The sequence below is a fragment of the Meiothermus hypogaeus genome (genome assembly GCF_003574035.1).
Taxonomy (GTDB): Bacteria; Deinococcota; Deinococci; order Deinococcales; family Thermaceae; genus Meiothermus; species Meiothermus hypogaeus.
In genome coordinates, this window is record NZ_QWKY01000003.1 from 57,672 (window position 1) to 100,916 (window position 43,245).

Sequence of the window (43,245 nt, forward strand, 5' to 3'; positions counted from 1 at the left end):
ACCGTACTGAAACCAGTATTCCGCCACCGAGAGCAGATATGCGCGGCACTCGGGGTTGGCAGTGTTGAATTTGGGCAGCTCGGGGTTGTTCCACCAGGCTGCGTAGTTGGCGTGTTTGGCGTAGGCATTAAGGGGAAATTTGTAGATATGGAACCAGTCGCGGTAGGGCGAGGCGGCCTCGTTTTCCATAACGTGCTGAAAGGCAAAGTGGGCCCGCCCGCAGTGGTTGAAGACCCCATCCAGTATCACCCGCATGTCGCGCTGGTGGGCCTCCTCGACCAGCTTGCGCAAGGCTGTGTTACCCCCCAGCATGGGGTCTACCTGAAAGTAGTCGCTGGTGTGGTAGCGGTGGTTGGCGGTCGAGCTGAAGATAGGGCAGAAATAGAGCGCGTTGAAGCCTTGCTCCTTGATATAGTCCAGCTTCTCGATCACGCCCCAAAGGTTGCCCCCCTTAAAACCGCGCAAGGTGGGGGGAGCGTCCCAGGCTTCAAAGCTACTGTATACCGGCGCAGGGCTGGCTGGAGGCCCGGCCCCCATGCGAAAACGATCTGGAAATATCTGATAAAAAACCGCATCCTTGACCCATTCTGGTGTCATTCAAACTCCCACGCGAAAACGTCTGCACGTTGCCAGGGGTTAGTCTAAACCTTGTAAGCAAAATCTCAAGTGTAAGCGAACAGGATTTCGTTATGTGAAGGGTGGGTGGCACTGGGTCATCGGTTCTGATACCATGCCCCAGTTATGCCGCGTGGGAATCTGTTTGTCATGACCGGGGCTTCGGGGGTGGGCAAAGGCACCATCCGGGGCAGGCTCCTGGAATATCACCGCATGTACTACTCGATCTCGATGACCACCCGGCCCCCCAGGGTGGGAGAGCGCAATGGGGTGGACTATTACTTTGTCAGCAAAGCCGAGTTTGAAAGCAAGATTGCGCAAAACGGTTTCCTGGAGTGGGCCCAGTACGTGGAAGACTACTACGGCACGCCCAGGGAGCCGGTGGAGGAAGCCCTGAGCAAAGGCCAGGATGTCATCCTCGAGATTGAGGTTCAGGGCGCTTTGCAGGTCAAGCAGGCCATGCCGGAAGCAATTCTGGTCTTCATCATTCCCCCCTCGCTGTCGGAGTTGCGTCGAAGGCTGCTGGTGCGTGGAACCGACAGTCTGGCCAAGATTCACAAACGGCTCAAGCGGGCCGAGGAAGAGATTCGCATGGCCGACCAGTTCAAGTATGTGCTGGTCAACGACCAGCTCGACAAAGCCGTCTCCGACTTTGCCGCCATTATTCAGGCCGAGCGGCTGCTACAACCGCGCATGAGCGAAGCACTGGCCCGCGCCCTCTCGGTAGACCCGGTTCTGGAACGTGAACTCGATGAACTCGAGCGCAAACGGCTCGAGGCGGGCGAGCAGGGGGGCCAGTAAACATTTCTCACTTTCTGATGTACAATCGGAGCTTAGTTGCAGAGGTAGACCTATGGCAGAACCCGGCATCGATACCCTTCTGGCCCTGACCGACTCCAAGTACCGCCTGACCGTAGTGACGGCAAAGCGCGCCCAACAGCTACTGCGCTACGACTTCAAGAATACGGTGCTGAACAGCGACGAACTGCCCCGCATGCGCACTTTGGAAGGTGAGAAGCCTGACCCCAACGCAGTTACCTGGGCAATGCAAGAGCTCAAGACCGGCCGACTGCAAATCGGTGAAAACCTGATTGCCGAGGATCGTCTGACCAAGTACCTCGATCAGATGTACCCCCGCGAAGTTATCGAAACTTCTGATTAACCGGTGCTGGAATCAGGCAGCAGGCGGGCCGACCCTGGTCGGCCCGCATCTTCATGCATGAGCCGGGCAGGTCGGGTGTGCGAATTAGCAACTTCGCATCGCACATCTAGCCTGTGATGTAGCATATGCACTCTGCATAAACCCAAACCACAGACGCCCTGTATAATCACAAATCGGGACTCGAGGTGAAATTGCTATGGCCAGCAAAGAACAGCGGCATCGGGCTATCCAGGAAATCATTAGCCGAGAAAGCATATCTACCCAAGCCGAGTTGGTGGATCGGCTGCGTAAACTGAACTATGACGTAACCCAGGCCACGGTGAGCCGCGACATCAACGAAATGCGTCTGGTGCGGGTTCCGCTGGGGCGGGGGAAACACAAATACGCCCTGGCCCATCTCGACCTAGCCGAAGATGTAATGGAAGAACTCCGGCGCATGTTTCGTACCTTTGTGCGGGATGTAGACCGGGGCGAGAACATTCTGATGCTCAAAGTGTCCGAAGGGCATGCCTCTGGCATCGCCCTATTGATTGACCGACTGCGCCGGGATGATATTGTAGGCACGATTGCTGGGGAGGATTCGATTCTGGTGGTGGGCCGCACGGTTCAAGATGCAGAGGCCTTGCAGGAGGAATTTGACCGTTTGCTAACCTGAGCGCCAGGGGGCAGCAGGAAGCAGTCGAGCAACCACAAAGCACCTGCAAAGGACCTTTTTCCCCCTCCCCTGCTGTTCTTCTTGCTATCAGTGAGGACTGAATCCCAATGGTTGAATTCGCCCTCCAGGCCTTCCTAACCCTGTTCGTGCTGGTTGATCCCATCGGCCTGATTCCGCTATTCCTGGCCCTGGTGGGTACCCGTAGCTACCAGGAGCAAAAACGCATCGCGCTCAGGTCAACCCTGGTGGCGGGCCTCCTGATCCTGGCCTTTGCCTTGCTGGGGGGGGTGATTTTGCGCTACCTGGGCATCAGCCTCGAGGCGCTAAAGGTGGCGGGGGGTTTGCTTTTGTTCAAGATTGCTCTGGACATGATCAACGCCCAGCTCGAGCGCGAAACCGACGAAGAGCACGCCGAGTCGCAAGTCCGGGCCGATGTCTCTGTTTTTCCACTGGCCATCCCGCTCATTGCCGGGCCGGGCACCCTGGCCAACGTGCTGATTCTGGCTGGGTCAGCGCCCCCAGGAATTGGGGGGTTCGTACTGGTACTGGCCATGGCAGCCCTGGTTTTATTCCTCACTTACTGGTCGCTTCGCGCGGCCCTGAAGTTCTCGAGTTCGCTAGGTCGCACCGGCATCAATGTGATTACCCGGGTGCTGGGCATTTTGCTGGCCGCTCTGGCGGTACAGTATGTGGCCGATGGGGTACGGGTCTTGCTAAAGCTCGAGTGAGTTGCGAACCCGGCGCTTGTCTTTGTACATGGCCTGATCGGCCTGCCCCAGGGCAGCCTGCAAATCCTGGAGGGGGGTGATGGCCACTGCTCCTGCGCTCACCTCGACGTGGATGGCTGAGCGCACCCGCCGAACCATCTCGGGCACTTCGGAAAGCGGCAGCGCCAGGTGCAGGCTCACAAACTCGTCGCCCCCAATGCGAAAAATCTGGTCTTCTTGACGGAAGACACTGCGAAGCGTGTTGGCCAAAATTTTGAGGGCCTGATCGCCAGCAGCATGACCGTACTGATCGTTGAGTCGCTTGAGTCCATCCATGTCCCAGTAAATGAGGGTCAAAGGTAAGTCCAGGCGTTCGGCCTGGGCCTTCATTTTGGGAAAACTCTCTTTCAGGGCGTGCCGGTTGCCCAACCCCGTAAGGGCATCGCTCAGAGCCAGTTCGGATAGCTTCCGGCGCGTAAGCAGGCCATAAAGCACCGTAGCGGCCTGTAAGGCAAAGGTCTGAGCGATGGCTAGGCTTTCGGGGGGAAAGGCCTCGGTAGAGGTGAGTGAATCGAGGTTGAGGGTACCCATTACCTGGCCCTGAAGCACAATGGGTACGGTCACGGTGGCTTTTAGCTCCTCGAGCTTGCCCACCTGGTTAAACATATCCAGCTCATGCGAAATGTGATTTTTGGTTCGCTCCTGGATATGCGGAGACACCAACAAGCGCGGCTTGCCCAGCAACCAGTCTTGCTCACCCAGCCCATACCAGGCCAGTTCGTGATTGTAACCTAAAGAGTGTTCGATTAGGCTGTCCTCAAAGCCAATCTGAGCCACAAATCTAAACTCTCCGTTTTCCAGCAGGGTCAGGCTTCCGGCCTCGGCCCCAGGAACCACCTCGACGGCTGTTTGCAGTACCCGCATGAGGAGTTCCTCGAGTTTTTCTTCCTGGGTGAGCAGGCTGGAAAGCACCTCGAGGGAAGAGTGATAGGCTAGGGCCTGGTTGTACTCACGGGTCACCTCGCTCAGGATGCACAGTTGACCATTTTTGAAAGGGGCCAGGCTGACCTGGAACCAACGCCACCGCTTGACCGCTATTCCCAACAAACCCTTCTGGGGGCTGCCCTGCCACCAACCCGCATTCATTGGCTCGTGCATGCGCGATTCGCGTACCACCGGTTGAAACCAGTTTTCCAGCCGCTTGCCCAGGGGATTGGGGTCGGGGATGAGGGCAGCAGCCACGGGGTTGCACCAGCCAATCTGCCCTTCTTTGTCCAGCCATACCACGGCCTCTGGAAGTTGGTTGAGCCAGTTCAAGGTTTCTGGCTCAAGGGGAGAGGCCGAGGTGTTCATATATGGCGGGCAGGGAATATTCAATTAAGTTTATGGTTGCCCCTCACATAGCGCAACCACGATTAACGGTTTACGTGACCGAGCCCATCAGTAGTTCACGGGCATGCTCGAGGGCTGCTTCGGAATAGCTGCCCGAGAGCATGCGGGCCAGCTCCCGTACCCGCTCCTCGTCCTGCACCTGCTGCACCTGTACCGACTGGCTATTTTTGACCACCCGGTAGTGGGTGTGGGCCCTGGCGGCGATTTGTGGAAGGTGGGTCACCACCAGCACCTGGCGCTGCTGGGCCAGGCGTGCCAGGCGTTCGGCCACCTGCCAGGCCGCTTCACCGCCTACTCCGGTATCCACCTCGTCAAAAACCACCGTATCGGCTTCTGAACCGGTCAGGAGGGCCAGCGCCAGCATCACCCGTGAAAGCTCCCCGCCCGAAGCAGCTTTCTCCAGGGGGGCCTCGCCCAGGCCTGGGTTGGCCGAAAACAACAGCTGCACTTCTTCCAGTCCATCGGGGCCGGGTTTTTCCAGGGGCGAGAGCCCCACCCGAAAACGCGCCGCCGGCATCCCCAGGGCGCGAATCTCCTCACTCGCTTTTCTGGAAAGCCAGTCGGCAGCCTGGGCACGAGCCCTGGAAAGCTGCTCACCTGCCGCTATCAGCGCGTTCCAGGCGCTTTCTTTTTGGGCGTGGAGTTCGGCCAGGCGATCCTCGGCGCCCTCGAGTTCGGCCAGCTCACGCCGCGCGGCCTCGGCAAAGGCCAGGATGGCCGGAATGCCCTCGCCATACTTGCGCCCCAACTTCTCGATGAGGGCCAGCCGGGCTTCCACTTCCTCGAGGCGCTGGGGGTCAGCCTCGAGGCTTTCCAGATAGTCCTCGAGTTCACGGCTCACCGCCCGCAGGCCATCCAGGGCGCTCTCAAGATCCTGACCCAGGTGCTCCAGTTCCGCATCAAAGCGCCCGGCAGCCTTTACTTCCCGTGAGGCCAGCGTGGCCAGGCCCAGGGCGTCGCCATCCCCGCTGAGCAGAGCGACAGCCGCCGAAACCCGCTCGCGCAGGGTCTCGAGGTGGCGCAGGCGCTCTGCCTCCTGCAAAAGCTGCTCGTCCTCCCCCATCATCAGTTTGGCCTGGTCAATTTCACTGGTTTGAAATCGCAGAATATCCAGTTTGCGTTCACGCTCACGGGCTGCTGCCTCGAGGCGTTCGGTCTCGCTCAGAATGGCCTGAAAATGCGAGTAGGCCCGCTGGTACTGCTCCAGCAGACCCGGCTCTATCTGCGAATCAAGCAACCTGCGCTGAGCCTTGCGGCTAGAAAGCGCCAGGGCTGCGTGCTGGGCATGGATGGTCAGGTGCTGGGCCGCCTCGTCGCTGAGTTCTTTCAGGCTCACCACCTCGCCCTCGATGCGCGGGGTACTGCGCCCCTGGGAAACCTTGCGCGAAAGGCTTTTACCGTTGAAGAAGGCCGTTACAAGGAGGGTATCAGCCCCAGGGCGCATCAGGCCCTCGGCTTTTTCGCCCAAGAGCAGCGACAAAGCATCCACCAAAACGCTCTTGCCCGCGCCGGTTTCCCCCGTAAGCACTGTCAGGCCAGGGCCAAACTCGAGCGCCACCCGCTCCAGCACTGCTAAGTTTTGTACCTCGAGGCGTTCCAACATACCCGAAACTCAGGGTATCACATCCGTTTTGTTGAGAACAGAATACTCAAATGAACACCCTCTTCCGCCAACAATTTTTAGCTAAAAGTCTAGAGTCAAAGGATGAAAGTAGTAATACCAGATTCGGTTAGTTCGTCACCAAAGGGTGACGAACTAACCAGACCGAAGTTATCCGCGTAGCGGAGGGCGATACCGCCCCTTGGAAGTTATCCGCGTAGCGGAGGGCGATACCGCCCCTTGGAAGGGAGACGCTTTCTTCGCCGACCGACAGTGAAGGGCCATCGGCCCCCGGCTAGCGCCGGTACTCAAGGGAGGGGTGTGCTCTAGGATTCAAAAAGACAGTTTACAAAACTAAAGACGCCTGAACCGGGCTATTCGCCCTAACCCCAATTCGTCGAGGCAAAAGTATTTTTGTCTCCACCAAAGCCTTATACTGTTGCCACTAAGGAGGTTAATCATGATTCGCACTGTCGCCCTCGTGGGGCACAGCGGCAGCGGTAAAACCACCCTCGGCGAGGCACTCCTCTACTTCACCGGGGGCAAGGATCGCATGGGCAAGGTAGAAGAGGGCAACACCACCTCGGACTACACCCCGGAAGAAAAGGCCCACCGGGTCTCGGTTCGTACGGCCGTGTTGCCTCTGACCTACCAGGGACATCGGATTTACCTGCTCGACGCACCGGGCTACGCCGATTTTGTCGGGGAAATTCGCGGGGCTATGGAGGCCGCTGATGCAGCGGTGGTTGCGGTTTCTGCCGAAGCCGGCGTACAAATTGGCACCGAACGGGCCTGGACGGTGGCCGAGCGATTGGAGCTACCGCGCATGGTGGTGGTGACCAAGCTGGAAAAAGGGGGAGATTTTTTTGCCCTGCTCGAGGATCTGCGCTCCACATTGGGGCACATCATCCCGGCCCACCTGCCGCTCTACGATAATGGGCAGTGGGTCGGCTTGATTGACGTGCTACATGACCGGGCCTTCCGCTACGAGAAAGGTCGTCCGGTGGTGGCGAGCATCCCCGAGGATCAAAAGGCTCATGTCGAGAAGTACCGTAGCGAAGCCCGCGAGGCTATCATTGAGACCGACGAAAGCCTGCTGGAGAAGTACCTGGAAGGCGGCGAAGTAGAAGAGGTGGCGCTCTCGAGGGCTTTCCACGAAGCGGTACGTAAAGGCCAGGTCTTCCCGGTGGCCATTGGTTCCTCCGGGGCTCTGATCGGGCTCGATATGCTGCTCGACTTGTTCCTCGAGGCGCTACCCTCCCCCGAGGAGCGCTGGGGCGAGGGCGGCCCAGCAGCCAAGGTGTTCAAAGTTCAGGTAGACCCCTTCATGGGGCAAGTGGCTTTTGCCCGGTTGTACCGGGGCAAGGTAAAAGTCGGCGACACCCTGCAATCGGACAACGGCTCGGTGCGCCTGGCCCACATTTACACCGCCAGAGGCAAAGATCTGGTGGAGCTCGAGGAAGCCGAAGCCGGTACTATTCTGGCCCTACCCAAGGCCGACAACCTGCACAAGGGGATGGAACTATGGCAGGGGGAACGCCCCGAGTTTCCTACAGCGCGCCTGCCTGACCCGGTGGTAATGCAGGCCATTGCACCCGAAACCCGTAGCGACGAGGCCAAGCTGGGCGACGCGCTGCGCAAGCTGCTAGAAGAAGACCCCAGCCTGAAGTTTGAACGCAACCCCGAGACCGGTGAGCAAATCCTGTGGGGCATGGGCGACCTGCATCTGGAAACCGCCAGGGAACGCCTAGCCGACTATGGCGTGAAAATCACCAGCCGCCCTCCTAAAATCCCCTACCGTGAAACCATTCGCAAGAAGGCCGAAGGCCAGGGCAAGCACAAGAAGCAAACCGGCGGGCATGGGCAGTACGGTGACGTGTGGCTCCGGCTGGAACCTCACGAAGACTACGAGTTTGTCTGGGAAATTACCGGCGGGGTCATCCCCACCAAATACACTGAATCGGTGGAGATGGGCATCAAGGAAGCCGCCAAGACCGGGCCTTTGGCCGGTTACCCGGTGATTGGCTTCAGGGCTGCGGTTTACCACGGCTCCTACCACGATGTGGACAGCTCTGACATGGCCTTTCAGTTGGCCGCCCAACTGGCATTTAAAAACGTGGTAGCGCAGGCCAGCCCCACCCTCCTGGAGCCTATCTACACCCTCAAAATTTTTGTCCCGCAAGACCGGGTGGGCGATATTTTGTCCGACATGCAGTCGCGGCGCGGGCGCATCCTGGGCATGGATCAGGACGGCGCGCTGGCGGTGGTGAGCGCAGAGGCCCCCCTGGCCGAAATCCTCGAGTACAGCCGTACCCTCTCCGGGCTCACCCAGGGAACCGGAGCTTATAGCCTCGAGTTCTCCCACTACGCCGAGGTGCCGCCCAATCTGGCCCAGAAAATTATTGCCGAGCGGCAGAAGGCCGAAGCCTAGACTTGCCCGCCATCCGCCTTATTCCTGCCCAAAGCCCTGGGCCTCCGGTTCTGGCTACCCCTTGCATGGTGTAGGCGTGGGCCAGTACCCCTTTTCACTCATCCAGTCGTACGTACGGGCGGCCATGCTGATGGTCTCGGCGGCGAGCAGGTAGGCCACCAGTTCCTTGTTCAAAGAAGGCTCCCAGCGCAGGCTTTGCACTGCGCTGAGCAGCATGTTAACCATCAAGTCGGCCAAAAAAGCAGCCTCGGGGCGGCCTCCATCGGGGATAGCCAGCGGCTTCAACAAGGTCATGAGGTGCTGGGTGAGTTCGTCGCGGATACTTTGCTGTATGGCAGCCAGGGTGCGCCCCAGCGGTGTAGGCTCTCGAAAGTAGCGCAACAAAAGCTCCACAAACTGCCACTGGGCCTCGAGCTGATCTAAAATCCGGTGGTACTGGGCCAGCACCAGGTTGAAGTCGTTCACCCCTTCTTCGCGCAATAAGGAAAGCCCCTCACGAATGGAGTCCTGGATGCGCCGCCCGATGTGTTCGGCGGCTGCAACAACGCAGTCCTCGAGGCTGGCAAAGTGGGCATAGAAGCCCGACTGCACGATTCCCGCATCGTGGGCGACTCGAGCTGTGGAAATAGCCTCCAGACCCTCCCGGCTCAGGATCTCGACCGTGGCCTGGATAAGCCGCTCACGGGTAGCCTGGCCGTCTCGGCGCTTTCGTAGGGGCTTGGTGTTGGCGCTCATGGTTTCCTGACCGAACATTAATACACCTTTTAGATTCTGCGTCTGTAAGTTGTGCAAATAAAATGATTGAACTATCATTCTTTTGGGCAATGACCCTAGGAGGAAACATGCGACAGCTCCAGCCTCATTTGAAAATCCTTGCCTTAGGGATGCTAGGTCTACTGGTAGCCTGTGGACAACAACCCACCACCGACCCACTTTCTAAAGCCGATGCCCAGAAGCTCAAGGATTCTCTGGTACAGAGCAACAAATACCTGGTTGCAGCCATAGCAAGCCCTTCGGGGGTCGTCACCACCAATACCGCAGGCGGGCTGAGCCTGCCTTCTCCGGTAGCCAACCTGATTCTGGCCTCTGGGCTGCCACCCCAATCCATCAACTGCACGGCCAGCGAAACCCCCCCCAAGGCCCAGCAACAAGACCTGGACAACGACAAGATTCCGCTACAGGCTACCTACAGGGTAGACTGCACGGTCGGCGACACTCGGCTCAGGGGGGGCATCGTGCTGAGAGACAAAGACGACAACAACCCCGCCAGCGGATATACCATTGACACCGACCAGTACGAGCTCACCCTCAATACCGGCAAATCCAACGAGTCGGGGGTCAAGCTCGATCTGGATCTCGACGTCACCTGGAACAACCCCAACTACGCCGTCCGCTACAACTTCAACTTTGAAATCTACGGCAGCGATGGGCGTTTCGGCACCACCTACGCCTATACCGCCACCTATGTTCCCGACAATGCCCAAACGCCCTTTGCAGCAGGCACCTTCAACTATGAAGGTTCCCTGGACTTCCGCACCGCCACCAAGCTGTATCGGCTCACCGGCAAAGCCACCGACCTCAAGTTCAGCAACACCTGCAAGGAAACCTTTGTCGGCGGAAGCTGGAACCTGGAAGACACCCGCGGCAACAAGCTACTTGTGGTCTACAACGCCTGCAACAACGTGACCGTGACCTACAACGGCGAGGCTTTATAGCCCTTGGTACGGTTGTCAAGTCCAAAATCCGCACATCTTCTGACTCAGGCGAGTACCATACACGTATGGCTCGCCTCTTAATTTTTGTACTGCTGTTGCTTGGCCCGGCCCTGGCCCAGAACCTGCTCGCACTGGCCCCGCAGGGGGCTACGGCAGGCTTTTACATGAATGACCTGCGCGGTAGCCGCTACCTGAGCGGTCTGGCCGCTGACTGGAAACAGAGCGGCATGGAGGCTCTGCTGGGCCGCGAACTGGGTAAACAGGCCGGCAACGATGCCGACTTGTTGGGTATTGCAGCGGGCGGGGTGGCCATAGCCTTGTATAGCGATGGATTTTTTGTGATTACCCGACCCACCCAGGCAGCCATGCGGGCCCTGCGCAAGGATACCAGGGGACTGCGCCCCCAAGGCGGCTGGCTGGTAGGGGGTGACCAGGATGTCCAGACAGGCTTCAGCCGTGAGTTGGTGTTTATCGCCTCGCCCAGGTATGCCCGTTTGTTTTTGCAAAACCGCCGGGGCCTGCAAGCCCCGGTGCGGGGCGACATCGTGCTGTGGGGTTCACCACCGCAAGACCTGTTGCAAAGCCTGAACCTGCCCCCCAGGGCCAATGGGGCAGCCCGCACCCTCCGTCGCTTCAGCTACGCCATTCAGCTCACCGCCGGCGGCTACACCGAAGAGACCCGCCTGGACGTAAACCCTGCCCCCGACCCAGCCCTGGCCAGCCTGCTGCTGCCCAAAGAGCGCCCCTACAACGCCGCCGACCTTCCCCAGGGCTACTCGGTTTCAACAGGTGTGCTGGATCTGAGCCGGGCAGGCCCCTATCTGTCGGGCCTTTTACGCGATTTTGATGTACGGCTCAACCTCGATTTACGGGCTTTTGGGGCCCGCTATGCTACCGTAGCGGTGCAAGGGCCGCCCCCCGCCCCCGATGGTCGCAGCGAGGCCATTCTGGGCCACAACCTGATCTACTGGGAGGTACGCGACCCCGCCACTGCCGAGGCCAACCTGCTGGCGCTCTTGCAGAGCCTGGCCGCCTTTTCAACACCCGATGGGCAGGGCGGCTTCAAGGTGTTGGGCAACGAAGGCGACTTTAAGGCGGTGGAGGTGGGTCTGGGCGGAACCCTCTACTACAAGCTCGAGCCCACCCGCCTGGTAATTGCAACCAGCAAAAGCGCCCTGCAAGCAGTGAACAACCCCCCCTGGAGCCAGGATCCCAACTTCCGACGCTTCCGCGCCCGCATTCCGGCCAATGCCATCGGCTACAGCTTTGTTAACCAGGGCTCGAGCTTACAGCAGCAGTTAGGACAGCTGGGTACCACCCTCCCGCAGACCATTGGCAGCGAGCTGGATCAGCAAACCTCCAGCGAGCTGGCCAAAGCCCTGACCAGCTTTACAGAGCTGTTGGCCAAGCGCTTCGGTTCGGGACTTTCGTATGCCGTGGTAGAGGGCAACAGCTTGATTAGCCGGGGGTTCTATGAGGTGCGCTGGTAAACGCCTAAGGGCGAATGTCGGCGGTAGCTATTGTATGGCGGCTCTTAACCGGCAAAGCAATCTATTGGCCTGGTGAGAAACTAATCGGGATGGCTCAAATAAACCCCCGTCTTCCCTTGACTTCTCGTGGTGATTCCTGCGCAGATGCATATCATACCGACCAAAGGGAGACGTTTTCTTCGCCGACCGACAGTGAAGGGCCATCGGCCCCCGGCTAGCGCCGGTACTCAAGGGAGGGGTGTGCTCTAGGATTCAAAAAGACAACCTATGGGGTTTTTGGTTTTTATAAACTGCCTTTTTGAATCCGGTATCAGGGGTGCTGGCCCTCCAGATTCCCCGCTCCGCTTTGCTACGTGGGGATGGGTTTTCCCGAGGCTGTGGCTCGTTTTTCACCTGACTCAGGAGGCTCCAGGAAGCGCTTGCGCACAGCTCAGAGTCTTGCGGCCGCCAGTCTTAATGCGAGCGCCTCTTAGACCCTTCCCCTAGTACCTGGTCAGCAGCCTCAATAGAACGAGACAAAGGTGTATGTATATCCGGCTTGGGCGAACACCAGCCTGGGTCTACCGCTCGGCAAACTGAAAGAACAGGCGAACAAAACCGCTGGGATCCAGGCCGCCTTCCAAACCCAGGAAGAACTGGGGCGAGAGGAAGAGCAGGCTGCCGGCATAGAGCTTGGGCGAGAGGGTGCTGTTTACAAAGTTGTAGTCCACCCCGGCAGCCAGGTAGGGCACAAAGGGAACTAGAATCAGGCCCACCCGCGTCTCCAGGCCCGGCGTGAGGCGCTCGGTGGGGATGAAGTCGAGGCTGAGTTTGCTTTGTACGAATACATCCTTGAGGCCCACAAACTCTGCGTAGCGGTTATCAATCCCGCCCGACAGTACCAGCCGGGGGAAAAACTGCGGCAGCCAGCCCAGGCCCACCTCGGCTCTGGCGTATGCGCTCGAGGAAAGCTCGGGACTTTCTTTCAGGGCCGTGCGGTACTCGATAAAACCATTGGGCACGATCAGCACCAGGGGCCCGTCCCACGGAACGGCACGGGTACTGAGCCGCACCCCCCAGGTCAGGTTCGCGTCTAGCTGGTCGGCATACTCGAGTTCCCCTTCCAGCCCCAGCTTGTTTGAACCCAGGTCGTAGCGCACCGCCCCCCGCACCGAAAAACCCAGCGCAAAGGCCGTGCTGCCCAGAACCACCGCCAGAAGTATCCAGACCCTCCATCCTCGTTGCATATGCCCTCCGGTCTGGTGAGAGTATAACCCAGCACGCGCATCCAGAGGTTCGCTGGAGGGCTGTACTTTTCGCTCGCGTGTGCGGAAGGGACTTAACCGAAAACTCCGGCACAAACAATAGCCGCTCTCCATTCACGCTGCTGCCGTGGCCCTCTCCCCTGCTGAGGGCCGATAGCTCAGCTCGCAGCCGCTGAATGTGTGGCGCTGAGCCCTTCGGGTCCAGGAGACAAGATCTGCGAGATTCAAGGGTACTGACAGGATATCCAGGGCGAAGACTAGGGGTTCAACATGGCCGCTCGAGCAAAAGCCAGCCCGGTGGCTTGCTCGAAGGCATGGGCTACGGTAAAGATTTGCTCGTCATACAAAGGTTTGCCGATAAGCTGTACACCTACCGGCAAGTTACCCTCGAACCCGGCGGGGATGCTCATGGCGGGCGCACCGGCCAGGTTGACGGCTACGGTATCTATGTCGGCCAGGTACATCGAGAGGGGGTCGCTGGTTTTCTCGCCAAAGCGGAAGGCCGGGAAGGGGCTGGTGGGGGTGAGTAACAGGTTGGCCTGGGTAAAAGCATCGTCCAGATCGGCTTTTAGTTTGGCCCTCGCCCGCAGGGCTTTGCCGTAATAGGCATCGTAGTAGCCCGAGGAAAGCACAAAAGTTCCCATCAAAACCCGCCGCTGCACCTCGGGGCCAAAACCATGCTCGCGGCTTTCCATCATGGTATCGGCACTATCCAGACCGGACACCCGCAGGCCATAAAGCGTGCCATCGTAGCGGGCCAGGTTGGAGCTGATCTCAGCGGTGTTGACGATGTAGTAAGCCGCCAGGGCATACTCCAGGGTGGGGATGCTGACCTCCACAAAACGCACCCCCTGCCGCTCCATCACCGTGCGGAAGCGCTCGAGGGCCTCCAGCACCCCCGGCGAGTTACCCACCGCCAGGGCTTCTTTTACAATGCCAATGGTCATACCCTGCACCGGGGCCTCTATAGCCTTCCCGAATTGCGGCATGGCCTCCAGGCTGGTGCTGTCTTTAGGGTCATAGCCACTGACCACATCGCTCAGCAAAGCCAGATCCTTCACCGAGCGGGCCAGCGTACCCACCTGATCCAGACTGCTGGCCGTGGCCACCACCCCATAGCGCGAGATACGACCATAGGTGGGTTTGAAGCCATAGACCCCGCACAGCGCAGCCGGCTGGCGCACACTGCCCCCGGTATCGGTGCCGAGCGCAACCGGCACCATATCGGCGGCGACGGCCGCCGCTGAGCCTCCCGAGGTCCCCCCCGGCACCCGTTCCAAGTCCCAGGGGTTGCGGGTGGGGCCAAAAGCCGAATATTCGGTGGAAGAACCCATGGCGAACTCGTCCATGTTGGCCTTGGCCATCACAATAGCCCCTGCCTGCCGGAGCCTTTCGACTACCGTTGCGCTGTATGGGGGCACAAAGGCGGCCAGCATCTTAGAGCCACAGGTGGTCTCGAGGCCCTGGGTGCAGATATTGTCCTTGATGGCAAGCGGAACGCCCGCCAGGGGCAGGTTTTCGCCTCGGGCAAGCCGCTGTTCAACAACACGGGCTTCTTCCAGGGCCTGGGGGTTCAGGCGGATAAAGGCATGGATGTGGGGCTCGAGCTGCTCGATACGCTGCAAGTAATTTTCTGCTACCTCTTGGGGTGAGCGCTGGCCCGACTGGATTTGCTGCACAATTTCCTGCGCCAACATACCGCCCCATGATAAGGCTGATGGGGCCGAAGGTGGCAAATATGGCTTTGGTCGGGTGCATCCCAAAATCAACTAATGAACCCAAACAGCCAATCCCCCAATCTCTCTCGGGGGCTATCGCCAACGAGTTACCGAGTTCCAGCAGGAAAACCGTTTGCGTCAGAGGGGCTTCTTCAAGTCAATTCGACCCCATCCACGAGGTCGTACGCAAGGCTCCACTTTGGCCGCTCGTTTTGTACTGCCAAAGTCAGCCTTCGCCATGTAATCCGCAGTGAGCGCGGCTGCAAAACGAGTTGGGGGTGAGTTTCGACTATGGTTGAAACAGGGAGACACCCGCTTTGGTTCATGGTTGTAAAGATGCTCTTTATGGGTCGCAGGTCGCAAGACTCGGGTTAAAGGCCGCCTTTTCAGGGCGTAGGGCTTGCCGAAATTTTGTCCAGGTGTTCTGGAACAAGTTCTGGAACAAGTATCAGGATAACGGGCCTGACTATGCCCAATACCTCCAATCACAACCAGCCCTGGATGCTTTCAAACCAGCTTTGCACACCAGGCCAGGCGGCCTCTCCGCCAAAGGGCAAAAAGGTGACCGGGCCAGGCTCTTTACGAAACCAGGTGTACTGGCGTTTGGCATAGGCCCGTGTTGCGCTCACCACAGCTTGTTGGGCCTCTTGAAGCGTGTACTCACCTCGCAAATAGCCCGCTACCTCCTTGTAGCCGATGCTCTGCAAGGCGGTGGGCATGTGTGGGTACTGGTCCAGCAAGCGCTCGACCTCCTGAACCAGGCCTTGTGCAAACATTCGCTCGACTCGGGCCTCGAGACGCGGCTCTAGCCACTCCCAGGGGGGCCACAAAATCAGTTTTTGGTACCTGAACCGTGGCGCACGCCTGGGAATCCTGGCCGGTGGCATGCCGGTACGGCGCAATATCTCCACCGCCCGCACGATGCGGCGGGGGTTGCGCTGCACCCGCAGGGCATCTTCGGGGCTGGCGGCCTCGAGTTCGGCCAGCAAAGGCCCAATCCCCCAGGTTTCAACCACCTTCCACAGCTCGGCCTGAAGCGAGGCATCGGGCTTTGGTAGTTCGTGTAATCCTTCCGATAGTGCTCGAATGTAATAGCCGGTTCCTCCCACCACCAGGGGAATTCGATCCTGCTCCAGAATCTCTTCGATCGCCTCTTCGGCGCGGTGCACATAGTCAGACACACTAAAAGATTGGGTGGGCCACAGCACATCGATCAGGTAGTGCCTGACCCGTTGCTGCTCGGCTTGGCTGGGCTTGGCCGTTCCGATGTCCATCCCCCGGTACACCATGCTTGCATCGGCAGAAACCACCGCCAGCGGGTATCTCTCTCCCAGGCGCAGGGCCAGCTCGGTCTTACCGGTTGCGGTGGGCCCGGTCAACACTGGAATGGCCGGATGGGGTCGCTGTTTCGCATCACGCATAGCTCATAGCCCCGGGCTCTAATAATGATATTCTCGAGGCCATGACCATTGAGCGCTTTGATGCTATTGAGCGTTTACAAACCATCCGCCAACAACTCGACGAGCTCTCGAGGCGGTTTGCCTCCCAGGAAGCCCTCGGCGAGTGGGTGCCGGCGGTAGATGTACTCGACGAAGGCACCCAGTACCGCATTCTGGTGGATGTACCCGGCGTGAAAAACGAAGACCTGGAATTGCTTGAGGAAGGTCAGACCATCACCCTGGCCGGTGTACGGCATTCCAGGGTGGGCAGCTACGCGCGCCAGGAGCGTTCTACCGGCACCTTTCGACGCACCCTGACCCTGCCTGAGGCCATCGTCCCCAATAGCGCCCAGGCTTCTCTCAAGGGTGGGGTGCTCGAGCTGGTGGTGCAAAAAGCCCGCAAAACTTCGCGCAAAAGCAAAAAATAAGCAGGCCACGAAGGTTTTTATCCTGGGGTCAGTCCAGATAGGCCCAAGGGAATAGTGGCGATTCAAAGTATCTCCTGCACCTCCGGGGCCACCACAATATGACACTTGCGGCAGCGCGGCTCGTAGGCCTCGCTGGCCCCCACCAGGATCACGGGATCGTCGTAGCGGGCTGGTTTGCCGTTCACAAAGCGCTGGGTGCGGGTTGCAGGAGCTCCACAAACCGGGCACACGGCATAAAGTTTTTCCACGTACTCGGCACGGGTTAAAAGGTTGGGCATAATGCCAAAGGGCTCTCCACGAAAGTCCATGTCCAGACCGGCGCAAATCACCCGCACGCCCTTGTCGGCAAGCTCCAGCACTAGCGGTATCAAACCCTCGTCAAAAAACTGTGCTTCATCCACTGCCACTACATCGGGAAGAGGCTCGGTCAGATGGGCCCGCAGCTCTGCTGAATCGTACACCGCAATAGCCTCTGCGCGCCTGCCGTCATGGCTCGAGACATCTGTTGCGTGGTAGCGGGCGTCTATGCGCGGCTTGAATACCAGCACCCGCTGCCGGGCAATCAGGGCGCGCTTGATACGCCGAATCAGCTCGTCGGACTTTCCCGAGAACATCGGCCCAACCACTACCTCAATCCAACCCTGGTGGTGCGGAAGATGGGGCAAGCTCATAACCGGGGCCTAGCATATAGCATTGGCGGTATCGCCGACAGAAAGCAAGAACAACCGAGCAATCCAGTCGGCCGGTAGCCGTGCATGGGCCAAGGTATAGAGTGCACGGTTCGCAGGTAACAAACAACCTTACTGCGCCAGGGTTCCATCCAGGACAAAGGGTTCTTATACCAGATTGGGTTGATTCTTTACCGAACAGCAGCGAATCTACCCGACCGAAGTTATCCGCGTAGCAGCGGGCAATACCGCCCGTTGGAAAGGGCGACGCTTTTTCACCGACCGACAGGGAGCGGAATGCTATAGAAAGACAACCTCTGGGATATTTGGTTTTGCAACGGTCTATTTGCATCCGGTATTAGGACGGTCTCCAAGAACTGCCGCTATTGAGCGGTAGAACATTTAGCATACTCTACTCAGATTATTTTCTAATACTTGTTATCATTTCTAAAAAATGGACAGTGCTTGGACGGGATTGTGCTAACTTTGCGACAAGCAAAACTGCCATGTTCGGTCCGCCGGAACTCAACTACCATCAGAGCAAAGCCTTGCGACTCCTACGGTTGCTGGAACTCCTGCAACAAAAGCCCTGGAAGCCGGCCGAGCTGCGACAGGAGCTGGGCCTGGGCGAGCGGGCCATCTTCGACTACCTGAACGAGGTAGAAGCCCTAGCCGAGCGCCTGGGATTGCGCTTTGTGCACAACGCCTTGCGCAGTACTTACCAGGTCGAGGTGGTGGAGCGCCTGAGCCTGACCGAGGCGGTGGTGGCTTTTACTGCCATCCGGATGCTGGCCCACCACGCACCGGGAACCAACAAGACCTACCAGGAAGCCCTGCGCAAGCTAGCCAAGCACCTCCCTGAGCCGCTCAAAACCCTAGCTCTAAAAAGCACCGAGGCCTTGCAGCTTCGTCCTCCCAGCCTGAGCGGGGCCAACCTCGAGACCCTGACCCAAGGCTGGCTGGAGCGGCGGGTGGTGGCTTTCGAGTATCGCATCCCGCAGGGTGGGGTCTTTGGGGTGGAACTCGAGACCTATTTCATCGAGGTTTCGCGGGCCAACATGGCCGTGTATGTCATCGGGAAAGACCGCTTGTATGGCCGCAACATCCATTACCTGGACAACCTTAGAACCTACAAACTCGAGCGCATCCAGCGGCCCCGCTTGCTGGAGGCCTCCTATAGCATTCCCGACGATTTCGACCCAGGCCTGTACCTCTCGACCGCCTGGGGCATTGTGGGCGGCGAAAACCCGCAAAAAGTATTGCTTCGCTTCACGCCGGAAGCCAGCGAACGCATCCGTGAAGGGGGCTATCCCAATCTTTCTATCCTTGAGCAGCTCGAGGGCGGCGACACTCTCGTTGAAATTACCGTTGGCACCGATCATACTGGATTCCCCCTCGAGCTGCTTCCTTGGATACAAAGCTGGGGGCCCCGGGTGGAAGTACTAAAGCCCACCAGCCTGCGGCAGAAGTGGCTGGCCGAGGCCCGCCAGCTGCTCGAACGGTACGACCCCCAGAGGGTGACGGGCCCCAAAACCTACTGGGCCCACACCCACAAAGACCCCACCCGCTGGCAAACCCTGCAGGAACATGCCACCCAGGTAGCCCGCCTGGCCGCCGAAAAAGCCCGCCCCTTTGGCGATTCGGAGAAGGCCGACCTAGCGGGAAAGCTCCACGACCTGGGCAAATACGGCGACCTCTTCCAGCGCCGCCTCGAGGGCAAGGAAAAAGGCCTCGACCACTGGTCGGCGGGGGCTCATGTGGCCCTGTTCGAGTACCGCGCCCCCGAGTTGGCTTTGGCCATTCAGGGCCATCACATCGGGATCCAGAGTGGGGCCAAAGAATGCCTCAGGAAGATGAAGCTACGGGAAGATGGCCAGGGCTACCCGCCCGAGCTGCGCCTGAGTGAGACCCGCCTGGAGGTGCTTCAAGAACGCTTGCAATCCGACGGCCTCGAGTTACCCCCAGCCAGCCAGGCCCAGATAGCGCTACCTCAAAGCGCCGCGGCCATGCTCGAGACCCGGATGCTCTTCTCGGCCCTGGTGGACGCCGACTTTCTGGACACCGAGCGGCACATGCAGGGCGAGGTGCGGCCCAGCCCTCCCCCATTGCAAGCAGCGCTGGCCTTAGAGAAGCTCGAGGCCCACCTGCAGGCACTCGCAAACCAGGAAGGTCTGCCCCAGCCCATTCGCGCGCTTCGTCGGGAAGTCGGCCAAGCCTGTGCAGAAGCTGCACATACACCGACCCGGCTATTCACCCTCACTGCCCCCACCGGCAGTGGCAAAACCCTGGCCATGCTGCATTTCGCCCTGAGGCGGGCCGTGCAAGACCCACGCATAAGGCGCATCGTGGTGGTGCTGCCCTACCTGTCTATCCTCGACCAGACCGTACACATCTACCGCGAGCTGTTCGCCGATTTTGGGCCCCACTACATCCTTGAAGACCACAGCCTGGCCTACCGACCGCTGCCCAAGCAGCCCTCCGACGAGCAAGACATACTCGAGCGCGAGCGCCGGCTGCTCGCAGAAAACTGGGAAGCCCCCATCATCCTGACCACGCATGTGCAACTGCTGGAGAGCCTACACGCCAATCGTCCGGGTGCCTGTCGCAAGCTACACAACCTGGCCGGGAGCGTGCTGCTGTTCGACGAGGTACAAACCCTGCCCACCTACCTGGCTGTACCTACCCTCAAGACTCTTTCGCACCTGGCCAGCGACAAGTACGGCTCGGTGGTGGTTTTTGCTACCGCCACCCAGCCCGCCTTCGATAGCCTGCACGAAAAGGTGCAGGAAAACGAACCCCAAGGTTGGCAGCCGCAGGAAATTGTGCCCAACCCTGCCGCGCTTTTTGCGCAAAGCAAACGGGTAGAGGTGGAGTGGTGGCTCAAGCAACCCACCCCCGACCTGGCCCTGGTGACCCTACTGGCCGCCGATGACCAGGCCCTCGCGGTGCTCAACCTCAAACGACAGGCCCATACGCTCTTTCGGCTGGCCCAGGAGCGTAGCCTGGAGGGGCTTTATCACCTATCCACCGCGCTGTGTCCGGCCCACCGGAAGAAGGTGCTGGGGCAGATCAAAGCCCGTCTGGATCGGCGAGAACCTTGCCGCTTGATCGCTACCCAGGTGGTGGAAGCCGGGGTGGAGCTCGACTTTCCGGTGGGCTACCGGGCCCTGGCGCCCCTCGAGGCCATCGCCCAGACTGCCGGGCGGGTCAACCGACATGGGCTGCGCCGGGAAGGGCGCCTGGTGGTCTTTTTGCCCGAGGACGAGGGCTATCCCGATAAAGCGTATGCACAAGCCGCCCAGCTAACCCGCGCTTTGCTGGCCGAGGGAGAGCTGACCCTCGAGCCCACCACCTTCCGCCGGTATTACCAAAGCCTCTACGGTCTGCAAAGCGTAAGCGACCCCAAAATCGAACAGTTCATCAAAACCCAAAACTACGCCGAACTCGCCCGCCGCTACCGCATCATCGAAACCCCCGCAGTGAATGTGGTGGTGCCCTACAACGAGGAGGCCCTGGCCCTCATGCAAGAAGCCCGTGACAAGGGGATTGCCGCCGACTGGATTCACCGGGCCCGCCCCTACACGGTGCCCTTCTTTTTGCCCCACGGCGCGCCGCCAACCTTCTTAGAGACGGTTTTTCTGCGTTTTGGCCGCGAGCGCAGCGAAGTGTCCGATTGGTTTTTATGCCCCGACCGCACGTGCTACGACCCCATACTGGGCTTTACCCCTGCCGAGGGCGGACAGGCGGGTTTGGTTATTTGAACACCGAGGGTGCAGGAGCGATGACTATGTTGTTTTGCAAAAGGAGGTCGTATGCGAAGTTTTATGCTCGAGGTTTGGGGCGAGCTGGCCTGTTTTACAAGGCCAGAGTTCAAGGTGGAGCGCTTCAGCTACCCCCTCATCACCCCCAGCGCAGCCCGGGGCATTTTCGATGCTATCTACCTGGACTTTGACCCCCAGAGCAAAAAGTCCCTCATGTACTGGCAGGTGGAGCGCATCGAGGTGCTCAGGCCGGTACGCTACATCAGCCTGATGCGCAACGAGGTCAAGGAAAAGGCCAGCCTGCGCAACATCCAGGCCTGGATGAAAGACCCCGCCAGCCTCGAGCCCCTCTATGCCGACGCCACCAGGGACGAAACCGGCCAAGACACCAGGGGCCGAACCCAGCGCCAGACCATGGCCCTCAAGGACGTGCGCTACCGCCTGAGTGCCCACGCGGTGCTCTACCGCGAAGACCCCGCTTTGCGCCAGAAGATTGAGCACAGCTTTGAACGGCGGGCCCGGGCCGGGCAGTGCATCTACCAACCCTACCTGGGCTGCCGCGAGTTTACCGGCTACTTTCGACTGGCCGAATCCGGCGAAGAGGCCCGGCCTGTGGACTACAACGAAAAGATCGGCTGGATGCTCTACGACGTCTACAACCTCTCGCGCCCGGGGTCCCCGCTGCGTACCGACAAAGGGGAAAAGCCGCGCATCAGCCTGTTTGAGGCTGAGGTGGTGAAGGGGGTGCTGCTGGTGCCCCCCTACGATAGCGAGCAGGTGAAGAAGGGGGTGGGCTGATGCTTGCGCAGTTGGTGGAGTACGCCCGGCAAAAAGGCTTGGGCACCGAACCCGGCTTTACCAGCAAAGAGCTTCGCTGGCTGGCCGGGGTGAGTCCCGAGGGAGAGTTGACCGAACTAATTCCGTTGGATCAGGTGAAAATAGCCCCCGACCTCTCCCAGCCCGACATGATGGGCCTGCCTGGCTACCTGCGGACACAAGGCCACACTGTGGAGCAGGCCGCCCACTTCCTGGCCGACACCTGCGCGGTGGTGTTCGGCCTGCCCGAGCGGGACGCCGCAGGGAATATCAAAAAGCCCGATGAGCACAGCAAAAACCTCCAGAAGCAAGCCACCTTCCGGCTGCTCATCCAGCTAGCGGCCAAAAACGTACCGCTCCTCAAGCCCATCGCCCAGGCGCTCTCCGACCCCCAGCAGGTGCAGGCTTTTTTGCAGAAGCTCGAGGCCCAAGCCCAGAAAAAGGGTGCGGAAAAGCTCAGGCCCACGGATAAGATCTCCTTTTTCGTGCAGGGCCGGTGTGTGCTGGACTGCCCCGACTGGCACGATTGGTGGCGGCAGTTTAGGGCCCAGGCCTTCCCCAGGTCGGGCGCAGCGGGCCAGATGCCCTCGTTTGCGAGTGGCGAGCTTGTCACCCCGGCTTCCACCCACCCCAAGGTCACCCGGCTGGGCGGGAGCGCCTTTGGCCACGCTTTGGTCACCTACGACAAGGAGGCCTTTGAGTCTTATGGCCTATCGCAGGGCGAAAACTCCGCTGTAGAGGAAGCGGCTGCGGCTGCCTACCGGGCCGGGCTGGACACGCTCTTGGAAAAAGCCCAAACCCTGGGCGAGATGAAGGTGGTGGTCTGGTACGACCGCGAGATCCCCGAAGAAGACGACTTCTTCCGCGACCTTTTTGCTCCTGGTAGCAGCGAGGCGGAAGAGCTACAGGCCTTAGAGCGTGCCTACCGGGTGCTGCAAGCCCTCAAAGCCGGCCAGATGCCCCCACAAATACGCAACAGCCGCTTCTTCGCTACCGCCATGAGCCCGGCCTCGGGCCGGGTGATGGTGCGCGACTGGCAAATCGGCCAGCTGGAAGAGTTTGTGGAGGCGGTAAAAACCTGGTTCGAGCACCTGACCATCGTGCGCCGTTCGGGCGACCGCGCCGCCAGCCTGCCGGGGCTCAACCGCCTCTTCCTGAGCCTGCAGCGGCCCAAGTCCCCCGAGCAAAAGCTGGACGACTACCTCAAGCCCATCAAAACCTTGCAAGTGCCCTTATGGCGGGCGGCTTTGAACCCTAAAATGTCCATCCCTTACGCGGCGGTAGCCAAAATAATGGAGACCCATACCGCCGAGGTGATGACCGGGGCCTTTAGCGAGGCCCTGCGCGCCCAAAAGCCCGACGCTGCCGCCCTGGGGCGCATCTACGCCCGCATGGGGCTTTTGAAGGCCTACCACATCCGCAAAGGAGGAAGCATGAGCACTGCCCTAGACCCCCAGCACCCTAGTTCGTCCTACCACTGTGGCCGCTTGATGTGCCTCTTGGCCCAGATCCAGGAGGCCGCCAGTGAGTCCGACATCAACGCCGGGGTGGTGCAGCGTTACTACGGCGCGGCCAGCAGCACCCCGGCCCTGGTGCTGGGCCGCCTGACCCGGCTCTCGCAGCACCACCTGGCCAGGATGGCCAAAGACTCACCGGGCCTGGCCCACTGGTTCAACAGCCAACTGGCCCAGGTCTGGAGCGCCCTGGGGCCTACCCTCCCCCGCACCCTGAGCCTGGAAGAGCAAAGCCTTTTTGCCCTGGGCTACTACCACCAGCTGGCCCAAAGCCGCAAGAAGGAAGCTACCCAAACCCAAGACCCTTCAGCACCCAGCCTGTCTCGAGAGTAAGGAGGCCCTGTATGTCCCAGCCCATTCAAAACCGCTACGAGTTTTTGCTTTTTTTCGACGTACAAGACGGCAACCCCAACGGCGACCCCGATAGCGGTAACGCCCCCCGCATAGACCCGGAAGACGGCCACGGCCTGGTGAGCGACGTGGCCCTTAAGCGGCGCATCCGCAACTACGCCCAGGCTGCCGGGGCCAGCATTTTTGTTCAGCACGGCACCAACCTCAACCGCTCCATCTTCGAGGCCCACGAGAAAACCGAGGGTGGGTTCACCGCAACCAAAACCAAGGACAAGGTAGAAGCGGCCCGCCGCTGGATGTGCCAGCACTTCTTCGACGTGCGAACCTTTGGCGCAGTGATGAGCACCGGGGCCAACGCCGGGCAGGTGCGGGGGCCGGTACAGATTACCTTTGCCCGAAGCCTCGACCCCATCTTCCCCGCCGAGTTCAGCATCACCCGCGGCGCGGTGGCCGAGGACGTCAAGAACGCCAAAACCCTGGAAGACTACCTGCGCTGGGAGAAAGAACAACCCGAGGACAAGCTGCGCACCATGGGGCGCAAGAGCCAGGTGGCCTATGGCTTATACCTGGCCAAAGGCTTCATCAGCGCCCACCTGGCCCAGGGCACCGGTTTTAGCCAGGCCGATCTTAAGCTTTTGGTGGAAGCCCTTTTGAACATGTACGACCACGACCGCAGCGCCTCCAAAGGCATGATGGCCACCCGAAGGCTCTTCCTCTTCCAGCACGCGGGCACCGACCCCCTCAACGCCGAGCAAAACAAGCGCCAGGCCATGCTGGGCTGCGCCCCTGCCCACCGCCTGCTAGACCTGGGGCAGGTGGTCTCGGTGCGCCTTTTGGACGAAAGCAAGCCGCCCCGCCGCTTTGCCGACTACGAAGTAACCGCCGACCCCTCCCGGCTGCCCAGGGGGGTGCGGATGTTGGAACTAGACGCCTGGGACGAGGCCCGCTTTGACCGCTGGATGGGAGGGCAGGATGCCTAGAACCATCCCCATTTCGCCCCCCGAACTCAAGACACCTGCGTTGGAGACCTGGACGCTCAGGCTCAAAACTATCACACCAATGTTCGGCGGCAGCGCCACCATGCGCGAGGTGGACGCAGACAACCCCGTGCGGGCTGCCAGTGTGCGCGGGCACCTGCGGTTTTGGTGGCGGGCTGTGGCGGGGGCGCAGTATGCCAGTGCGAAAGAGTTGTTCAAGGCGGAGGAGGAAATTTGGGGCAGTGATGCCATTCCAGGAAAAGTTTCCATAAAGGTATTGGAGGCGAGGGCATCAGAGCCCAAGCCTTGCTGTACTTTTGAGCATCCGCGAAGAGATGGGGGAACTGAGCTAAAAACCTACCCTTATTTTGACGAGTACCCCGGATATGCTCTTTTCCCGTTTCAGGGCAAGGCCCGGAAAGACAAACAAAGTGGCGTAATAACTATTACTGAGCAGCCATCTAAGTGTCTCGAAGAAGTAAGCTTTACCCTATGCCTTTCTTTTCCTAACTACATCAAGCCCCAAGTTGAACCGGCCGTCGCCTTTTGGCTAAAGCTTGGCGGAATAGGGGCGCGTACAAGGAGAGGCTGCGGAAGCCTAGAGATTGTTGAGGATTCGCTTCCTCAAAACACGAAGCTCGAATCTTTATTGGGTCGCAAAGCAAATAGTCTTCTCACAACGGTTCCAATCGTTTGTTTTGTGGGCGAAGAGAAAAAATCGCCCATCCGAGCATGGAAAGAGGCAGTCGAGGTTTACAAGGAGTTCCGGCAAGGAAAAGATTACGCCAGAGACCCAGGCTCTAATCCCAAATCTGCAAAACTCGGACGTTCAAGGTATCCAGAACCCGATACTATTCGCGAAATGTTTTCGCAAGAGAGTTGGCGGCGCGAAGTAAAACATCCAGTTAGAGGCTTTCCTCGAGCCGATCTAGGCCTCCCGATAGTTTTTCACTTTCAGGAAGAAGGCCCTAAAGATGAAAACTTCTACCTCGAGTCCAACTTTTCACGCGGTTCACGGTTTGCCTCGCCGGTCATTACGAAAGCGATGAAAAAGAATAATGGCTATGCTCCGGCTATTATTCTGCTCAACGCACCTCATGTGTGGGAGGCTGGAAACTTTACGTTGAGGTTGCGTTCGGATGTGCATGTAATAAACGAGAACTTTGTTAATCTTGATCGGCACAGTCGAGAGCACATACCACCGCTGAGAATGTTTGGCTCCAAACCGATTCGCGAAGCATTGTGGGATTTCATAAAGTCCAAGGACTACCAGGAGGTGCGCCTATGAGCCACCTGCTCTCCATCTCCCTTGGCCCGGTGCAAGACTTCATCGCCGCCGCGAGGCGCACCGCCGACCTGTACGCGGGTTCGCAAATCTTGCAGGAGCTGAGCAAGCACGCCGCGCAGCATTTGGCTTCGCAGGGGGCTACGCTCATCTTCCCAGCCGACAAGGATGCCGACGGGGCCAACAAGATTCTAGCCGAGGTGAGCGCAGACCCCAAGCAGCTTGCTAAGGATACTAAAATGGCCGTTCAGGAGAGGCTCAAGGGGCTTTGGGACGAGACCATCAGCAACCTCCCCGACAAGCATAGAAGCCTGATCGACCGAAGGGCCGAAGAGCAGCTTCGGCAGTTCCTCGAGTTCTACGCCGCCTGGGTGCCGCTGCCCAACAAGGAGGCCTACAAGGAGGCTCGGCTTCAGGTAGAACGGCTTCTGGCCGGGCGCAAAGCTTTGCGGGACTTTACCCCCACCCAGCAAAACGACGACGGTGTGCCCAAGTCTCCCCTAGACCCCTCCTGGGCGGCGGTGATAGATCCTCGAAAGTGGGCCACTGCCAGCATCCACCTGGCCGATGGCTCCTACCGCCCACTGCGTATCAAGCCCACCGAGCACCTCGACGCCATCGCGCTGTTCAAGCGCTGCTACGGGGTGCTGAACTCGGACAAAGTGGTGGACACCCGCACCATGGCCCGGCGCTCCTGGAGGCCGGAAGCAGAGCCCGACGAGCGCTACGGCGAGGATGACGACCACATCCAGGAGCCTCAGCCCTACTTGGCCATCCTGGTGGCCGACGGCGACCGCATGGGCGAGCTGATTGCCCGCCAGGACGACCCCGATGCCCACCGCGGGCTATCAAAAACCCTGGATGACTTCGCCAAGGAAGCCCGGAAAATTGTGCCCAAGCACAGGGGCTTTATGGTCTATTCGGGCGGGGACGACGTGCTGGCCCTCCTGCCGGTGAACCAAGCCATCGCCTGCGCTAAAGACCTCTCGGAGGAGTTTCGCCACCGGGTCAAGGGCACCCTTTCGGCGGGGGTTGCCATTGTGCACTACCGCGAGCCGCTCTCCATTTCCCTGCAAAATGCGCGGGATGCGGAGAAAGCAGCTAAGAACGGTGGACGTAATGCTCTGGCGGTGGCTCTGCACACCCGTGGCGGCTCGCCGGTCACGGTGGTGCAGCCCTGGGACGAGCTGTCCTGGGACGAGCTGCTCGAGGCCTACCAAAACCGCCAGATTACCCGTGGCCTGGCCCATGAACTGCGCGACCTGGTGCAGGAGTGGCAGGACGACATGCGGGCCGATTATCTCCATAAGGAAGCCCAGCGAGTTCTGGCCCGCAAAGAGGCCCGCAATTTAAAAATCCCAGAACCCACCAGCGACATACCTGCCTACCGCAAAGCCCTGCTGCGCTTTGTGGATCAGCTCATCATCGCCCGCTTTTTGAGTGGCCTTCGGGAGGAAGAGCATGCCGGAAAGAGTGCTTGAAATCCACGCCCTGAGCCCCCTGCTTTTCCGCGACGGCAGACCCTTTAGCGCCGCCGACGGCACCGAGACCGCCGCCCGGAGCCTAAGCCTGCCCTTGCCCAGCACCGTGGCGGGCTTCGTGCGGACGCAGGTGGGGCTGGCCGAGGGCAAGGGGTTCACCCAGGAACACCTGCAAAATCTGCACGGCCTTCAGGTGTGCGGGCCGCTGCTGGCTCGAGACGACGAGGTATTGCTACCAGCCCCCCGCGATGCGGTGGTTTACCGGGATGCTGACGGCAATGCCCAGGTCATGAAGCTGACCCCCTTTAGCCCCCCCGCGGGCGCAGGCTGTGACCTGCCGGACGACCTTTTGCCCTTGCAGGTCACCCAGGACGTGAAGCCCGAATCGGGCTACAACTTCTGGACGGCCCAGAGTATGACTTGCTGGCTGTTGGGGGAGAAGGTTATTCCGCAAAAAATAGCCGGTCTGCCCACCGAGACCCGCGTGCACGTGGCCATGGACCCCGCCAAGGGCAAAGCCAAGGAAGGCCAGCTATACAGCGTGGCCTACAGGCCCCTCGAGATGGGCGATAACCCCCAAACCTACCAGCCCGCCAGCCTGCGGGTGCGGCTCTCGCTGTCCAACGGGCAGACCCCGGCCCCCATCGGCCACCTGGGGGGCGAACGCCGCCCGGTTGCGGTGGAGGTAAAGCCAAGCCTTTCAGACTACTGGTTCGACTGCCCGGAGGGTATCAAAAAGCGCTTTGCCGAGCTGGGTAAAGGGGCCCGGGTGCGGCTGGTGCTGGCAACGCCAGCCCTGTTCGAGTACGGCTGGAAACCGGACTGGATCGAGAAATCGGGCAGTGGCGATCTTCATCTACCCCGAGGTCTCTGCAAGGTGAAACTAAAGCTTGTGGCCGCCACGGTGGGGCGGCGGGAGGCGGTGAGCGGCTGGAACCTGCGGGAAAACCGGCCCAAGCGGGTGCGTTGGATGGCGCCCGCAGGCAGCGTGTACTTCTTCGAGGTGGTGGACGGCCAACCAGCCGACCTGTTGGAAAGCTGGCTCAGGCCTGTTAGCGACCACAAGCAAGATCGTAAGGACGGCTTTGGTCTGGCCCTATGGGGAGTGTGGTGAACATGCACGCAAAGATGATTTTTTGGCAAGCCCTTACACCGGTGCACCCCGGCACCGGGCAGGACAGTAGCAGCGTGATTGACCTTCCCGTAGCCCGCGAAGCGGCCACGGGTTTTCCGGTAATTCCAGCCAGCAGCCTTAAGGGGGTGCTGCGCGATGGGCGTGGTTTGGATGAAAACGATGAAAGTGAAGAGGCCATGACTGCGAGAAAGAGATTTGGCTTCGCAGGAAGAAAGAAAAAAACAGGCTCCGATGAGGAGGAAGATATCAGCCAAGCCGCTGAACTGACCCTCACCGACGCCCGTGTGCTCTTTTTGCCGGTACGCTCGTATGCGGGCACCTTTGCCTTCCTGACCTGCCCGCTGGTGCTCGAGCGGCTCAAACGCGACCAGAAGGCCTTGGGTCTTCCTGAGCTAAAAGCTCCGATACCGAATCCGGGACAGACGGAAGCTCTCGTGCCCAAGAACACTCAAATTGTCCATGCCAACCAGGTAATCCTCGAGGACATAGACCTGAGTGCCACTGTCGGAGGCGCAGAAGCGTTGGCGCAGGAACTAGGGCAACTGGTCTTTGGCGCGGAGTCGAGCTACTTTGTGGGACGCTTTGCATTGGTATCCAACGAAGCGTTCGATTACTTTTGCGAGATGGGCCTCGAGGTCATCGCGCGCGTTCAACTCAACCCGAAGGAAAAGACAGTTCAAGAGGGCCCCTGGTACGAGGAGGCCATCCCTGCCGAGACGGTGTTCTCGAGCTTCGCTATCGGCGATGGTTTTGAAGAACTCAACCGGCCCTATATCCAGATAGGCGGCCAGGCCAGTGTGGGCCGGGGGCTGTTGCGGCGGTTGGGGGGTGGTGTATGAGCCTGGTGACCCGTGCGCAGAAGGATATGAAGAAGGCCCTCGAGCTGGTGAGCAGCCTGGAGCAGGAAAACCCAGAAGTCAAGAACATCTACGGCAGACTGTGCCACAACTTTCCCATCCTGGTGCGTCAGAGCGGGCTTTGTCAGGCGCTTGCCTTTAGCGCAGATAAGGCCCGCAAGGAAGATGGACGGGGCCGGGCGCACCGTTTGGTACTCAATCATGTAGCCAAGATTCTAGGCGCTGATGACGCCCTTGAGGCTGTTCACAGGGCCGATGCCATCGGCTACATGCACTACACCCGCCGGGTGCTTTCGGCCTGGGTCTACTTCAAGCGCTTCGCCGCCAGCGTGCTGGGAGTGCACACCGGAGGGCGCGATGAGGTCTAGCAGGCTCGACCTTCCACCTCCGGCTCATGCCGGGCTGGCCTTGCAACGCTACTTGAAAGAACACGACAACAGCCATGCCTCGGTTCGGGTGCTGCTCAAGCACATCGCCAAAAGCCGGGTGCTAGAGGTGTACGAGCAGGCCTTCCAGCGCTGGAAGGCTGCCCTCAAAGATGCGGTCTTCCTCGAGGCCACCACCCGCACCCCCCTGGCCATCGGCCTGGGCAACAGCAGCCCCCTGGAAAACGGCCTTTCCATTCACCACACCTACGGTACGCCCTACCTACCCGGTAGCGCCCTGAAGGGCCTGCTGCGCCGGGCCGCCGAGCGCTTTGGCCTGTGCGAAGCGGAGAAAGCGGTTCTGCTGGGCGAAGGCCCCGACCCCAAGCAAAAGAAGCCGGGAAACGCCGCTTATCTGGTCTACTGGGATGGCTGGCTGGATCCGGCCAGCGCCCAGCCCTTCCAGCAGGACGTGATCACCGTCCATCACCAAGAGTATTACAGCACGCGCGGACAAGTCTGGCCCACCGACTTCGACGACCCCAACCCGGTGGCCTTTCTCTCGGTAAAGCCAGGGGTGAAGTTCCATATTCCCATTACCTGCCCCGCCGAAAACGCCCAGGACTGGCCCCACAAGGCCGCCGAGATGCTCAAGTGGGGCCTGGAGCACCTGGGGCTGGGGGGCAAGACCAATGCGGGGTATGGGTATTTTAGTGACTTCAGGATCACAGTCCCTGAGAGACCAAAGTCGCTAAAGGAGCACATAGAGGAAGCCGAAAGGCAAACTCGAGAAGTTCTGAGCCAGGCCAAAGATGCCTCATCACTATCCAAAATTGACGACTATCTCCCTAAGCTCGAGCGTTTAGAACCCGCCGTGAGGAGGTCGAGCCTCGAGGCCATTAAGGCTCATCTAGAGGCCATGAAGCGCTGGGATACAAAAAAGAGCCGCTGTCAAAAAGTCCAGAATCTATTGGAGGAGTCGTGATTCTGCTCTCGATGCTGGGCACTAACGACTACAAGGAGGTTGCTTACACCTGGGGCGATAAAAAGGCCTTATCAAGTAAGTTCTTTCAAGCCGCTCTAGCCGGATGGTTCCCCCAGGCTAATGTGCTGATCTGCGTGACCAAAGAGGCTAGGGATAAGCACGAGCAAGCAGTTAAGCAGCTCCTGCCCAGCGCCCAGCTGGTTGACATTCCATCGGGCAAAAAAGAGGCCGAATACTGGGAAATCTTCAACACCCTCGAGCAGCACATCCCCACCGGGGCCGAGTTGGTGTTCGACGTGACACACGGCTTCCGCTCGCTGCCGAACTTGGCACTGCTGGTGGTCAGCTTCTTGCGTGCAGCAAAAGCCGTACAACTAAAGCATGTGCTCTACGGGGCCTACGAGGCGAGAACCGGCGACACCGCGCCGGTCTTCGATCTTACTCCGTTTATGACCATGCTGGACTGGGCCAGTGCCACCAACCGTTTTCTGGATACCGGTTATCCACAAAAGCTAGCACAGGTTGCACTATCGGAAGATAAGTACAAAATCATTGCCTCCTCCCTTACTGACTTCTCCCATGCTATGCAGCTTCATGACCCCATTAGGGCCGGGCAAGAGGCTAAAAAAGCGCTCGATGCCTTACAAAAGGATTTTGGCGGGCCAATGGAGATTCTCAGAGGACGGCTGCAAAAACGGCTTGAGCCCCTAGTTTTCACGAAGGAGGATGAAGACGAAAAGCAGCTACGTGCAATCTGGGCTCAGGTAGATTGGTACCTCGAACATCAGCATTACGAGAAGGCGGTTGGCCTCGCCAAAGAGTGGCTCTACCTTTTTGCTCGGTGGAAATCTGGAAAAGGGATCTGGCCAGAAGATAAAAGTTTCTCCCTAAACACGTTCTTGAGTAAGCAGGAAAACAGTGAATTGAGGGAGATTGATAATAACCTGCGATCGCTTAGAAACAGCATGATGCACTGGCGTGGAATTCCCACGGAAGAAGGCATACTAGCGGCAAATCAAGCCCCTTTCGAAAGTCAGATCCAAGTAGTCCAAGACTTACTCAAAAGGCTCAAGAGTAAGGTCATCCAAATGGGCCTCGAGCTTCCGGAGGTTCCGTGAGCACTGTCATACTCACAACCGTCGGCACCAGTCTGCTCTTCAACGCTCGCCGCGAGGGCCTGGTAGAAGACCACCAGATTCTGGCATACCTGAAGCAAGACCCCAAAAAAGCCAGCGCCGAGACCAACTCGCTTTCGCGCATTTTGCAAAAAGGCGATGAGGTGGTGCTGCTGCACAGCGACACCTTCGAGGGTGCTAACGCCGCAGACTTGCTGGAGCGCTTCTACCGGGAGCAGGGGGTGCCTTGTGATCGGGTGCGCATACCCGGCCTGGCCTACGAGGCCCAGGGCTTTGTGGACTTTGGCCTGAAGAACTTTGTGCGCACCCTGGCCGGCGAGATTCGTAAGGCTGCCAAGGGGCAGAAAGACGTCATCATCAACGCCACCGGGGGCTTCAAAGCCGAGATTTCCTATGCCACCGTGCTGGGGCTGGTGTTCAAGGTTCCGGTCTGCTATATTCACGAGCAGTTCAGGGAAATTGCCATCCTTCCGCCCACGCCCATCGGGTGGGATAGCAGCTTGTTTGTTTTGTATGGCGACTTTTTCGACTGGCTGAGCGAAGGCGAGGGGGGCGTGCGTCCCAAATCGGAGGTGCAACCGAGGGCAGCTCTGTTGCCCGAAGAAGCACAGGTCTTGCTGGAGGAGTTCGAGCTCGACGGAAAGCCTTACGTGGGGCTATCCCCCTTGGGCGAGGCCTACTTCGAGGCTTTTCGGGGTGAGCTCGAGCAGGCCCAGACCATCCCCATCTACCTCGCGCCCAAGGCCAGGCGCACCTTGGAGGGCCTCGAGCCCGCCATCAAAGAGCGCTACCGCAAGCTGCTGGAGCGCCTACGGCTGCCCAACCGCGCTGCCAGCAGCGAACTCAAAAGCGGCGGGGGCGACGCTCTGGGGTTTCCCAAAGGGCGCATAGACGAGCGGGTTTTTTACGCCGAGAAGGACGGTGCGCTCTATGTGTTCGCCCTCACCCACCACGGCCCGGAGTACGAGCGCATGTGCCAGGAAGGCTTCTACTGGCGTGATTATTCGCCGCAGGACTTCACCCTGCTTGACGAGTGAAGCCCCCAAAGCCTATCCGGAGGCTTTATGGATGAGACGGACGACCTATTCCCCCAAATAGACCCGCCCAGCTCTGCCGAGCGGGAGCCCTTACCCCTGAGCGCCCTAGCCCAGTACACCTACTGCCCCCGCCGGGCCGCGTTGATTCTGCTGGAGGGCGAGTGGGAGGACAACGAGTACACCCTGCGGGGAACCCGCGCCCACGAGAATGTGGACATTCCCGAAGGGCTCTTGCGCGAGGGGGTCTGGGTCGAGCGGGCCTTGCCCATCTGGTCGGAGCGGCTGGGGTTGGTGGGCCGGGCGGATGTGGTGGAGTTTGTGGACGGGAGGCCCTACCCGGTGGAGTACAAGGTGGGCAAGCGGTGGCCCCGCGAACTGGCCCGCAAAGCCGCCGAAGTGCAGCTTTGCGCCCAGGCCTTGTGCCTGGAGGAGATGTTTAGCGCGAGCGTGCCGGAAGGGGCCCTATTTAGCAAGGCCAGCCAGCGCCGCCGTCCGGTGCGCTTTACCCCAGAACTGCGGGCCGCCACGCTGGCTACCATTAGCGCATTACGCAAGCTGCTGCGACAAGACTGTTTGCCCCCACCTGCCGCCGACGAACGCTGCAAGCATTGTTCTCTAATCTCGGTGTGCATGCCCGAGGTGCCACTGGCTCTACAAGTGTGGCAGGCCCAACAGCAAACATGACCAGCGAAATTCTAAACACCCTGTACATCCAGACTCAAGGCGTCTACCTGCGCCTCGAGGGCGACACCCTGCGCATCCAGCACGAGAATATCACCTTGCGCAATGTACCCATGCATCACCTTGGCGGGGTGGCGGTCTTTGGGAATGTGCTCATTTCACCCTTCTTGCTGCAGCGTTGCGCCGAGGAGGGCCTCGAGGTCTCCTGGTTCAGCGAGTCGGGCCGGTTTTTTGGTCGGCTGTCGGCGCCGGTTTCGGGGAATGTGTTGCTGCGTCAGGCCCAGTACCGAGCTCTGGACAACCCCTCTACCAGCCTGTACCTGGCCCAGCGTTTTGTGGAAGGTAAGCTTAAAAACTGCCGCCTGGTTTTGCAACGGGCGCTGCGCGAGCGCGGCGAGACCGATGCCCTGACCCAGGCGCTATTTGAGCAAGAGGCTGCCCTGCGGATGCTGCCCCAGGCCCGCTCGCTGGACGAGGTGCGGGGTTTAGAAGGGAATGCCGCCAGCGCCTATTTTGCCGCATTTGGTGACCTGCTACTCTCGGGTGAGTTTTACTTCGATGGCCGCAACAAACGTCCCCCACGCGACCCAGTAAATGCGTTGTTGGGCTTTGTGTATGCGCTGCTAACCACCCAGTGTACGGCTGCCCTGGAAGGGGTAGGGCTCGACCCCCAGGTGGGCTTTCTTCATGCCCTGCGGCCTGGACGCAACGCTTTGGCCCTGGATCTAATCGAGGAGTTTCGGGCCTGGTGGGCCGACCGCATGGTGTTGTCGTTGCTCAACCGCAAGCAGCTAAACCCCGACCACTTCGAAACGCGCCCTGGCGGGGCCGTGCTGCTGGGCGAGGAGGGGCGTAAAGCAGTAATCGTGGCCTTCCAGAGCCGGCGACAAGAAACCGTGCAGCATCCCCTGTTCAAAGAACCCGTACCGGTAGGGCTTTTGCCGCACATTCAAGCCCGCTTGCTGGCCCGCTTCCTGCGAGGTGACTTGCCCCAGTACCCGCCATTTGTGGGGAGATAGAAATGGAGCGGATAGATATTCTGGTCACCTACGATGTAAACGTTACGTCTGAGGACGGCCAGGCCCGGCTGGCCCGGGTAGCTAAAGTCTGCAAGAACTTTGGTCAGCGGGTGCAGATGTCGGTCTTTGAGTGCAGGGTTTCGCGGGCCCAGCTCGAGGACATGGAAGCCAAGCTGCTCAAAATTATCGAGCCCGACAAGGACAGCCTGCGCATCTACACCCTTCAGGGCGGCAGAGAGAAATGCCTGCGCGTCCATGGCCAGGACAAGTACACCGACTTCGACGACCCGCTGGTGCTCTAACCCCTCCAGGGTTGGGCAACCTACCTGGCGCTTGCTTAGCGCGAACCCCAAGCAAGCGCCAAAACCCAGGGGGGTTCGCGCAAGCCGAGAAATCGGCTAGGGGACATTGAAAACCCGTATTTCCTTCACCTTCCCCCACCCTGCGTCGGAGGCCTTTTTGCGGGGGTTCGCGCAAACAGCCCCTTGAACCCCGTGCAGCACGCACGCTAGAATGAGGCCGTTGCACTCGCGCGAAAGCTCGAGTGAGGATTGAAACACTTCATTCCAGGTTACGGTTTCAGTTTTCATATCGTTGCACTCGCGCGAAAGCTCGAGTGAGGATTGAAACTCGATAACGCGGAGACGCCCCGCGTTGTTCATCTCGTTGCACTCGCGCGAAAGCTCGAGTGAGGATTGAAACCCGGCGGGATGAGGGGGAGCAGCGATGAATCCCCTGTTGCACTCGCGCGAAAGCTCGAGTGAGGATTGAAACGTGCGGCTCAAATTGACCACCGCCACCAACCCCAACGTTGCACTCGCGCGAAAGCTCGAGTGAGGATTGAAACTCATCAGGGGGTCGGGGCGATTCATGGTTGTTCCGTTGCACTCGCGCGAAAGCTCGAGTGAGGATTGAAACGAGGACGAGCGCAGCTCGAACAGCGTGACCAGCCGGTTGCACTCGCGCGAAAGCTCGAGTGAGGATTGAAACCTACGCCGAAGAGGTCATCTGGGCTCAAGGCCCGCGTTGCACTCGCGCGAAAGCTCGAGTGAGGATTGAAACTTCCATGCCCGGCTTGAGAAGGCCCTACAGATCGCGTTGCACTCGCGCGAAAGCTCGAGTGAGGATTGAAACCCCAACGCCAGCGCGTATATGCCCGCTCTTCCTCGTTGCACTCGCGCGAAAGCTCGAGTGAGGATTGAAACCTCGACAGGGTTGCCACGATCTCCTCGTTGCCGCTCGTTGCACTCGCGCGAAAGCTCGAGTGAGGATTGAAACTCGGTGCGAGAGATGGCCGAAAGCGCCGGATCCAGGTTGCACTCGCGCGAAAGCTCGAGTGAGGATTGAAACCCCCAGCGGTACCAGCCCCAAGTTTTCCAGTTGCGTTGCACTCGCGCGAAAGCTCGAGTGAGGATTGAAACGGGTAGTATCTGGCCCCACCGACTTCCGTTCCCAAGTTGCACTCGCGCGAAAGCTCGAGTGAGGATTGAAACCCAACGACTTTGTAGGCGCTGACTCCCAACCCTAGTTGCACTCGCGCGAAAGCTCGAGTGAGGATTGAAACTGAACGTGGGTCTGAATCTGAACCGTTGGCCCCTGGTTGCACTCGCGCGAAAGCTCGAGTGAGGATTGAAACCCTCAACCCAAGTTGGAGGCAGGACGCAGTCCTGGGTTGCACTCGCGCGAAAGCTCGAGTGAGGATTGAAACAAGCCATTGCGCGGGCGGTGGGGGAGGGCATCATAGTTGCACTCGCGCGAAAGCTCGAGTGAGGATTGAAACCACCGAGCAGGCGAGCCTCAAGCTCGAGCAGTCGGTTGCACTCGCGCGAAAGCTCGAGTGAGGATTGAAACGAAATCCCTTGATTGTTGACGAGCTGCGCTGGGAAAGTTGCACTCGCGCGAAAGCTCGAGTGAGGATTGAAACTTGGAGATTCGAACCGAGTTGCTAGTGCATGCCGGTTGCACTCGCGCGAAAGCTCGAGTGAGGATTGAAACATGTATGTCCTCCTCGCGGCTGTGGCGGCCTGCTGGTTGCACTCGCGCGAAAGCTCGAGTGAGGATTGAAACGCTAATCTGATATTTACGCACTTTAGCCTGTGTAGGTTGCACTCGCGCGAAAGCTCGAGTGAGGATTGAAACCAGGATTTTAGGCCCACATGTGCGGCTAAACCAGATGGTTGCACTCGCGCGAAAGCTCGAGTGAGGATTGAAACGTGGGAGTAGGCGCGGCCATCCAAAATGTTTACGCGTTGCACTCGCGCGAAAGCTCGAGTGAGGATTGAAACCATACCGCCGAGCCGAAACGCCCCGAATTCAACGAGTTGCACTCGCGCGAAAGCTCGAGTGAGGATTGAAACACCCCCTCGGGCAACAGATAGACCGGCTTGGCCCCCGTTGCACTCGCGCGAAAGCTCGAGTGAGGATTGAAACCGACCACCCCGACAACCCCCATGCACGTTGGGGCAAGTTGCACTCGCGCGAAAGCTCGAGTGAGGATTGAAACCCCGTCGCGATGCCGTTGTAGCTTTGAAACGCGGGGTTGCACTCGCGCGAAAGCTCGAGTGAGGATTGAAACCTAGCGGGTAATCTAGGACGACAGGAGGTAAGCATGTTGCACTCGCGCGAAAGCTCGAGTGAGGATTGAAACCTAGGGGCTAGGGGCTAGGCTAGGGCTAAGCGGATGTTGCACTCGCGCGAAAGCTCGAGTGAGGATTGAAACGTTGCGCCAGCGCCAGCACTAGGCATTGCCATAGGTTGCACTCGCGCGAAAGCTCGAGTGAGGATTGAAACGCTGGGGAGACATCGACGAGGCCTGGAGGGAGCAGCGCGTTGCACTCGCGCGAAAGCTCGAGTGAGGATTGAAACTCACCGAACGCCACATCCAGCGCCAGATTGTGGACTGTTGCACTCGCGCGAAAGCTCGAGTGAGGATTGAAACTTCGTCTCCCCGGCATACCGCCATTACAACCTCATGTTGCACTCGCGCGAAAGCTCGAGTGAGGATTGAAACGGCGGCGAGGTGGTGCGCCGCCGGGAGGATGGCATGTTGCACTCGCGCGAAAGCTCGAGTGAGGATTGAAACCCTGAGTCCATGCTCGAGCACTACTCGGCTCTGGTTGCACTCGCGCGAAAGCTCGAGTGAGGATTGAAACCCTGCTCCTCGTGGTCTACCCCGTATGCTCGGGGCGGTTGCACTCGCGCGAAAGCTCGAGTGAGGATTGAAACATCCCCGTAAAACTCCACCGACCCGTCGGGGTGGGTTGCACTCGCGCGAAAGCTCGAGTGAGGATTGAAACCTTGAAACCATAGCCGCGCAGGATGCCTTCCTCGATGTTGCACTCGCGCGAAAGCTCGAGTGAGGATTGAAACTGCTCCTGTCTTTGGCCTCATGAGAACTTCCATGCGTTGCACTCGCGCGAAAGCTCGAGTGAGGATTGAAACGTGAAGAGGTTAGCAGCTCTCTGGTACTCCGGGCGTTGCACTCGCGCGAAAGCTCGAGTGAGGATTGAAACGAGCATGACCTTTTCCAGGTCAGCTTCCACGTAGTGTTGCACTCGCGCGAAAGCTCGAGTGAGGATTGAAACTGCTCCTGTCTTTGGCCTCATGAGAACTTCCATGCGTTGCACTCGCGCGAAAGCTCGAGTGAGGATTGAAACGGAAGCCCCCGAAAAATCCCATCCCCAACCATTGTGTTGCACTCGCGCGAAAGCTCGAGTGAGGATTGAAACAACGGTCATCTCAGTCAATCTATCTGAGAAAACAGGTTGCACTCGCGCGAAAGCTCGAGTGAGGATTGAAACTTGGCGAATGGTCTTTACCTTGTAGGGGTTGCCCGCGTTGCACTCGCGCGAAAGCTCGAGTGAGGATTGAAACGCAGGTTTTTCATTATTTGATGTTGACTTTAGCCAGGTTGCACTCGCGCGAAAGCTCGAGTGAGGATTGAAACCCTGCCCTTCACCTCCACGGCTAACTCGGCCTGGCCGTTGCACTCGCGCGAAAGCTCGAGTGAGGATTGAAACTGCCATAGCTGGTTTTGCTGGTGCTGGTGCGCCAGGTTGCACTCGCGCGAAAGCTCGAGTGAGGATTGAAACGGTGAATATGCTGAAACCGTTTTTGTATATGCAAAGGTTGCACTCGCGCGAAAGCTCGAGTGAGGATTGAAACCGCCATGCGCTCGAACAGGCTTTCGGCCCCGCCTAGTTGCACTCGCGCGAAAGCTCGAGTGAGGATTGAAACCGCGTGCGCCCGTGCGCGTGCGTGTGTGTGCGTGGTTGCACTCGCGCGAAAGCTCGAGTGAGGATTGAAACTTGAGCATTTCGATAATCTTTTCCATTGCTTTGTGTTGCACTCGCGCGAAAGCTCGAGTGAGGCGAGAAAGCCTCTCCCCCCGCGTCACGTGCGTGGCCTCCAGGTCGAACCCCCGCCCCTTCAAGGCCCCAAAGAGCCGCTCTATCCCCCACCTGAGCCCGTACACCTCTAGCACCCGGTGAGGGTCCAGGTCCGTGGCCACAATCAGCCACTCCCGGACCCCAAGGCGCAGCCCCACCACCCACATGCGCCGGCCGTAGACCCAGTACCGCCGCTTAGACACCCGGCTCTCTCCCACCCTAAGGGAGGCAAAAAGCTCCCAGGCCCGAGGGCCTGAGCCAGGCCGCCACATTCGGGTGTTGGCCTTGACCCGGATGCACCGGGGGTTCCGTCAGACGGAAGTTTCCAGAACCGTAAAATATTTTCATGAAGCGAAAAGCTTGGGACGTGTACAGCGAGGTTCTTAAGGCGGCCCGAGATCTGGGCCTCGAGGTTGAGGAGCAAGAGGTGGCAAAGGCCCTCCTCGCCTGGCCCAAGGAGCGCTTCCACGTCTTCGCCGCCCGGATGGGCCTCAAAGAGAAGTACCTGCGGCACGACCTCCTTCCCGTCGCCTTTCTCCCCGAGCCCTTGCTGGAAGCGCTCCAAAGGGGGCTTCCCCTGCGGGAGGCCCACAGGCTCCATCGGCTCCTGAAGGGCGGGAAGCTTTCCCTTCAGGACCTAAAGGGCAAGGACCCCAAGGCACTCATGGCTCTCCCGGCCCGGCCGGGGGAGGTGGACTTTCGCCTCCCCGTTTGGTTCTTCCCCCCCGAGCCCTGGGAAGAGGCCCTCCCCCTGGCGGTGGCCCAGGCCCTGATCCAGCTCTACACAAAGGAGGGGGAACTCGTGTTGGACCCTATGGCGGGCCGGGGGACCGTGGTGGAGGTCGCCCGCGCCCTAGGCCGCCGGGCCTGGGGCGGGGACATCGCCCCCAGGGGCCCCCTGGTGGAGCTGACCGACATCCGGGACCTCCCCCAGCGCTTCCGGAAGGAGGCCGCCTTGGTGGTCCTTCACCCGCCCACCTTCCCCGCCTGGCTCAAGGAAGAGGGGCAGCGGGAAGAGGCGGAGGAGCGCTACGGGGAGTACATCCGGCACATCTCCTCCTTCCTGGATCTCTGCCGCCCCGCCCTGGCCCTGGGGGGAAGGCTGGTTCTGGTGGCCCGGCCCCGGCGAACCCTCACCTCGAAGGACCTGGAGGCGGGGCACGACTTCTTCCTCGCCCCCTGGGAGCGGGCCCTGGCCGAGGCCGACTTCCGCCCCCTGCGCTACCACCTGGCCGTGAGCCAAGACGGCAGGCAGGACTGGCACCTCTTCGTGGGGGAGCCCCGGAGATGAGGGTGGACCTTTCCTTTGAACTGCCCCCGGCCTCGAGGCAGAGATGGCCTACTCGGGGTGGGGCTACGACCCGGAAATGGCGGCCCTCTGGCAAGAGCTGGTGGAGGTTTACGCCCCCCTCGCCCATGGGATCCCCATCCGCTGGCGGGTGGGGACGAAGGTCCACCAGGCGGCGGCCTGGCGGAAGGAGGAAGGTGTGTGGACCGTGGAGCTCTCCCCCCTGCTCTTCTCCCGCTACCCCATCTTCCTCGGCAAGCGCTACCGGCTTCCCATGGGGCTTCCTCCCCTCCACGCCCTGGTCCACATTCTTCAAAAAGAGGAACGGGTCCTTCCCATCCCCCTAGAGAAAACGTTCGCCCGCCTCTCCGCGAGGGCGGCCCATCCTTCCGTTTCCGTGGTGGCCTACTACGCCTTGGCCCAGGGCCAGCCCCTTCCCCTCCTGGTGGAGATGGCCGTGGGGAACCCGGACGCCTTCGCCACCTGGCTTGTCGCCCTGGAGGAGGTTCAGGGCGAGAACCTAAGGGGGGATATCACGGCCCACCACGTCTTTGGCCAGATTTTTGCCTGGGCACTTGAACAGGGCACGCCTAACCCCATGCCCCTCACCGATGGGGAACCCGTCCGGCCTGCGCCCTTACAGCCCTACCGCCCCCTCTTCGGCCCGCCCCACGCCGGGGCCTCCGAGCAGGACCCCGCCTGGAAGGCCCTCTACGGCACCCTTGTCCGGGCGGCGGGGCCCAGTGACCCTTGGGAAGCCCTTCTGCAGTGGCGGGACTACTGGTACTTGCGGGGAATCGGCGAGGTCCTTCCGTCGGACGGCAAGGAAGCCCCCGGGGAAAATGGGGAAGGAGGTACGCATGAATAGGTTCGCGAAACTCAAGCAGCCCTCGGAGCTCGGCCTACGCGTAATCCGCGGCGTGGTGGGGGGGAAGGACCTTCTCAAGGTGGAGCTCACCGCCCCGGAAAGGCCCCCCCTCACCCCCGACCTGGCCCTGGTCCTGGACCGCTCGGGGAGCATGGTGGGCCCTAAGCTCCAGGAGGCGAAGGCCGCCGCTTTAGCCCTGCTTGACGCCTTCCCGGAGCGGGGCCGGGTGGCGGTGGTGGCCTACAACCATGGAGTGGAGGTGGGGGGTCTAGACCGGAAGGCGGCCCGGGCCTACCTGGAGGCCCTAAAGGCCTCGGGCAGAACCGCCCTCCACGCGGGCTGGCGGCAGGGGACCCTCCTCCTGGGGGATCGGGCGAGGCCCCGTTTCCTCTTCCTTCTCTCCGACGGGCTCGCCAACGAGGGCCTCACCGACCTCGAGGCCCTGGCCCAGGAGGCCCGGGAGGCGGCCCAGGCAGGGGTCTACACCTTAACCCTGGGCTTCGGGGAGGGCTACGACCGGGCGCTCCTCGCCGGGATGGCCCGGGAGGGAGGCGGGGTTCACCGCTACGTGGCGGAAGGGGAGCTCCTGGCGGCCCTGACGGAGGAGCTCGCCTTCCTCAAGGGGCCCGTGAACCTGGGGGTGCGGGTGGCCCTGGGCGGGGTGGAGATCCACCTGGCCCCCTTCGCCCCCAAGGAAGCCCGGGTCCTCCTCCTCCCCGTGGGGGAGGCCCGGACCCTGGAGGTGGAAGATGGGCTTCCCGGGGGCGCGATCCTTTACCGCCTCCCCCTTCCCGGGCCCGCTCTCGAGGGCAGCGAGGCCTGGCGGGAGGTGGAGCTGGAGGCCCTCCTCGCCGAGTCGGGGAGGCTTTTGGAGCGCGAGGCCGCCTCCGCCGCCGAGGCCCAGGCCCTGGCGGAGGAGGCCAAGGGGCTCGCCCTAAGGCTCCAGGCCCACCCCTTGGGGGAAAGCGAGCGGGCCCTGGCCCTCTTCGCCGCCCTGAAGGCCTTCCAAAAGGCCATGGAGCGCCTGGCCGCCCGCTACGAGGCCTGGGCCTCCGACCGGGTGGCCCGCGAAGGCACGGCCTACACCACCTACCTCTCCTTCCCCCAGCGCCTGGGCCGCCTCAAGTACCGGGACCGCACGGAGGGGTAGCCCGGTGCCGCCCAGACCCTCATCACCCTCTACTTCGACGCCGGAAGCCCCCGAGTACGGCACCTTCACCACCACCCCCTACCAGATCCTCAAACTTATGGGCCTGAACACCTCGGGCTAGCCCTCAAGGAGAACCTGATGCACCTCACCACCGCCACCTACGTGCTCTCGGAGGCCTGGCGGGAAAATGGGCGCTGGCAGAGCGTGACCTTCCGCTACATAGAGAAGCAGGAGTACACCAGCTCCACTCAAGGCAAGCTGGACCACTCCGGCGTCCTCCGCATCACCCTAGCCAACGAGATCGTCCACTCCCTGAAGAACCAGTACGTGAAGCCCATAGACATTGAGTTCATGGCCAGCCTCAGGAGACCCCTGAGCCGCGCTCTCTACCGCCTACTGGGCGCCCAGCACTTCTCCCCGGAAAACCCCTCTCTCCTGCCCCGCTTTGAGGTGAACCTTATGGAGTAGGCCGCCGCCTGCAAGGTAGTCCACAAGCGACCCGACAAGGTGCGGCGCACCCTCGAGCCCGCCCACCAGGACCTCCTGGAGCGGCGCTACCTCCAGTCGGTGGAGTACGTGGCAGTGATCGCTTTCCAAGCCTGATATGCCTTCGTGTGCTACTTGACCCCAACCCCTGGGATGGGAAAAAAGAGGGGGTGCTATGCTTCCAGACCGCGAGCACCCCCTTTACCATCTTGACGCAGAGACCCTCTTGGTGGCTACCTACGTCTGGGTGGCGACGAACTGAAGGCCATCGTAGCCCAAGGCTTCAAGCTCCCCAGGCTACCTGGCCGCAAAGTCTACGCTCAAAGCCTACTTCCCCTCCCTGCCCCACCTCTCCCGCTTCTACCGGGTTCTCCAAATAGCCCACGTCCTTTGGGCCCATC

General features: G+C 60.2%; 35 protein-coding genes, 3 pseudogenes and 1 CRISPR repeat array (1 of these 39 cut by a window edge). Of the genes and pseudogenes, 29 read left to right on the forward strand and 9 right to left on the reverse strand.

Features of this window, described 5'->3' with window-relative positions; all coding sequences use genetic code 11:
* A protein-coding gene (locus Mhypo_RS01365) for a glycoside hydrolase family 13 protein (RefSeq protein ID WP_119339564.1) crosses the window boundary here: on the reverse strand, positions 1 to 597 show its 5' portion. 864 nt of this gene lie to the left of the window's left edge; only the first 597 of its 1,461 coding nucleotides appear in the window; its start codon is at positions 595 to 597; its stop codon lies off the left edge, out of view.
* A 144-nt stretch (positions 598 to 741) separates the two neighbouring features.
* Between Mhypo_RS01365 and gmk the strand changes: the two genes are divergently transcribed.
* The 4 genes from gmk to Mhypo_RS01385 all read left to right on the forward strand — a co-directional run bounded on the left by gmk (position 742) and on the right by Mhypo_RS01385 (position 3,160).
* A complete protein-coding gene (gene gmk / locus Mhypo_RS01370; RefSeq protein WP_119339565.1) occupies positions 742 to 1,416 on the forward strand; it encodes a guanylate kinase in 675 nt (224 codons plus the stop codon).
* 52 nt (positions 1,417 to 1,468) lie between these two features.
* Complete coding sequence (gene rpoZ / locus Mhypo_RS01375; protein WP_119339566.1) at positions 1,469 to 1,777, forward strand: DNA-directed RNA polymerase subunit omega; 309 nt, start codon at positions 1,469 to 1,471, stop codon at positions 1,775 to 1,777.
* Between the two features lie 196 nt (positions 1,778 to 1,973).
* Complete coding sequence (gene argR / locus Mhypo_RS01380; RefSeq protein ID WP_119339567.1) at positions 1,974 to 2,432, forward strand: arginine repressor; 459 nt, start codon at positions 1,974 to 1,976, stop codon at positions 2,430 to 2,432.
* Between the two features lie 107 nt (positions 2,433 to 2,539).
* On the forward strand, positions 2,540 to 3,160 hold the full coding sequence (locus tag Mhypo_RS01385) for a MarC family protein (protein ID WP_119339568.1): 621 nt from the start codon (positions 2,540 to 2,542) through the stop codon (positions 3,158 to 3,160).
* Here Mhypo_RS01385 and Mhypo_RS01390 read toward each other — a convergent pair.
* Positions 3,146 to 4,456 (reverse strand): GGDEF domain-containing protein, encoded by a 1,311-nt coding sequence (locus Mhypo_RS01390; protein ID WP_170148177.1) that lies wholly within the window; start codon positions 4,454 to 4,456, stop codon positions 3,146 to 3,148. The two genes, Mhypo_RS01385 and Mhypo_RS01390, sit on opposite strands and share 15 nt — an antisense overlap.
* Before the next feature lie 106 nt (positions 4,457 to 4,562).
* Positions 4,563 to 6,134 (reverse strand): DNA repair protein RecN, encoded by a 1,572-nt coding sequence (locus Mhypo_RS01395; protein ID WP_119339570.1) that lies wholly within the window; start codon positions 6,132 to 6,134, stop codon positions 4,563 to 4,565.
* A 457-nt stretch (positions 6,135 to 6,591) separates the two neighbouring features.
* Here Mhypo_RS01395 and Mhypo_RS01400 point away from each other — a divergent pair, with 457 nt between their 5' ends.
* Positions 6,592 to 8,562, forward strand: coding sequence for an elongation factor G (locus Mhypo_RS01400; protein ID WP_119339571.1), 1,971 nt, complete (start codon positions 6,592 to 6,594; stop codon positions 8,560 to 8,562).
* A gap of 54 nt (positions 8,563 to 8,616) precedes the next feature.
* On the opposite strand, the gene Mhypo_RS01405 is transcribed toward Mhypo_RS01400, so the two are convergent.
* Positions 8,617 to 9,315: a TetR/AcrR family transcriptional regulator gene (locus Mhypo_RS01405; protein WP_170148178.1), complete on the reverse strand. Its 699-nt coding sequence runs from the start codon at positions 9,313 to 9,315 to the stop codon at positions 8,617 to 8,619.
* 131 nt (positions 9,316 to 9,446) lie between these two features.
* Here Mhypo_RS01405 and Mhypo_RS01410 point away from each other — a divergent pair, with 131 nt between their 5' ends.
* A complete protein-coding gene (locus tag Mhypo_RS01410) occupies positions 9,447 to 10,277 on the forward strand; it encodes a hypothetical protein (protein ID WP_240637067.1) in 831 nt (276 codons plus the stop codon).
* Between the two features lie 65 nt (positions 10,278 to 10,342).
* Positions 10,343 to 11,767 carry a hypothetical protein gene (locus Mhypo_RS01415; RefSeq protein ID WP_119339574.1) on the forward strand — a complete coding sequence of 475 codons (1,425 nt, stop codon included), beginning with the start codon at positions 10,343 to 10,345 and terminating at the stop codon, positions 11,765 to 11,767.
* Positions 11,768 to 12,327: 560 nt separating this feature from the next.
* Here the strand turns inward: Mhypo_RS01415 and Mhypo_RS01420 are convergent.
* From Mhypo_RS01420 to miaA, 3 genes are all read right to left on the reverse strand, one after another.
* Positions 12,328 to 12,993 carry a hypothetical protein gene (locus tag Mhypo_RS01420; RefSeq protein ID WP_147075377.1) on the reverse strand — a complete coding sequence of 222 codons (666 nt, stop codon included), beginning with the start codon at positions 12,991 to 12,993 and terminating at the stop codon, positions 12,328 to 12,330.
* Positions 12,994 to 13,268: 275 nt separating this feature from the next.
* Positions 13,269 to 14,708, reverse strand: coding sequence for an Asp-tRNA(Asn)/Glu-tRNA(Gln) amidotransferase subunit GatA (gene gatA, locus Mhypo_RS01425; protein ID WP_119339576.1), 1,440 nt, complete (start codon positions 14,706 to 14,708; stop codon positions 13,269 to 13,271).
* A 506-nt stretch (positions 14,709 to 15,214) separates the two neighbouring features.
* Positions 15,215 to 16,150, reverse strand: coding sequence for a tRNA (adenosine(37)-N6)-dimethylallyltransferase MiaA (gene miaA, locus Mhypo_RS01430; RefSeq protein WP_119339577.1), 936 nt, complete (start codon positions 16,148 to 16,150; stop codon positions 15,215 to 15,217).
* A gap of 41 nt (positions 16,151 to 16,191) precedes the next feature.
* On the opposite strand from miaA, the gene Mhypo_RS01435 reads away from it, so the two are divergent.
* Positions 16,192 to 16,596, forward strand: a complete 405-nt coding sequence (locus Mhypo_RS01435) for an Hsp20/alpha crystallin family protein (RefSeq protein ID WP_119339578.1) — start codon at positions 16,192 to 16,194, stop codon at positions 16,594 to 16,596.
* Positions 16,597 to 16,658: 62 nt separating this feature from the next.
* Here the strand turns inward: Mhypo_RS01435 and Mhypo_RS01440 are convergent, their stop codons facing one another.
* Positions 16,659 to 17,267 carry a thymidine kinase gene (locus Mhypo_RS01440; protein WP_371862136.1) on the reverse strand — a complete coding sequence of 203 codons (609 nt, stop codon included), beginning with the start codon at positions 17,265 to 17,267 and terminating at the stop codon, positions 16,659 to 16,661.
* Between the two features lie 503 nt (positions 17,268 to 17,770).
* On the opposite strand from Mhypo_RS01440, the gene Mhypo_RS01445 reads away from it, so the two are divergent.
* From Mhypo_RS01445 to cas2, 15 genes are read left to right on the forward strand one after another with little or no spacing between them, the layout of a single operon-like run.
* The gene (locus Mhypo_RS01445; protein ID WP_119339579.1) at positions 17,771 to 21,025 is read left to right on the forward strand and encodes a CRISPR-associated endonuclease Cas3''; all 3,255 of its coding nucleotides are present in this window, start codon (positions 17,771 to 17,773) and stop codon (positions 21,023 to 21,025) included.
* A gap of 51 nt (positions 21,026 to 21,076) precedes the next feature.
* Complete coding sequence (gene cas5c / locus Mhypo_RS01450) at positions 21,077 to 21,823, forward strand: type I-C CRISPR-associated protein Cas5c (protein ID WP_119339580.1); 747 nt, start codon at positions 21,077 to 21,079, stop codon at positions 21,821 to 21,823.
* Positions 21,823 to 23,688 (forward strand): type I-C CRISPR-associated protein Cas8c/Csd1, encoded by a 1,866-nt coding sequence (gene cas8c / locus Mhypo_RS01455; RefSeq protein WP_119339581.1) that lies wholly within the window; start codon positions 21,823 to 21,825, stop codon positions 23,686 to 23,688. The genes cas5c and cas8c overlap by 1 nt, the downstream gene beginning before the upstream one ends.
* Before the next feature lie 11 nt (positions 23,689 to 23,699).
* Entirely contained in the window at positions 23,700 to 24,686 is a 987-nt protein-coding gene (cas7c, locus tag Mhypo_RS01460) for a type I-C CRISPR-associated protein Cas7/Csd2 (protein ID WP_119339582.1), read from the forward strand.
* Positions 24,679 to 25,971 carry a type III-B CRISPR module RAMP protein Cmr1 gene (cmr1, locus tag Mhypo_RS01465; protein ID WP_119339583.1) on the forward strand — a complete coding sequence of 431 codons (1,293 nt, stop codon included), beginning with the start codon at positions 24,679 to 24,681 and terminating at the stop codon, positions 25,969 to 25,971. The genes cas7c and cmr1 overlap by 8 nt, the downstream gene beginning before the upstream one ends.
* Complete coding sequence (gene cas10 / locus Mhypo_RS01470; RefSeq protein WP_119339584.1) at positions 25,968 to 27,449, forward strand: type III-B CRISPR-associated protein Cas10/Cmr2; 1,482 nt, start codon at positions 25,968 to 25,970, stop codon at positions 27,447 to 27,449. The genes cmr1 and cas10 overlap by 4 nt, the downstream gene beginning before the upstream one ends.
* Positions 27,430 to 28,563, forward strand: a complete 1,134-nt coding sequence (locus tag Mhypo_RS01475) for a type III-B CRISPR module-associated protein Cmr3 (protein WP_119339585.1) — start codon at positions 27,430 to 27,432, stop codon at positions 28,561 to 28,563. The genes cas10 and Mhypo_RS01475 overlap by 20 nt, the downstream gene beginning before the upstream one ends.
* 2 nt (positions 28,564 to 28,565) lie before the next feature.
* Positions 28,566 to 29,423 carry a type III-B CRISPR module RAMP protein Cmr4 gene (gene cmr4, locus Mhypo_RS01480; protein ID WP_119339604.1) on the forward strand — a complete coding sequence of 286 codons (858 nt, stop codon included), beginning with the start codon at positions 28,566 to 28,568 and terminating at the stop codon, positions 29,421 to 29,423.
* Complete coding sequence (gene cmr5, locus Mhypo_RS01485) at positions 29,420 to 29,809, forward strand: type III-B CRISPR module-associated protein Cmr5 (protein WP_119339586.1); 390 nt, start codon at positions 29,420 to 29,422, stop codon at positions 29,807 to 29,809. The genes cmr4 and cmr5 overlap by 4 nt, the downstream gene beginning before the upstream one ends.
* On the forward strand, positions 29,799 to 30,791 hold the full coding sequence (gene cmr6 / locus Mhypo_RS01490) for a type III-B CRISPR module RAMP protein Cmr6 (RefSeq protein ID WP_119339587.1): 993 nt from the start codon (positions 29,799 to 29,801) through the stop codon (positions 30,789 to 30,791). The genes cmr5 and cmr6 overlap by 11 nt, the downstream gene beginning before the upstream one ends.
* Positions 30,788 to 31,909 (forward strand): TIGR02221 family CRISPR-associated protein, encoded by a 1,122-nt coding sequence (csx2, locus tag Mhypo_RS01495; protein ID WP_119339588.1) that lies wholly within the window; start codon positions 30,788 to 30,790, stop codon positions 31,907 to 31,909. The genes cmr6 and csx2 overlap by 4 nt, the downstream gene beginning before the upstream one ends.
* The gene (locus tag Mhypo_RS01500) at positions 31,906 to 32,964 is read left to right on the forward strand and encodes a putative CRISPR-associated protein (protein ID WP_119339589.1); all 1,059 of its coding nucleotides are present in this window, start codon (positions 31,906 to 31,908) and stop codon (positions 32,962 to 32,964) included. The genes csx2 and Mhypo_RS01500 overlap by 4 nt, the downstream gene beginning before the upstream one ends.
* Before the next feature lie 27 nt (positions 32,965 to 32,991).
* Positions 32,992 to 33,648: a CRISPR-associated protein Cas4 gene (cas4, locus tag Mhypo_RS01505; RefSeq protein WP_119339590.1), complete on the forward strand. Its 657-nt coding sequence runs from the start codon at positions 32,992 to 32,994 to the stop codon at positions 33,646 to 33,648.
* Positions 33,645 to 34,664, forward strand: a complete 1,020-nt coding sequence (gene cas1c / locus Mhypo_RS01510) for a type I-C CRISPR-associated endonuclease Cas1c (RefSeq protein WP_119339591.1) — start codon at positions 33,645 to 33,647, stop codon at positions 34,662 to 34,664. The genes cas4 and cas1c overlap by 4 nt, the downstream gene beginning before the upstream one ends.
* Positions 34,665 to 34,666: 2 nt before the next feature.
* Complete coding sequence (gene cas2 / locus Mhypo_RS01515; protein ID WP_119339592.1) at positions 34,667 to 34,966, forward strand: CRISPR-associated endonuclease Cas2; 300 nt, start codon at positions 34,667 to 34,669, stop codon at positions 34,964 to 34,966.
* Between the two features lie 219 nt (positions 34,967 to 35,185).
* A CRISPR array of direct repeats spans positions 35,186 to 39,042; the repeat unit is 37 nt; unit sequence GTTGCACTCGCGCGAAAGCTCGAGTGAGGATTGAAAC.
* A 54-nt stretch (positions 39,043 to 39,096) separates the two neighbouring features.
* Here the strand turns inward: cas2 and Mhypo_RS18825 are convergent.
* Positions 39,097 to 39,324: pseudogene (locus Mhypo_RS18825) on the reverse strand (IS4 family transposase); the annotation flags it as partial.
* A 74-nt stretch (positions 39,325 to 39,398) separates the two neighbouring features.
* On the opposite strand from Mhypo_RS18825, the gene Mhypo_RS01525 reads away from it, so the two are divergent.
* The 6 genes and pseudogenes from Mhypo_RS01525 to Mhypo_RS18790 form a co-directional block, all read left to right on the forward strand.
* Positions 39,399 to 40,343 carry a DNA methyltransferase gene (locus Mhypo_RS01525; RefSeq protein WP_119339593.1) on the forward strand — a complete coding sequence of 315 codons (945 nt, stop codon included), beginning with the start codon at positions 39,399 to 39,401 and terminating at the stop codon, positions 40,341 to 40,343.
* Between the two features lie 43 nt (positions 40,344 to 40,386).
* The gene (locus tag Mhypo_RS18005) at positions 40,387 to 41,208 is read left to right on the forward strand and encodes a hypothetical protein (protein ID WP_240637069.1); all 822 of its coding nucleotides are present in this window, start codon (positions 40,387 to 40,389) and stop codon (positions 41,206 to 41,208) included.
* Positions 41,201 to 42,358, forward strand: coding sequence for a vWA domain-containing protein (locus tag Mhypo_RS01540; RefSeq protein WP_119339595.1), 1,158 nt, complete (start codon positions 41,201 to 41,203; stop codon positions 42,356 to 42,358). Before Mhypo_RS18005 ends, Mhypo_RS01540 begins: the two co-directional genes overlap by 8 nt.
* Before the next feature lie 4 nt (positions 42,359 to 42,362).
* Entirely contained in the window at positions 42,363 to 42,479 is a 117-nt protein-coding gene (locus tag Mhypo_RS18470; RefSeq protein ID WP_240637070.1) for a replication initiator protein A, read from the forward strand.
* Positions 42,480 to 42,490: 11 nt separating this feature from the next.
* Positions 42,491 to 42,826 (forward strand): annotated as a pseudogene (locus Mhypo_RS18475) (replication initiator protein A); the annotation flags it as partial.
* 193 nt (positions 42,827 to 43,019) lie between these two features.
* A pseudogene (locus Mhypo_RS18790) lies at positions 43,020 to 43,245 on the forward strand (transposase); the annotation flags it as partial.

Excerpts from the sequence above, each read along its gene's own strand:
- gmk (WP_119339565.1), top strand. The coding sequence starts at position 742 with ATGCCGCGTGGGAATCTGTTTGTCATGACCGGGGCTTCGGGGGTGGGC.
- rpoZ (WP_119339566.1), top strand. The coding sequence starts at position 1,469 with ATGGCAGAACCCGGCATCGATACCCTTCTGGCCCTGACCGACTCCAAG.
- argR (WP_119339567.1), top strand. The coding sequence starts at position 1,974 with ATGGCCAGCAAAGAACAGCGGCATCGGGCTATCCAGGAAATCATTAGC.
- Mhypo_RS01385 (WP_119339568.1), top strand. The coding sequence starts at position 2,540 with ATGGTTGAATTCGCCCTCCAGGCCTTCCTAACCCTGTTCGTGCTGGTT.
- Mhypo_RS01395 (WP_119339570.1), bottom strand. The coding sequence starts at position 6,134 with ATGTTGGAACGCCTCGAGGTACAAAACTTAGCAGTGCTGGAGCGGGTG.
- Mhypo_RS01400 (WP_119339571.1), top strand. The coding sequence starts at position 6,592 with ATGATTCGCACTGTCGCCCTCGTGGGGCACAGCGGCAGCGGTAAAACC.
- Mhypo_RS01405 (WP_170148178.1), bottom strand. The coding sequence starts at position 9,315 with ATGTTCGGTCAGGAAACCATGAGCGCCAACACCAAGCCCCTACGAAAG.
- Mhypo_RS01410 (WP_240637067.1), top strand. The coding sequence starts at position 9,447 with ATGCTAGGTCTACTGGTAGCCTGTGGACAACAACCCACCACCGACCCA.
- Mhypo_RS01415 (WP_119339574.1), top strand. The coding sequence starts at position 10,343 with ATGGCTCGCCTCTTAATTTTTGTACTGCTGTTGCTTGGCCCGGCCCTG.
- Mhypo_RS01420 (WP_147075377.1), bottom strand. The coding sequence starts at position 12,993 with ATGCAACGAGGATGGAGGGTCTGGATACTTCTGGCGGTGGTTCTGGGC.
- gatA (WP_119339576.1), bottom strand. The coding sequence starts at position 14,708 with ATGTTGGCGCAGGAAATTGTGCAGCAAATCCAGTCGGGCCAGCGCTCA.
- miaA (WP_119339577.1), bottom strand. The coding sequence starts at position 16,150 with ATGCGTGATGCGAAACAGCGACCCCATCCGGCCATTCCAGTGTTGACC.
- Mhypo_RS01435 (WP_119339578.1), top strand. The coding sequence starts at position 16,192 with ATGACCATTGAGCGCTTTGATGCTATTGAGCGTTTACAAACCATCCGC.
- Mhypo_RS01440 (WP_371862136.1), bottom strand. The coding sequence starts at position 17,267 with ATGAGCTTGCCCCATCTTCCGCACCACCAGGGTTGGATTGAGGTAGTG.
- Mhypo_RS01445 (WP_119339579.1), top strand. The coding sequence starts at position 17,771 with ATGTTCGGTCCGCCGGAACTCAACTACCATCAGAGCAAAGCCTTGCGA.
- cas5c (WP_119339580.1), top strand. The coding sequence starts at position 21,077 with ATGCGAAGTTTTATGCTCGAGGTTTGGGGCGAGCTGGCCTGTTTTACA.
- cas8c (WP_119339581.1), top strand. The coding sequence starts at position 21,823 with ATGCTTGCGCAGTTGGTGGAGTACGCCCGGCAAAAAGGCTTGGGCACC.
- cas7c (WP_119339582.1), top strand. The coding sequence starts at position 23,700 with ATGTCCCAGCCCATTCAAAACCGCTACGAGTTTTTGCTTTTTTTCGAC.
- cmr1 (WP_119339583.1), top strand. The coding sequence starts at position 24,679 with ATGCCTAGAACCATCCCCATTTCGCCCCCCGAACTCAAGACACCTGCG.
- cas10 (WP_119339584.1), top strand. The coding sequence starts at position 25,968 with ATGAGCCACCTGCTCTCCATCTCCCTTGGCCCGGTGCAAGACTTCATC.
- Mhypo_RS01475 (WP_119339585.1), top strand. The coding sequence starts at position 27,430 with ATGCCGGAAAGAGTGCTTGAAATCCACGCCCTGAGCCCCCTGCTTTTC.
- cmr4 (WP_119339604.1), top strand. The coding sequence starts at position 28,566 with ATGCACGCAAAGATGATTTTTTGGCAAGCCCTTACACCGGTGCACCCC.
- cmr5 (WP_119339586.1), top strand. The coding sequence starts at position 29,420 with ATGAGCCTGGTGACCCGTGCGCAGAAGGATATGAAGAAGGCCCTCGAG.
- cmr6 (WP_119339587.1), top strand. The coding sequence starts at position 29,799 with ATGAGGTCTAGCAGGCTCGACCTTCCACCTCCGGCTCATGCCGGGCTG.
- cas4 (WP_119339590.1), top strand. The coding sequence starts at position 32,992 with ATGGATGAGACGGACGACCTATTCCCCCAAATAGACCCGCCCAGCTCT.
- cas1c (WP_119339591.1), top strand. The coding sequence starts at position 33,645 with ATGACCAGCGAAATTCTAAACACCCTGTACATCCAGACTCAAGGCGTC.
- cas2 (WP_119339592.1), top strand. The coding sequence starts at position 34,667 with ATGGAGCGGATAGATATTCTGGTCACCTACGATGTAAACGTTACGTCT.
- Mhypo_RS01525 (WP_119339593.1), top strand. The coding sequence starts at position 39,399 with ATGAAGCGAAAAGCTTGGGACGTGTACAGCGAGGTTCTTAAGGCGGCC.
- Mhypo_RS18005 (WP_240637069.1), top strand. The coding sequence starts at position 40,387 with ATGGCCTACTCGGGGTGGGGCTACGACCCGGAAATGGCGGCCCTCTGG.
- Mhypo_RS01540 (WP_119339595.1), top strand. The coding sequence starts at position 41,201 with ATGAATAGGTTCGCGAAACTCAAGCAGCCCTCGGAGCTCGGCCTACGC.